Source organism: Arthrobacter sp. UYCu512, assembly GCF_040547075.1.
Classification (GTDB): domain Bacteria; phylum Actinomycetota; class Actinomycetes; order Actinomycetales; family Micrococcaceae; genus Arthrobacter.
Window position 1 is genome coordinate 1 of record NZ_JBEPPA010000014.1, and the last position, 56739, is coordinate 56739.

Consider the following 56739-nt stretch of genomic DNA (forward strand, 5'->3'; position numbering starts at 1 on the left):
GAGAGATCCATGACCAAAGCATGACGCTGACGGGGCTCGTCCCAGGCCGACGACACGCGCTGTGAACCGTCAACATAGTCCGGTAAACAGATCATTGATGCCGGGACCTTCTGCCCGGGATTCCAATTCCTCCCCGGCGGACAGCTCCACCCAGCCGTCACAGCGCTGTTTCGGCGAGCCATGGAGCTGGATATCCCGCACAACTGTGAGTCTTGACAGTGGCTGGTCTGGGACTGGCTGGCAGGATGGGTGCAGGCCGTTCCGCCCCGTGGATGTGACTCACCGCACAACTGACCCGCATGGTGTCTTTAAGTAGATTTGTCGGTCCATTGGGGTGGTCCGGCCGGCGCCTGTCCGGCCCACCTCGGTAGCTTGATCAGAAGATTGTCCACCCCTTTTGCGGGGTGTGACTCATCACAGTGCTGTTCCTTGGTGACCATTGCCCGGACTGGTACCGGCCGGCGACGGCCATGACCATGTCCGTGAAGAGGAAAGGTACCAATGACTGCCATGCCTATCGTTGCGCATACCCACCCATTTATCGTGGGCGTCGACACGCACGCCCGCAACCACGTTTACGCGATCCTCGCCGCGAATACCGGCGCCTTGCTGGAATCCCGGGATTTTCCCGCCACCGGGGCCGGGATCAACCGGGCCATCGACTGGGTCGCCCGCCGCACCGATGGTAGTGCCGATACCCTCTGGGTGATCGAAGGTGCCGCGTCCTACGGGGCGATCCTGGCCGGCACAGTAGCCAGCCACGGATTCCCTGTGGCAGAGGCGCCGCGCATGGATGCCAGGAAGCGTCGAGGGGTGGGCAAGACCGATGCCCTGGACGCCCACCGGATCGCCATCTCGACCCTGCCTCTGCCGGTGGACAAGCTGCGCCGCCCCCGCCTGCATGACGGGATCCGCCAAGGCGTGAGGATTCTGGTGACGGCACGGGGATCCATGAGCAAGGACCGCACCCGGTCTGTTAATGCGCTCAACGCCCTGGTGCGCGGCAATGACCTGGGCATCGACGGGCGGAAGAAGCTCACCAGCACCCAGATCACTGAGGTCTCAAAGTGGCGGTCCCGGGAGGAGGAGCTCTCCATGTCCATCGCCCGCACTGAGGCCGTGCGGCTGGCTAGACACGTCCTGGTTCTCGATGAGCAGCTCACGGCCAACGAGAACCAGCTCGATGAGTTGGTCAAGGTCAGTGAGGCCGCACCCTTGCTGGAGGAGACAGGGTTCGCTGCGATCAGCGCCGCGAAGTGCCTCGCTGCCTGGTCACACGAAGGAAGAGTCCGTAACGAGGCGGCGTTCGCATCCCTGGCCGGGGTGAATCCCATACCCGCATCATCCGGGAACACGGTCAGACACCGGCTGAACCGGGGCGGAGACAGGTCTCTGAACAGTGCCCTGCACATGGTCGCGGTCACCAAAATGACCCATGACGCCAAAACCTGCGAGTATGCCGATAAACGACGCGCCCAAGGGCGAACCAACAAGGAAATACGCCGCTGTATCAAGCGTTACCTCGCCCGCCATATCTACCGCACGCTCAACGCCTCAGCAACACAAACGCCTCGACTTCGACTTCGTGATTCAGAACCGGTGTGGCGTTGTGACGACAGCTCTCCCTAACCCGGTGGCACCGTGGAGTCATTGAAACCGGATCCGATTACAGCACGCACAGATTTTAGGAACCAGCGCCGCTCAAGCTGGCCTTTAGGTTTTTCCGGGCTCGTGAGTAACGAGTCCTGGCGGTCGTTGGGGACAACCCCAGAAGCGCACCCGCTTCAGCTACCCCGAAACCATCCCACACGATCAGCATGACCAGTTCGCGGTCCTTAGGGCGGAGGCCATCGAGGGCGGCCAGAACTTCAGAGTCCAGCTGCTGCCCCAGGCTCGGCTCGTAAACCAAGCCAACGCGCAGTTTCTCGGACAGGGCGACCCTGCGGACTTTGCCGCGACGATAGTTAGCCAGCACGCCCTTGGCGACACCGAAACTCCAAGCCCGTTGCTCGTCGAGGCTGGCCGGGAGCTGGTCGCGTCGGCGCCACAGCACCATGAGAGTCTCGGACACACAGTCAGCGGCGTCGTCGACGGGATCAACCCTGCGTATGAAATACGCCATCAACGCAGCAGTGAGGACCCTGGCACTGCCCTCGAAAGCTGTCTCTGTATTGGTAGACATCGTCATGGATCCAAGTTCGGCCGGTGTCACTGCTCCAGTCCCTTGATCAGGCCCTGGCAGCCGAGACGCCAATGATCCTCTGCCACCTGCTCGGCGTTCCCGGTCTCGGCCGCGGAAACAGTGAGGGTCATGCGTTCCACAACCCCACCGCCATCGGTGGCGACGGTTGCCGGCCACGTCAACGATTGCCGAAGGACGGTTACAGCTGCCGCCTGGCCCTGGACGTTGCCTTGCCGGTGCTGGTCCAGCCATTCCTTCTGCCAGAGGCACCTGACGACTTGTTCATACCGGACCGTCGGGGCAATATCCTGCGTAATGATGCCATTGCCCTGATCGTTCGCCCGGTAAATGTCCGCCTCTTTACGTGCGGAAGCGTCCTTCAGCTGCGTCTCGTCATACCGCGGCGGGAGCGGCAGGGACGCGTACTTCGTTTTGGCGAACTCCGCGTAGTCAGAAGCGAGCGGGTTAATCCATTCCGAGTTGGGGATCGCCTCGCTCCGAACCGGCCCTTCGCTGGTAGATGCTGGAACCGGCGGCGGGTTCTCCACGTCCTCCGTAAGGAAGCCCATGAAGTTCGCGACCGCGGGCGCAGCGACGCTAACCCCACCCAGGCACGTCACTCCAGCAAGCAGAAACGCGATCCACCTGCGGCGCTTGTTTTTGGATGATGGCCGCCGTGAGGACTCCATTGCCCGCAAGTAGCCAGTAATACCGTCCGTGGTTTCCGGTGTCATAGCCCACTCGCTGGCCGGATCGGCACGTCGGAGTGCCTCGTTTAATTGGTCGTCGTTCACGATTCCCCCACAACCTTCAATAGCGTCTGTCGCCTACTCATGTCCGGCACACGCGCAAACGTGGCAGAAGAAGCAAAGTTTCCTTCGAAGCGGGACCGCGAACGCAACATCAACCGGAGACGGCCCGCTCTGAGCGCTGACTGTCCACCTTGGAACTGGACCGCAATCGAAACGAATCTAACCGTATCGCAGGGCTGTTCGGCTTGCGTGTTCGATTGCCGACCCGCCCCACGAGCAACAGATCAAGCAGACGACTGCGGCCAAAAGCAGAGCCAGGACCGCAGCGACAGCTCTGATCTTTGAGCGGGGAGCCACAAACATCGACCGGACAGCCGCCGAAGCCGAGAGCAGAGGAAGGAGCAGAGAGCCCGCCAGCACCCATTGCCGCTGCAACAGCACGGCATCAAAATTTCTCGTATCGAAGTCGTCGGGGCTAACTCCGAAAAACCAAAAGCCCACCGCGATTACCGTCGAGCCCAGCGACAGGGCACCTGCGACCCAGGCAACGGAGAGCCATCGACCACTGCTCCATCGTTTTCCCACACCTGCAATCCAACCACGTCTCAAGAGAACGCTCAGACCTAGGCGAGTAGGCAGCGCACCATGGACCGGCAACTCGTTCTACGCCGGTCGCTCCGAGTGGACCTGAATCAAGTCCTCTAGGTGGTCCTGAATTGCGTCGACATATTCACGCCTTGACAGACATAGAAGAGTCTACTTCACCGTCTGGATGGTCACCCCGTCCGGGGCCCTGGCTGGAGGCCGCCCTGTCGATCATCTGAAGGACCCCACGCCCTTGCTGCTCGCGCTTGAAACCTTCAGGTGGCGGTAGTGCGGCCCCTTGTACGGACAGCAACTCAGCACATATAGAGCGAAATAGCGTTTGCCAGACCGGAGCGCACCGCAGGACCGTTTCCTGCGTGAAACGCAGCGGACCCCTAGTGCTGGTGAATCGGGTTGCACCCATTGGGGGCAGGTGGAGAGCCATCGACGCAGCTCAGGCTGGGCGCTGTCCCGCTGCGGCTCAACAGGGAGAAAAATCAGGTCCTCCAACCCATAGAATTCACGGGGGGTGTCGTGATTCCCCAGGAACAGGGGTCTGACCCCAATGAAGGAGAACCGCGCTTTGGTTGGACATGCCCCGATTACCCCGTCTGGTCGCCTTGAGCTGTCATGGACCAACAAGAATTTGAAGCTACTTTCAGGTCTTGAAGGGGGCTACGAATGGACTCAGCCAGGCGATTACCGTATTTCTGAGGTGCGGCTGCTCCACGATGTAACAACCGTTGGAGAAGTCCACAAACCCTCGGAACGCGCCAAAGACAACCTTCTGATCCGTGGTGATGCTCTCCATGCTCTGACTTCAATGGTGAGCCTGCCAGAGTTTTCGCGCGAATATCTGGGCAAAGTGAAGCTGGTATACATTGATCCGCCGTTTAACACGGATCAGGCCTTCACTCACTACGATGACGCTCTTGAACATTCAGTCTGGCTGACCATGATGCGTGACAGGCTCCTTCAGATCAAGGACCTATTGTCACCCGAAGGATCTGTCTGGTTGCACCTGGATGACGTGGAAGCGCACCGTGCACGGATCGTGATGGATGAAGTTTTCGGTCCGAGCAATTTTGTTTCGACTATCGTCTGGCGGAAGGTCTACTCGCCAGACAATCGAACCCTCATTTCGCCTTCCCAGGACTACGTCCTCGTCTACGCACGAGACAAGTCGAAGTGGAAAGACACCCGCAACCTGGTGGCCAGGAACGCCGCGCAACTGGCGAAGTACCAGAATCCTGACAATGATCCCCGCGGCCTTTGGAAGACCGTTGATTTCAGCGCGCAGGCCGGCCGGGCAACCAAAACGCAGTTCTATACCTTGGTCTCGCCCGCGGGTCTGTCCTTTGACCCTCCGTCGGGCAGAGCATGGGTCTACACCAAGGCCCGCTATGAGGAACTTCTCGCTGATAATCGCGTGTGGTTCGGTAAGACCGGACAATCAGGACCGGCGCTGAAGAGCTTTCTGACGGAAGTGCAAGACGGTGTCGTACCCCAGTCCTGGTGGGACTACGACAGCGTGGGTCATAACCAAGAGGCCAAGAAGGAAATCAAGGACCTATTCCCTGAGCTGGAACCGTTCGACACTCCAAAGCCTGAACGACTTATGCAGCGAGTCATCCATATTGCTACGGAACCCGGCGATATCGTGCTTGATTGCTTTGCCGGCTCCGGCACTACAGCAGCTGTGGCACACAAGATGGGCCGTCGATGGGTGACAGTCGAGTGGAAGGCCGCAAACATCGAGAACTTCACCATGCCCAGACTGGTCCGGGTCATCGACGGATCAGACCAGGGAGGCATCTCCGCAACGTCTGAACGCGTCCCGGCTACAAACCTGCCCGATGGGGTGTCGACCGCCAGAGCTCACGACGCGGTTTCCGTGATCAATGCAGCAGTCAAAGCCGGGGTTCTAAAGGGACACGACGCAGAACAGTCAAAGGCTGTGCTGAAGCTGCTGCGCGATTCTTTGAAAACCAAGGTGGAAAAGACAAAGAATTGGGGAGGTGGCGGAGGCTTCCGTGTGCTGGATATCGGGCCGAGCATGTTTGATTCCGAGGACGGCGACATCTTCATCTCAAAGTGGGCGGTTGGCGAACAGCTAGCCGAAGCAGTGGCTGCCCAGTTCGGCTTTCAGTACGCACCAGACCCGCCATTCACCGGAAGTCGAGGTACAGTCAGGCTCGCAGTCATTGACGGCTTCGCGAATACCGAATTCGTCCACTACCTGCTCGCTTCCCTCGGTCCGGACGAGATCATCGATGTCTACGCGACTGGCATCGACCCGGACGCTCAGGAGTACATCAAAAACCAACTCCCCGGTTCGCGCCTCATCAAGATCCCAGCGTCAATCATCTCGTCATATCGGCGCGCAAACCGTAAAGCCAAGGGACTGAATTGGTTCAGTAACTACACCAGCGAGGATGCACTTAAATGAACGAGCTCAACTTGTTGGACATCGACAACGACCTCCTCGCGCTGATCAGCCATCAAATGGAGTTGCGCAAACCCAATGCCGAGGCTGTTCAAGACGTCGCCATCGCAATTTCAGATCACATCGACCGGCACGGCAGGAATGACCCATTTGAAGGTGTTGTGGACTCCGCCACCGGAGTTGGCAAGACCTATGTCCTAGCCGCAACGATCGACTACTTGGCGCAGGCGCGCGGATGGAACAACTTCGTCATCGTCGTCCCAGGCCGCACGATCCGCGAAAAGACGATTTCAAACTTCACTCCGGGCTCCCCTCGCGATCTGACCAGTCTGCTTGGCGTCAAGACTGTCCTCATTACTGCGGACAACTTCAATTCGCCCGAAATGGCGAATGCCATGGACGATCCCGAACTGGTTAAGGTCTACGTGCTGACGGTGCAGATCTTGCTAAAGCCTCAAGCCGAAATGAACCGGAAGACCCGGGTCTTCACAGAGGGCCTGGGAGCAGAGTTCTACAACTGGCTCGCAGGCTCAGATGACCTGGTGGTTCTCGCCGACGAACACCACCTGTACTACGGCGAGAAGTTTTCCGACGCGGTTCGTGGGCTCAACCCCCGCGCCATTGTTGGGCTAACAGCCACGCCACACAAGAAGACACCAATAGACCAAATCATCTACCGATACCCTCTCGCGGCCGCCATCGAGGATAAATTCGTCAAGACACCCGTCATCGTCGGTCGGAAGGATGACCGTAACGACATCCTCACGCAGCTTAATGACGGCATCACACTGCTTGAAATCAAGCGAGATGCGCAAACGGCCTACCTAACCAGCCACCCTGACCTCAAGGCCGTAAATCCGTTCATGCTGGTCGTTGCTCAGAACACTACCGAAGCCGACGAAATCGCCGCCCACCTGCGCTCCGACGAGTTCCGCGGAGGATCCTATGCCGACGCCATCCTGCAGGTCGATTCATCTGTAAACGAAGATAAAGAACCGGATATGTGGGGCCGGCTGGCGAAAGTCGACTCACCGGAATCTGCGGTAAGAGTCGTCGTCAGCGTCGCAATGCTAAAAGAGGGATGGGACGTCAAGGGCGTGTACGTCCTGCTGTCTACACAACCATCACTTTCCAACATCTTGACAGAGCAAGTGCTCGGTCGTGGCCTGCGGCTTCCTTACGGTGAATACACCGGAATCGAAATGCTGGACACCCTCGAAGTCCTCGCCCACGAGAAGTTTTCGGCACTTCTGGACCGCGCGGGTGTGCTCAACGAAACTTTTATCTCATATCGCACCCGCACTGTCGCTACCCAAGACCAAAACGGAAACCAGGTGGTACAGACCTTCACTAGGCCCACAGGCGAATCTATCGTTGTTCCAGACAAGGCTGCAGATCCGCAGCCGAGCGAGCGCGACTGGGACGGCACTGAACCGGGCTCCCGTGGCAACGTTGTTATATCCGATGTCGATTCGCGTCAGACCAGCGGAGCCGTGGAGGTCACAGAGCTCGACCGACCGGCCATCAAGTTCCTCTCTGCCGAACCGGAAATAATCCTTCCGCGTCTCGCGCAACGACCGGTTACAAAGCGCTTTAGCTTGGCTGATATCACTCACGAAGCAGCATTCCTCAACCTCGGAAAAACACTGCGTTCTAACCCCGACGACGAGCTCCGGCGGATGCGGTTGACGGCCGTGAGAGTCACAGGAGCAGACGGCGTAATCCGCTCTGAGACCCGCCAAGTGACGGCCAGCGATGCAATCACCTCCAAGGCACCGCTCGACATTCCGCTTGCGTTCTCTCGGCAAGAACTCATTTCACAAGTCATGGCCCTGGACATGGTGGACAGCAGCGCAGATGCCAGATCGGTGGAAAAGTCGAACGCTGGTCGACTAGTGGATTGCCTAATCGAGGGAATGGGCGACGCGGCACAGTCGCTACTTGCGGCTTACAACGGCAGGGCTGCCGTCCGGCTCGGGCGTCTGATTCAGATCGAACAACGGAAGTTGACCCCGGGAGTCGGTTACGACTCCCAAGTCAGTTTCGTGAAATTCGCGCCGACCAGGAGCTTGGGTGTTCGCTCAGTAACCGACGACCTTCGTGGTGATTTCCAGCGTTCACGCGCATACAAGGGCTGGGCAAAGTCCCGCTTTGGAACAGACTGGTTCGATAGCTCGCCTGAACGCGCCGTTGCCCTCATCGTGGATGAGTCCAGCCAGGTGCAATGGTGGGTACGGCTCCTCGTTGGAGACCTCACAATCGCTTGGGGAGCAGGACAAAACTACAATCCCGACTTGTTGATCGCCGAACCTGGGGGAGTCAGAATCCTCGTCGAGGTGAAGGCCGACAATCAAATGCTCGCCGCCGACGTTCAGGCAAAGCGCGAGTCGGCAAAGACTTGGGTGAACTACGTGAACGGCTTGGAAGAGACGCAGGCACGAGGAGAACGTTGGTCTTACGTGTTGGTTTCGGAGAGCGACATTACCCAGACAAACGGCTCATGGGATGCCTTGAAGCGGATCGGCTAGCTAGCCGAGGGTCACTTAGCGTCCCAATTCCTTAGTCCGACGGGATTCCCCGAAGGAGCGGACCTCGTTTGTTGATTATGGCAGTTTGAATGGAGACCACTTCTACAGTTTGGTTGGAGCCGACGTGGGCCACAGGGGTCGCGTCGCCTAGCGATTCCTGCCGAAGATGCGTGCGATAGCTTCCCTCTGCCGTTGTTGCTCGCGTTCGCTGGGGCTCCACTCACTGGCGCTGCTCTTGTAGGGGTCGGACGAGGCACCCGACGGCTGCCGCGGTGGCTTTGGCGGCCTCGCTGCTGCTTCTCGCTGTTCCTTGAGCTGGGCAAGCCTGGCCGGCTCAGGCTTGTCCCCGATGTACCCGGCCATCTCAGGCGGCGGCACAAGAGCTCCCGAAGCCGAGATGCCCCATTCCGACAGCGGCGCGGACGCGTAGTGGGTGGCGACGCGCATAATTTTCTCAGCCGTAGGGTGGCGGTATTCTCCCGCGTAGTTCGCGACGAGGACTCCGATCGACTCATGCGCCATGTCCATGACTACGCTTGTCAGGGGCAAATCCAGGACCAGATGGGGAACGTCCGGCGACCACAGCCACACGTCGCGGACGCCTCCGTTTTGATACCCGCCGTGACGGCGGTCCCAGTCCTTCAATTCCACTGGCTTGCGCTGGACCTCGAACGCGAGCTGCCGGCCGCTGGCAAGCTCAGCCTTCACGTCGCTCCGCAGCCGTACACCGGGCACCCAGACCTCTTCTTCGACGGACCACGGGAGGATATGGTGCTGTTCTCTGGCCCAGTCCATGATGAGCTGCTTGCCGTGAAGGTGCTCAGCGGTTTCCCCGTGCCTGCCCAGACCGTCCGGGGCTTCCCCCTGCTTGTGGCGGAAGTGAATACATCTCGTCTCGGCCACGACGAGAATGACCGGAACATCGCGGCCGTCTTCCTTGCAGTCGATGCACACGATGTCCTGGGATCCCTGGTAACCGTAGCGGTCGTAGTACGAGCCGTCACCTCGGCGCATCGCCGCTGCGACGACAACCCGCTTGTCTGCGTTGTTGTACGCGACGAGAGGTTCCGAGGGTTCCCAGTCGCGCGGGAAGAGCGGACGTATTTCGATCATGCGGACAGTATGAGGCGACCGACTGACATTTCTGTTGCGACCGCTGGCGGAAAGGCTCAACGGATAATTGGACAAATGTGTGTCCCACTTCCTTAGAAGTGGAACACCAAGCCAGCTCGTGCGGCGGCGTCCGCTGCTACTGTCAGCCCGACCAGTAATCTGACCCTAGGCGGAATCAACCGCATTGGGGCGAGGCCGGGAGGCAAATTGGAACCGTATGTGTGGCGTGAAGCGGAAGTCAGCTACCCGGACTTCAAAGGAACCGCTCAGCTCGATAAAAAGATCACCGGCACGAACGGATTCACAGTAGCCGGCATCGACCCAGACAAGTGGCTAGTTGTGGGCTTGGACATCGGCGGCGGCGAAGGTGACCACGATCTGCACGTAGTGGCCATCGATAAGGAAACCATTCCCGAGGGGGAGGGCAACGTCTTCGATTACCTGCTCACCAAGCACGGGTATATCCCCGTGACGGACCTACTGCTGCACGACGCGGACCCCTACGAGGTACTGAAAAGCATCACCCACAATTTCGAGCTTCGGCTCAGGTCCAGAGGCACAGAGGGGAAACCCATCAAGGTCACTGCCCTTGGCGATATTCCTGAACAGCACTGACACCGAATACAGACGAGTAGGCCTGGCCTTAGTTGACTCACGGGTTCTACCGGCCTTGGCACCTTGCCGGTGGCTAGCGCTGGAGCCACTGCCGGCGATCACCACAGCCAGGGGCGGCGACCATCACCATCACAAAACCGGCGGCGGCCGCGTACTTATTTGCCTAGATGATGCTGGGTGGTCCCAAGCATTTTAAGGATGCGTCCGACCAATGACTCGACTGCATCCTCGGATGAGCTTTCCAGCGCATCGGCACCGATCGTGATCGTGCGTGAGTAAACATCGCTGTGCATGGTTCTAGGAGGTTCGAAACTGCTCCAGTCGTCCAGCGTCATGTGTGAACGTAGACCCTTGACGCCATTGATCCGCAGGCCAAGAGTCCACAGTGAACGGTATCCGTAACGTTCACTAAGAGTGCTTGTCCAGAAGATCAAACGCTGGGCATATGCCACCGCCAGCCCATCACAGATGATCGACTCTTCCGGCGTCCACCTGGTGGTACCGCGTCCTATCAGAATGCGGATCCCTCCCGACTCCAGCAGTTGGACGTCGAGAATTGATTTTTCGTCGAAACCGGCGGGCCTCGGCACCTGAGTGGCACCATCAGCGTCGCTATTCATCATCGAGACGCCGAGTTCCCGATGCTTGATTCTTGTGGCGTACCGAGGCGTAGGGTAAAAATCGACAAGGTTCGGCTTGCATTTGCTATGACCGGAAACTAGGAAGTTCAGGAGGGCTTCGTTGTCGTCCAGAAACTGCTCCACGAGCGTGCCATTGACTGGCATCAACGGTTCAGCGATGAGATATATATGCCCGTACTCACGTTCGCTGGGAGGAATCGAATCACTCGCCTCGGCAATGTCCAGAAGTTTTATGCCTATGTCGGCCTGCTCTTGGCGACGCTGATGATGCCTTAGAACCTCGGCGTCTGATAACGCGTGTTTCGATGCGTCCCCTCGCCCGTAGTATTTGCTTCCTGTCATGTGCGGGGCGAGCGGTGACGGCGGGACCGTGACCACTACGAAACCTGTGCCATCACCTACATGGATCACGTGGGTCGTTACCGGCAGTGGCGGCTCGATGGTATTCCGTGCGATGCCATCTATGCGTTCGATCATTCCCTCGACGGCGAGAGGCTTGGGAACGAGCCGCTTGGAGCCATTGCCCTCCTTCACCTCCGCGATGCCGATGATGAACATTCCCCCGTCGATGGCGAAACTCGCCAGTGTCTGGGCAATTTGTTCGTTTCGTGCCTGTTCCTTGACTTCAACGTAATGCGACTCAGACAACGCTCCGCTTCGGATGCCCTCCACGATGTCTGCCTCGCTGGCGGGTTGCCACATCTTTGCCACTCTGCCCCCATTTGATCGTCTCGGGTAAAGGTGCAGCGTAAGCCGCCACCGATCCAATTTACGCTGGGTCCCCCGACGGATGGCACATCCCGTAGAGCTAGACGGGGAGTCCCACTTCCTTGGAATCGGTACAGTCCCAGCGGGACACTCCCCCACTGGTCGGGATCCGCGGAACGCCGCGTAACCCGACTGTCCCGTATGTTGTCCGGAAAGTCCTGCCTCAATGGCCCGTCACAGGTGCTACTTCCGGTACGGTGCACGGATGGACATTGGGTATGCGCGGGTATTGAGGGCGTAACAAGATCTAACCCGGCATCTGGACGCCGTGGCGGGCCGCCGGCACCCAGACGGCCGCGTGCCTTCGCCGCAGCCAGACCGGCCTTTGTCCTTTCGCGCAACCTGTGAATCGCAGCGGTATTTGGCGTTGTTCTGTCAGCGCTATGTGGCGGGTCCAGTGGTCAGTGCTTTCGATGGCGGCGGCCATCGCCATCGCGGGTGTCCGGCAGGAGTGCCCCGCAGAAACCTAAATTGCGGGCCACACGCCCATTGCAGCCGTCCGTGGCGTCGCCTTCGGTCCTCGTCAGGCCAGTTCGTCGATTGCCATGCTCAGGTAGCGGTACACGGTGGCGCGGCTGGCCCCGATGATCTTCCCGATGTCGGCCGGTGGGAGCCCCTGGGCTTTCAAGTCACGGGCGCGCTTGACCTTCACATGAGCGGCGGTGACTTCGCGGCGCCCGGCCTTCCGCCCGTGTTCAGCGGCCGCGGCCATGCCGGCCCTGGTCCGCTCGGCCAGCTGGTCGCGCTCGAGCTGGGCGAACGCGGACATGACGGTGAGCATGGCCCTGCCCATCGGCCCCGTTGTGCTGATGCCTTCCGTGATGCTGCGGAAGTGCACGCCCCGGTGTTCCAGGTCATCAATGAGCGCCAGCAGATTGCGTGTATTTCGTCCCAGCCGGTCAAGCTTCCAAACCACGACCTCGTCACCGTTCCGCAGGTGATCGAGCATCTTGTCCAGTTCGGGCCTGCTGGCCCTCGTTCCGCTCACGCCGTGGTCGGTGAAGATCCGAGTGCAGCCGGCAGCATTTAACGCCGCATGCTGCAGGTCCGCGTTCTGGTCCGTGGTGCTGACCCTGGCATATCCGATACTCCCCATCGACTCCCCCTAAGCTCATCAAAGGCCATATCTCCTTTTGTTGAGAATAGCGCAAGTGAGACACATTGGTGAGACAAGGCAGGGCCCGGGAGTCACCGCTAATGCCGGGCTTCGACTAATCTCCGACGAACCGGCCCTCCCGTCTTGATAAAGGATCGTTTTCGAGACAAACGGAAACCGGGTTGGGCCCATCATGCGATACTTGACTACCCGCCTCGTGGAGATGCAGACCCACAACGGCGCCATCGCCCAGCGGGCCTGGACCAATGCGGACGGGCCACGCAGGGGGACATGTACGCCTATTCCCAGGCCGCTGTCCGCTTCGCCGAAGGACTCTCGGCCGGTGTGCCCCTCATCCGTCAAGGTGACTCGATTACCACGGTGAGCGTTTCACCCGTATTCCGGTCGAAGGCTAAACGAACGTCACCACGGTCATCGGCGAGACCTTCGACGAGGGGTCCTGGTGAGCTCGGCACGGGGCCGCGTCGACCGCGGCTGAGCCGAAGGCGGCAGTTCGCCTGCACTGACCATTCTGACGCCGTGGTGGCCCTCTCCCCCGCCGCCCAGCGATGAGGTCAATCGCTGCGACCGCAACCAGTAGCTGACCTGGCAGCGGCAGCAGAAAGTCCTTGACGCGCAGCGGGACGACCTCGCCTCAAGGATCTCTGACGTGGTCACGGCATCGGCCGCCATCCAGGTACTCGATGTGCCCCCTAGGTGAGGGCGCCACCCTCAGCTAACTCAGAGACGGTACCGAGGTCACATTCGTCGAAGCCGTAGACGCAGACCGTAACACCATCGCCAGCGAGCATGACCCCGACGACTGGGTCAACCCCTGGGCACAAGGTCCAATCCTTCCAGGGCGCGGCCCCGACGCTCCGAGGAAGCATCGAGGCACCCGAGTTGCCCGTGGAGCGCTGGGTCGACATCGACATCAACGTCGCCATCAGCAAGGCGGCCGCACGCCTGGGTTAATTAGGGACGCTCCTTGCCGCGGCGCCGCTGCACCGCTGCACCGCTAGCATGGGGCGTGCCCACTGGCGCGCCGGCGGGCGGGAACCCCTATAGGCGCTAGCGTGGGCACCTACGTTTGATCCATCGGACTTCATGCCATAAGCCATGCCATAAGTCACGCAGGATTATCTACTGCATGTCGAGTAGTCCGTCAGGCCATGCGGCCAATGGCTATGCCTGCCTGATTCCGGGCCGGATCTCCAACTGGACGACCAACATGTGCGCTGGCAGGACCTACCACGCGCATCCCCACTGTCGGTTCAATAGTTCGCTCCGCCTTACTCCACGCATTAAACCAAATGGGTCTTAACGCATTAAGTGCAGTTGAACACACAGCTGGAGATACAACATGTTGTCCTATATGACTACCAGCAGGGACAAAGGCACGAAGGGCTACGTGAGTACTCATACGACTCCATGCGCGACCTGAAGCCTGGCGTTAGGCATCAGGTTCAACGGTGAGTACGGCGTGTCCTTCAATGACCCGCCCGACAGGACGCACTGTGAGCCTTCTTATGCGTGTCACTGCCATCAATCACGCGGAAGTGCACATAGCCTTAAAGGCAGGAAAGCCAGCCACCCACCACGTAGGAGAGTCACCGGCCGATGGCACGATCACTGCAAGTCCCAGTTACCCCGAAAACCCTCGAAACACGGGCAATTGACCGGGTCATTTCCCTGGCGAACGGCAAAGGGGGAGTGGGGAAGACCACGACTGCAGCCAACGTTGGCGGGTACGTCGCGCTGGCCGGCTCCCGCGTCCTGATGGTGGACCTGGACCCACAGGGTGACCTGGCTCGGGACCTCGGCTATGAACGTCAGGGCGGCCGGGAACTGTTCCAGGCACTCATCGCCGGGACCGCGCCGATGATCCTCCGGAACGTCCGCGAGAACCTTGATGTCATCCCCGGCGGGCAGGACCTCGAGGACATCCAGGGCATCATGCTTTCCCGCACCAGCCGCTCCGATGCCGGTGACTTCGGGGACATGCTCTACGCCGTTCTGGCGCCGCTGGCGGACGACTACGACCTGATCCTGATCGACACGCCGCCGGGGGAGCGGATCCTCGTGGAGGGTGCCTTCGCGATCTCCAGTGCAGTCGTCATACCCACCCGCTCCGACGACGCGAGTATCGACGGTGTGGAGCGCATCGCACGCCGCTTCATGGCCGTCCGGGACCGGAACCCGAACCTGCAGCTGGCCGGCATCGTCCTCTTCGGCGTCGGACCGCGTTCGCTTCGCCTGGAACGCAGCGTCCGCGACACCCTCGAGGAGATGTTGGGTACCGTCGCACCGGTCTTCGAGACTCGGATCCGGAATCTGGAGAGCGCCAGCGCCGACGCCCGCCGCAAGGGCCTGCTGTTCCATGAGCTGGAGGGCGCAGTCACTGACGCCCAGAAGAAGCGCCTGAAGGCACTGCGGGCGGGGGAGAAGCCGACTGACGGGTTCTTCTCGCGCAACGCCGGGGGACTGGCTGAAGAATACGAGCAGCTGACCGGGGAGATCCTGGCCCGATTGAACGAGATCGAGAGCGGGAACCAGGCATGAACGGTCGCCAGAGCCTTGCCGGGGCGTTCGCGCCCGTCGCACCCGCCCGCGGGGTAGCACTGCAGGGGCTGCTGCCTCCGAAGCGGGAGAGGGGCACCCAAGCGCCGAAAGCAACAACCCCCGACGAGTCCGTGAAGACCCCCATCCGGGAGCCAATGCAGGCACCGCCCGCCGTCGCACCCAGGCCCGAGGGGATGCAGGCGCCTACAGTCGAGCTGGCTCCCCCTGAAGTGGGGGAGGGGGATGAGCCGGAGCCGGCGTCAGAGCCCGCTGTCGCCCCGAAGGCCGCACCGCGGCAGCCGGCAGCCAAGAAGGCCGCTGCAGTGCAGAAACCAGCACCAGTGCAGAAGGCATCCGAGACGGTACCCGGCGCGCTGCGCAACGTCGGCGTCTACCTGCCGCCGCAGCTGCTTGCGGACGTCAAGGATGCGGTCTATCAGGGCCGGACCACATATGCCGACCTCCTCATTGATGCCTTTGAGACTCTGACCGACGAGCAGATCGCGGGGGAATTCACTGCTGATATAGAGCTGACCAGCTCAGGTATGCCCCGGCGCGCACCCCGAAAGAGGGGAGAGGCAGGCATTCAGATACAGTTGCGACTCGACGGGCTGCAGGTTGCCTGGCTGGATGGGAAGGTCACCGAATTCGGTGCCCCGTCACGGAGCGCCCTCGTCTCGGCCGTCTTCAGACTCCACACCCAAGCGGGTCCAGCAGCGGGGGAGTGAGGCTACACGCCCGAGTGTGAATTCCGGCCTCACTTCCCATAGTCCTTATGGCATGAAACTGTGCGCTGCAGGAATTCGGTCCTGCGGTGGGGGAGTGGCTGCCGAAGGGCAGACCTTCGGCGTTGGCCCTACCCGGCTCTGCTGAACGCAATGTCGGAGAGAGCCCAGTCATCGGGCGGGCCCTCGAAGGCTTCCCATGGGTAGTCCTCCCCGGGAGAGAGGAGCTCGGCGACGGTGTTGACGTTGCTGGCAAGCCATTCGCGCCAGATGATCCGCTCGATCCGGTAACGCTGCAGCTGCGCGGCGACGGCTTCAAGAACCCCAAGGTGTTCGGCGAGCTGCTTCAGCGACGTCGCTGCCACCACCGACCAGGACTTGCCGGCGTTCCGTGTCACCAGGTTCCAAGCGGCGAGTACTTCCAAGGCTTCGTTAACCGCTGAGCGGGAGAGCCGGGTGACCCGGACGAGGTCGGTGATCGGCAGTGCGGGGGAGTGCTCCAGGGCTTCGTAGACGAACGCGGCCGGCAGGCCCAATTCCCGGAATGCCGGGCGCAGGGCATGGATTTTGCCTTTCTGCCAGGACGCGTCCTCGGCCGCGGTCTTCAGCTCTTCGGGGACGGTGAGCATGTACAGATCGCCCTTGATCCCGCGGGCTTCCTCGACCAGGGTGATGAGGGGGTCCTTCTCCGCCCGGAGGGCCTTCAAGTGCAGGGCCACAGTGGTGTGATCGAGGCCGGTGGCCACGGCAATGGACCGAACCCCGAATTCGACGAACTGGGATGCTGTCATATGGGCCGCCTCCCCCAGTGACCTCAGCACCATTCTTCTTGCCATTCCTATCCGGGATTCCGTGTAGTTCACCTCCCTGATTCGTAGCGCATTCCGCCAGGTCCTGATGAACCGATGCTCAGCATCGGGGTTCGAGTTTTGGTTCGAGGCCTTTAGTGCTGGGGGCTGTGTAGTTGGCCGGCTTGTGGGGGATCTGCGGACATTGTTATTCCCGTCCCCGGTTGAGGGGTTTTTGCTCAGGTAGTTGACCGCATTGATCCAGTCCCTCCGCAGTGCAGGGACCCGGTGGCGGGAGGCGTAACGGGCATAGAAGGAGGCGAGCCCTGGCCAGGTCCCCTGCATCATGCGGCGCTCCACATCCAGGAGCTGGAGGCCGGCGGCCGCGGCCCCGGTGACGATCGCCTGGCGGGCATCCGAATCGGTGGCGTACCGGTTCGTGTCGTAGAGCCCGGTCTGGGCCATCAGCTGCATGACGCGGGACATGCGGCGGGCCGGGTGCGTGACGGCCGGCGCATCCTCGGCCACGGGAGTGAAGGTCGTCTCGAGGCGGAGCGCACGGACCGCGTTGATCTCCCCCGCCAGGTCAGCGTTCATAGCCGCCCAGATGCCGGCGGAGTTGGGCCGGCGGGCGACGGCGTAGGCCATGGACAGGCTCATCGCGAGTTCTTGGTGGCCGCCGCGCTTGTGCGGGGAACCGGGTGTGCGCATGCAGCCGTGGAGAAGGTTCTGGTGCGGGGTCTTGTCCAGGGTCCGGTACCGGGTGCCCAGCGCCTCGACAAGATCACGCGCTTCAGCGAAGGTGACCCGCTGTTCCAGCGGGATGTAAACGTGGCGGCCGCCGTTGGGGGAGTAGTCCTCAATCCAGCGGGCCCCGACCGAGTGCAGCCACCTCTGGACGGCCCGGACGTCGGCGAGAACCCAGTCGATGCCGGCTACCGAGGAGTCGAAGTCGAGGAAGATCGCGGCGCAGGTGCCGTCTTTTCCGAATATCCTGACGGCCGCAGGGAATGTGGGCAGCGCCTCAGTGAGAGCCCGCTCGTGCTTCTGCGGGTAGGTCTTTCCGGCGTCTCTGGAGAGCCGAACACGCGGCTGACCTGCGAGGATAGGCGCCAAAGCGGCCCACGCGTCAGCGGGCGAGCCTGCCGAGTAAGAGTTGCGCGACACGCCAGCGGCAGATATAGCTGGCGGCGCACATGATTGTCCATGTACGATGACTTTGTTCCTGTTCAGGGAATAGCAAAGGGCCGATCCTGCCAGATCGGTTTCATAGCAAAACTGAAGGACCTGAGAAGGTCCATCTAGGATTTACGAACTGTCTCGCCGGCAAGCAAATCCAGTTCGTGAATCAGAAGCTTCGAAGGCCCGCCTAGTGCGGGCCTTCAACTTTTTAAGAGGCTAATGCGATGGGGAGCTCCTGCTGGTACTCGTGCTGATCAAGTGCCGCCAGGTCAGACTGCAGCTGTGGTTCCACTGCCGACAGGACGTACTCGGATACGGTTAGGCCTTTGGCTGCTGCGACCTTGGCAATGCCGTCAGCGGTGCATTCCGGGCTTCGGAAGCCAATAAATTTGCGCAGGCCCTTGCTGGGGCGCCCGCCGCCTCGATTAACTGCTACTGCCGTCATGTGCTTAGTCCCTTGAATCTCGTACCGGAGCCATAGAGCCGGTAGTGCTTCATCGTTCGTTGGTGCTGCAGCTGCTGCCGGATATAAACGAATCCTTCATGCGGCTGTCTTGAAGCTACCACCACGGAATTACAAGTTCGGGTATTTGTTTTCAGAAAACGGCCGCGTGTCGCGTTTTCTGCAAACGATTGAGTCCAGTGTCCGGCCGACGACATTGGAGCTGCGCCGCATACAAACGGGCGTGAACACATCAACCCGACACCGCGTCGACAAAGGCGCCCCGACCACGAACACCAACTTCGTCGCCCACCGCCTCGGTGAGTTCGGCTTCGCCGGCCACGTGTCCGCCGAAGAGATCCCCCAGGTCACCGCCGAGCTGAACGCTTCGCCAGCCTTCCGGGATGAAAACATTACCGCCGTCGCCCACAGGGTCCATAACGACACGGCCGGACACATTGACACAGTCAGCTCTTTGGCTTTTGGTGTCCCAAGTCTCTTCGATAGGCAATACCCCCTGTTGCATCCCATCAAGCTTGTTGGACGCCCTTCCGCGCGGTCTATCAAAGCCCCAACGTACTCACCGAAGGACATGTTGTACCGCTGCGTTGCCAGCCAGGCTCGGTGATGCTGATCTGGCAACACAAGGCAGTTCAGCGGTGCCTTGTTCCCAATATGCTTGGGCACGCGGTATTCCTCCATGTGTGCGAACCACCTTCCCCGGCTTCAGGGAACTGTAGCTATACAGGACGTGTTGGCCGGCGGCATCGACTTGAATCCCCCAAGAACTCAAGTAAGCGAAAGCCTACAGACATGCTCCGTACATGCACAACTCAGTAGTTACTCATGGCCTATACGCTATGAATGTCATCAGGTAAAATCTTGTGTCAGCTGTCCGCCTGCTCTGTGTAGTGGCCGCACCATAAGCAGCTGACCTTGGCTGAAGGAGCTTTAACGATGGGAAATGGGGCCCGCAGCGTGTTCCTTACGCAACAACAGAAGAAAGAGCGCCTAGCCGATCGCATGGGCATCCTGGTGGATATCTGGGAGTCGGACAACAACGCGGCGCTCACTTACCCTCATGTGGAAGAAGCACTTTCGACCCACGGAATCCAGCTGTCGCGAACACGGTGGTCATACTTGATCAATGGCACTGGCAGCCTGGTGACCGACCAGGAACTCCTGAAGGGCATCGCAGAGTTCGTTTTTGCCGTACCGGCCAGTTATCTCTGTGATCTCAACAGTGAGACTCCTGCCGAGGTAGAAGCGCGGATGGAGTTCCTTGTGCAGATGCGCAAGCTCAAGGTGAAGAACTTCGCCGCGAGAAACTTGGGCGCGACTTCGCCGGAAACACTGCGGACGATCACAAGGATTATCGATGCGTCGATGAACGGTGAGGATGAATGACTCTCCCACCGGTTCAGGACAAGGTTCGGGAGTTGAGCGGTAACGGCACGACGTCGATGAAGGAAGTCGTCGAACGCTTGACCGTGATCTGCGAGAAGCCGATCAATCTGATCGAGTACAACGAGTCCTGGGGTGCGCTCACGGCCTTCAAAGCCGAATTTGAAGATCGCATAAACGTCTATTTCCCCCCGCAGAAGTCGCAGCAATACAAACTTCACTGCATCTATCACGAGCTCGGACACATCTACTTGGAGAGCATTCGGGTTGCCCTGGCTCTGCCGGATCTCTCTGAAGAGATGCTGAGGGAAACCGCGGACGCAATTAGTGTCACCTGCCGGTCCGTTCCGAATCATCCTGTCGAACGGTGGGTGGAGGATTTCGCTTTCGAGATGTCGAAGAAGTCCCGTTCACGCAGCTCGTCCGATCCTGATCCTTTTCTCTGATAGACCATGAAACTGTTGCTCTTTGCGCTGCTCAGTGCCTTATGCCTCCTTCGGATCCCATCGGTGGTCAAGGTGGCGGAGTCCCGGGCCTCGTGGGTGGCATCGATGTTCGGCCTCGCGGCGCTCTATGTCCTGGGAACGGTTACACCGCTAGAAGATATCGACCGCTGCCTCGGTGGCGTCAACGTGACGAACCTGCTTCAAGCCATCTTCGCGCTACTAGCGATCTTCTTCTTCAACGACAGCGTGCGGCGTTTAGCGAACGTGCCCATTGTCAGATGGACCTACTACGCGCCGTTGCTGAGCATTCCCATCATGATTGTCAGCTTCGCTCTGATTGAGGGCAAAGCTCCAACGGCTGCTGGCTTCATTGATACCCACATGGACCAGCTCGCAACTGCCGTGTACAGCGGCACGTACATGCTCGCGTTGTTGTTCACCGTGCTCAGGATTATCTACATGCTTCGGCACAAGGCAAAGGGCCCTTACGCAACATTCTCTGCCGGCCTGATGGTGGTTGTGGTGGCTGTTTCATGCCACATTACTTACGTGGTGCTGTTCCACTTCTCGCCCTGGGTCGCCCGAGCGATCGGAACTTGGTTTGACCGCCTTTTCTATGTAGGCCTCTCAGTGACGGCGGCAGGGTGGCTGATTCTTTTCCTATCGAAGCAGCTCCCGAGGTTGCGTCTCTGGATGATCGATGCTCTGTGGCTGACCGCATTGAGGATGCGGGTTAATGCAGATCGATCACGAGTCAGTCCGGCATGGGACCTATTCAATGAAACGCTCGAAAATGGCGTCTATAAAAGCCTCATTGTGTTGCACAACTACGAGCGGGTGAACTTGATGGACTTCCCGGAATCTGTTCAGGGCAGGATCAGCCACATTGAGGCCAAGCTAGACACGCAGACCTAGCTCCTCTCAGTCAAGATCGTCCTGCTGACCCAACTCGTAAGTTCCCTGGTGAAGGTAGAAGGCGAGGCATTCCACTCCTGGCTATGGTGAGCCTCGGGCAGTGAAATCAAGGTGACGGTGGCCGGATTCGCACGTTGGAACGCGGCCGAGATCTCCCACGGAACCTCTAGGTCTGCGGTCGAGTGCAAGACCAAGGTCGGGACTTTCACCCGGTTAGGTATGTCCACCCAGTCAAGCGCATCGAAATCGATCGGTTCCTCCAGCCCGAGCATCCTCGCGAATGAGGGAGCCTGCAACAGACGCATAACAAGGCCGGCACCAATCGCCGGCACCCCGGCCCGCACCGCCCCCGCGGAGATGGCTTTACGCCAGCTCGTGACAGGACCTACCAGGACAAGCCCTACGATCCGGTCCCGGTGGGCGCTGCGCTCCGCTGTGAGCAGTGCAATGGTCCCACCCATTGACCAGCCGGAGAGGATGATGCGCCTGGCTCCACGAGCGACGGCATAGGACACAGCGCTATTTACATCACGCCATTCCGTTTGCCCAAGGTGACTCGATTCCGCCTGTGGTGGGCTGACCTCGGCGTCGCTGCGAAATGTGGGAACCAAGGACGTGAATCCCAATGAACTGAAGGCATGGACATCTCGGAACATGATCGATCGGTCGGTCCAACTGCCATGGATATGGATCACCCATACGTCCGTGTCATCAGCTTCAAATAGCCATGCAGGCGCCGCGCCATAGGCGGTCGGGATGTCCACCTCCTCGTAGCGTCCACTGACAGCAGAGGGTTCGAAGAACACATCCGGGGTCCAATCGACGATGGGCCCCAGACCTCCCGTCTCGGAGCCACACGGATCAATCCTCCGTTCTACGTACTTTTGATCCTCATTGATCAGCGTGACCTCGCCGACTCGCGTGTACTTCTCCGTCACGGGATCGAACACCCCGAAGTCGCCCGGGGCTTTGGTGTAGTCATCCAAATCGATGCGGATTCCTCGTCCGTCTTCCAGCACCTCGGCCCGGCGATAGTCCCTTGGGCCCCGCTTGACGATCTTGCGGGCCATGACTACAGCGAACCCCGCCAGCCCGGCCGCCGGCACAAGGAACGCCACGCAGGCCAGGATGCGCCGTGGCGTCAGCATTAAGTCTTCATCCTCCAGGGCTGATCAAGGCAGAACAACGGAACCCAGACATCGTAACGTCCATCATTGCTTGATACAGGCATAAACCATGCTCGCTACATGCGTTGCACATGTACACCGAAGGCATGTAACGTGCTTAGGGAAACAAGAAGGTATTGCTCTTTGACAAGCTTGTTATGAACAGCGGGGGCTCATCTGCCGCGGAGATAGTTGACATAGGCAGGAAGCATCTCGAACTCCACGGCGTCAATATTGGCCTCGTATTTAACGCGCCTGCCGTGCCGTTGGCCCGCGGGGAAGTCGGCCACGACAGCACCGGTAGCTTCGAGCGCTTCCAGGTGGTGTTGGAGGCTGGGCCGGGTCAGCGCCTTGTTGCCGTCCAGGACTATTCCCCTGAGGATTTCGCCGGTGGTGCAGGGGCCGTTCTGGTGCAGGTAACGCAGGATGGCCGCGTGGGCTCGGTTTCCGAGAACTTCGATGGCTGCCTCAACCTCCTGCGGGTGGTTGGGCTGGATGAGGCGCGGCATGCGTCCATCTTGCCCGATTATTCGGATAGCTCTGAGTCGCAGAACAAAGTGTATCGCTAAGTGATGCACTTTGAGCTACAGTCAAATTGCGGGCCTCCTTCGAAAGAAGGACGTGCGGCGTCACTTTCGGACGAGATCCTGCAGCCCGAAGAGATGCGACTCCTGGGCGAGTGGACATGACAAGCAGCTTGGTGGGAACGAGAGGGTGTTGGCAGTAGACGGGGAAGCGATGCCCAAGGGGGAGGGACAGTATTTGAAGAACAAGCTGCCGTTCGATACACAGTGGACGCTGGAAGCGCGCCGGCTGCAAGATGGCAGCCCGCGTCGGTCTGCGTACCAAGTTCGTAAAGGCTTCCGTTGCTGTGTGCTCGCATTTGCTGGAGCCACCTCATGAGCCAACGCAAATCTTTGGGTCTCGTGGCCCTTGTTGCGGTCCCGAGCCTGTTCTTCGGGCTGGTCTTCTCCATGATCCTTTTGTTGGCCCCGGCTAAGCCTGCTGCTGCTGACTGTGGCCCGGTCTCGGTCGTAGTGGACGGGAACAGGAAAGTCGACGGGTACACGTCGGAGCAGTTGCAGAATGCCACGGCCATCATGGGTGCCGGCAGGTCACTGAATCTGTCGGCCAACGGGCAGATCATCAGCGTCATGGTGGCTCTGGGGGAGTCGGGGTTGCGGGTGCTCGATGTCGGCGATGGAGCCGGTCCCGACTCACGCGGGCTGTTTCAGCAGCGCGACAACGGCGCGTGGGGCTCCTACGCGGACCGCATGGACCCCACCACGAGCGCAACCAACTTCATCAAAGCCCTGAAAGGCGTGGCCGGCTGGGAGCTGTTGGAACCGACGATTGCCGGCAACAAGGTCCAGCGCAACGCCGACCCGTACCACTACCAGAAGTACTGGCCCGAGGCCGTCGAACTCGTCCAGGCGCTCTCGAACTCCAAGTTCTCCCTGCAGGGCAGCGACTGCGCCATCCCCGGACGATCCGGGGCCGGGGATGACTACCCATGGAAGAACTCACCGACCTGGCTGCAGGTCGGCGCCAACACGGCCAGCACCTCATCTCTGGGCATGTACTACCGCGAGTGCGTGGACTTCGCCCTGTGGCGGGTGAACCAGCAGATGGGTTCAACGAAAGCTCCGTTCAAGTTCCTCAACGGCTCCTTCCGCCCGGACGGGCAGGGGCTCGGCTCGGCCCTGACCTGGAAGGCCGGCTGGGATGCCAAGGGCTGGGACTCCGGCAGGACACCCCGGGTCGGCGCCGTTGCCTGGTACGCACCCGGCGCCGGGGGAGCGGACCCGAGCTTCGGCCATGTCGCGGTGGTCAAGGACGTCAAAGACAACGGGTCCTACGTCGAAGAGGGCTACAACGGCAACCCTGCCCCGGAGGACCACACCTACTACACCCGGACTGTGGCCAACACCGTCCCCTCAGCTTTCCTGTACCTGCCCACCCAAGAGGAGAAGAAGTGAAAAAGCCCCTGACCCTGCTCGCCGTGGCGCTGCTCTGCGTGTCCTGCGCACCGGTGGCGAACACGACGTCGGCACCGACGGAATCAACCGGCCAGCCCACAGCGTCCGCGCCGGTCTCACTGAGCGCCAACAGCGGACCCCAGGCACCGGGCCGCACGGTCCCGGCCACGATCGGCATCACCTGGGATCAGGCCAGCAGGGACGAGGCCATGGATGTCGCAGAGAATGCCATGACGGACTTCGCCCGCCCAGCCATGGGGGATATGCAGTGGGCCAACGACCTCGCCCGCTGGCTGACCCCGCAGGCGACCGCCGACTACTCGGCAGTGGACCCGGCCAACATCCCGGCCAGGCGCGTCACCGGCCCCGCCACCCTGAGCGTCGATGAAGCCAACGGCTTCGGCGTCATGGCAGCGGTCCCCACCAACGCCGGGACCTACACGGTGCAGCTGCTCCGCACCGGCAAGGACGCCCCGTGGAAGGTCAACCGCCTCACCCCGCCCGCCTCCTAAACGCCGCACCCTCCATCCCACACACCTAAGGAAGAAGCTCATGGGTACTACACCAACGCAAGTTCTGGCCTTTCCCAACATCCGGGCCATCGTCCGCGACAACGGCACCGCCGAGGTCATCGTCGCGGGCAACTCCCGCATCGTCCCTGCGGGAAACTCCGTACAGGAACTCCGCAACAACGCCCTGGCCCTCATCGTGGGCGAAGCGCAGACCCTCCAGCGCCCCGTCCGGGTCCGCATCGAGGACCCCGAAGGTCACGGCGAACTCATCGTCCACCCGGACAACAAGATCGAATCCGTCTCCTACGATCTCGCTCCGGCCCGACGCCGGGCAGAAGCCCCCGAAACCACGCCCGCGACCGTAGCGCCGGCCGTCATTGAGACCGTCCCCGCACCCGCCCCGGAGCCCGCGGCCGCTCCGGCAGAGACCCCTCCTGCCCCTGCCGCATCGGTGGACGCCCGGCCGTGGCCGCCCGCCCCCGCGACGGCCACCCCGGAACTGCAGACAGCTGCCGTTGTTGAGGAAGCGGCGCCGACGCGGCGCAGCCTGAAGGAACCCTCGTTTCTGGTCAGCGCCCCGGTCCTCGAACCTGCCACCCAGGGCTGGCGCGGAACACTCACACGCCTGGGACTCCGGATGGACCCCTCCGAGGAAGAACTCACCGAACGTGAAGATATCCGCACAGTCAGCCAGCACTGGCCCGGCCCCCAGACCATCGCCGTGGTCAACCGCAAAGGCGGGGCCAACAAGACCCCCACCGTCGTCATGCTCTCGGCCATCCTCGCCCGCTACAGCGGCGCGGCCACGGTCGCGTGGGACAACAACGAATCCCAAGGCACCCTCGGATGGCGGACGGAAAAGGGCGCCCACGACCGCAGCGTCCTGGACCTGATCGACGCCTCCACCCAACTGCTCTCCCCGTCAACGAACGCGGCCGAAATCGCCAAGTTCGTCCACCACCAGACCGCCGACAAGTTCGACGTCCTCCGCTCGGACGAGAACGAAGAAGGCGACCACGAAGTCACCGCCGAGGAAGTCGACATTGCCCACCTGGTCCTCACCCGCTACTACCGCCTCGTGGTCATGGATTCGGGCAACACCGCCCGGGCCGCGAACTGGCGCCGGATGATCGACCACACCAACCAGCTCGTCGTCCCCGTCACCGCCATCGAGGACCGCGCAGAAGCCGCACGACTGACGCTGCAGACCCTCGAATCCCGGGGCGGCCACGACGCGGAACTGGCCCGCAACGCCGTAGTCATCGTCTCTGAGTCCACCAACGCCAAGCGCAGCATGAGCGGCGAGGCGCTGAAGCGGGCCAAGGACGAGGCCCAGCGGATCGCTGACGGCTTCGCCCCGTTCGTCCGCGCGGTCGTCCGGATCCCCTACGATCCGGCCCTGGTCAACGGACCCATCCGCTACGAAGCCCTCCAGCCCGCCACCCAGCGGGCATGGCTCGCCGCGGCGGCCGCCGTCGCCGCCGGCTTCTAAACCACCCACCACGGACTCTGAAAGGAGGCAAACATGCAACAGTCCCTGAACCCCTGGATCACCCACCCGGCCCCCGCCGACGGCGCCGACACCGCAGCCCCGGAAGCTCACCAGCCGCCGGCAGCCGTGATCAGTGAACCGCTCAGGGGAATGGTCGAACCCGACGCCGCAGACCATCTGGGCCGCCGCACACTGGCAGGCTCCGCAGCACCGTGGGTCGCCGGCGCCCACGGAGGCTCCGGTGAAAGCCGCATCGCTGATCTGATCGGCGGGGCACGGGCCACCGGTCACTGCTGGCCTGTCCTCCAGGACGGCAGCAAGCCGCGGGTGCTGCTGGTCTGCCGCGCAGACATGCACGGCCTGACAGCGGCACAGGGCGCCCTGATGCAGTGGGCATCAGGCGCGGCACCGGAGGTTGATCTGCTCGGCCTCGCCGTCCTTGCGGACGCACCGGGGAAGACGCCCAAACCCTTGCGGGACTTCGCCGCCATCGTCAGCGGGGGAGCCCCCCGGTCCTGGACCCTGCCCTGGGTCGAGGCCTGGCGGCACGGAGACTCCACCGCCCTGCCGCAGGCCCGCGAATACCAACGCTTCATCACTGACTTAGCCGCCCTGGCTACCGACTCCACACCCGGCATCACCAACTGAAAGGTCTCTCACCATGAACTCCTTCTCCGCCCTTGCAACCAGCGTCATCCCCAACCCCACTCCCGTTGTCCCCGCACAGGCGGGTGGCCTGCTCACGATCCTGAACTGGGCCTCCGGCATCGGCCTGGTCCTCGGCGTACTGGGCGTGATCATCGTCGGCATCGGCATGGTCATCCAGCTCCAGCGAGGCGAGGGAGCCCAGGCCATCGGCAAGCTCGGCTGGGTGCTGATGGGCTGCATCATCATCACCGGCGCCTCCGGCATCGTCCGCGCCTTCGTCTAAGCCAGCACCAACAACGGGAGGTTCACTATGAGCCAGTCAACAGAGAGCACCACCGAAAGCAATCCGTTCACCAAACCCGGTTTCATCATTGCTGCCGCGCTGGTGGTCGCGCTGATTGCAGCAGCCGTCGTCATCTTCCTGCTCCCCAAAGGACAGGGCACCGCCCAGCCAGCGCCGGGAACAGCAGTGCCCGCCAGCCCGGCCACGGCCAGCCCCAGCGCCACGGCAGATGCAGGCAAGAGCGTCTGCGGTCTGCCCTCAGGCACGGAGACAGCTTTGGGAACTGCGCCGAAGTCCAAGTGGGAGTTAATCGGAAAAATGGCCGCACCCACGGATCCCAAGACCTTCGGTCCGGGCGTGACGGACGAGAGCGGATTCCGGTCCTGCTTTGCGCACTCCCCAACGGGTGCCCTTTATGCGGCAATGAATGCAGCTGCGCTGGGCTCATCGGGCGCGGCCGAGCTTGAGATGAAGCTCGCTGACAAATTGCTCGTGCCCGGCCCTGGACGCGATGCTGCCATGCGAGAAACAAGAGCAGGCACCAGTTCCTCCGGGAACAACACCACCATCCAGGTTCAAGGATTTCTCATCAAGTCCTACACCGCTGCTGAAGCCAACGTTGATCTGGCCTTCAAAACAGACACCGGAGCCCTCGGCCACTCAACGTTGTCCATGCGATGGATGGACGGAGACTGGAAAGTGAAACCGACAGACGACGGAGTCACTTTCAGCAACGTTTCACAGCTCAGGGATCTGAGCGGCTTTATCCTCTGGGCCGGCATCTGACATGGCCGAATGCAAGTGGGGAGACATAGGTTGTGGATTCGGGAACGCACTCGCGGACCTGGCTAACGACGCCATTGGCAATATGGCGAAAGCCATCATGGAGGGCATGAGCCAGATGGTGACGACACTGTCGACTTTCTGGGTGGCCATGCCCACGGTTAACCTGGCCAGCACCGACGGTGCGACGCCGAGTCCCGTCGTCTCCGTGGTGAACAGCGAATTGATGGTCTGGACTCTGACACTGGCTGTCCTGGCCGTCATTCTCGGTGGCATTCGGATGATCTGGGAGCAACGCGGAGCACCGCTGAAGGATCTGCTCCGGTCCCTCATCACGCTGGGTTTGGTCACGGGCCTCGGCCTGGGGGTCATCTCGATCCTGGTGATCGCCGCGGATGCGTTCTCGGCCGAGATCATCAAGCGTTCCACGGACGGTAAGGGCTTCGCCGAGTCTATGAATATCCTCGTGCTGACCAACCAGACGGGTGTCGGCGTATTCATCCTCATCGTCCTGGGATTGATCGGTCTGATCGCCTCTCTCGTCCAGATTGTTCTGATGGTGGTCCGCAGCGGCATGCTGGTGATCCTGGCCGGCATCCTGCCCACCACCGCAGCTTTCACCAACACCGAGATGGGAAGGCAGTGGTTCCAGAAAGCAGTTGGCTGGACTATCGCGTTCATCCTCTACAAACCTGCGGCGGCCATCGTTTACTCGGTCGCATTCCTCCTCATGGGTAACAACAGTGGGAAGGATTCATTGATCACTTCCATCACGGGCTTCACGTTGATGATCGTCGCGCTGTTCGCTTTGCCCGCGCTGATGCGGTTCGTCACCCCCATGGTCGGGGCCGTCGCCTCAGGCGGAGGAGCAGGAGCAGGAGCCGCCGTGGGGGCCATGGCCACAGGCGCCGTCTCCATGGGCCGCAGCGGAAGCGGTAAAGGCAACGCAGCCCCGACACCGGCAAGTACACAAAGCACCCAATCGGGGTCATCTCCGAAGGGCAGTAACGGAACGGCCGGCCCCAGGGGAAATGGCGGCCAGCCAACACCCAGGACTACCGGCCCGGGCGGGGCCGCCAGCGCCGCAACAGCCGGTGCAGCCGGCACCACGGGCGCCGCCGGGGCAGGAGCTGCTGCCGGCACCGCCGGTGCCGCGTCGGGTGCAGCGTCAGCTGCGGGTCCGGCCGGTATGGCCGTCGCCGCAGGAGCACAAGCAGCGTCCAGGATTTCCCAGGCCGCACAACAGACCGCGCAGGATTCAACCGGCCAATCAGCGACAACGGAGGGCCCCAGTGGCAGCAATTAATACCGAATACAAGGAACCGTCCTACGGCAACTGGCGTGTCCCGCGCTCAGCGGGCCTGGGTAACCTCGGCGCGATTGGCACGGGCATTGTCATGGCCGGCTTGTTGCTGGGCATCATCAGCTTCGCGATCTGGGGCCTCTTCCCGGGCCTGGGGGTCCTGGCCGTCGCCGGGGCCAGTGCCCTGCTGCTGACGGTCAAGGACAAGCACGGCCAGTCCGTTGTCGACCGTTTCGGAACACGGATGAGCTTCCGTCTCTCCAAGTCCTCCGGAACGAACCTCTACCGTTCCGGCCCCCTCGGCGTGACGGACTGGGGCATGTACCAACTGCCCGGTCTGGCCGCGAAGTCCACCCTGTACGAATTCACCGACTCCTACAAGCGCCCGTTCGCACTGCTGCATGTCCCTTCCACCAGCCACTACACCGTGATCTTCTCCACCGAACCCGACGGGGCCTCCCTCGTGGACCCGGAACAGGTCGATGCGTGGGTCGCGAACTGGGGCGGCTGGCTCGCCGGCCTCGGAGACGAAGCGGGCCTGGACGCCGCCGCCGTAACGGTCGAGACCGCACCGGACTCCGGCTACCGGCTCCGCAACGAAGTCACGATGAACATCGACCCGAACGCCCCCGAGTTTGCCAGGAACGTGCTCAACGAGGTCATCGACACGTACCCGGAAGGGTCGGCCACGGTCCGGGCCTGGGTATCCCTGACCTTCAACGCCGCTTTGCGCTCAGGATCGAAGAAGCGCACACCAGAAGATGTAGCCCGTGACCTCGCCTCCCGGATCCCCGGCCTGTCGGCACGGTTGCAGTCCACCGGCGCCGGCATCGCCCGTCCGATGTCCGCGCAGGAACTCTGCGAGGTCGTCCGGATCGCCTACGACCCGCCGGCTGCCCTGATCATCGACGAAGCCCACGCCGCCGGCTCCCCGGTGTCCCTGACCTGGGGCGAAGTCGGCCCCACCGCGACGCAGGCGGGCTGGGATGACTACCGGCACGACAGCGCGTTCTCAGTCTCATGGACCATGACAGGTGCCCCGCGCGGGTCCGTCAACTCCTCGGTCCTCTCCCGGCTGCTGGCCCCGCACGGCGACATTGACCGGAAGCGCATCTCGCTGCTGTACCGCCCGATGGATTCCGCCCGCGCCGCCGCCGTGGTGGAGCGGGACCAGAACAACGCCAACGTCCGCATCACCTCCGGAAACCGCCCGTCCGCCCGCGCCCTGGTCGATGCCCGCTCCGCCGTGCAAACCGCCCAGGAAGAAGCCCAGGGCGCCGGGCTGGTGAACTTCGGCATGGTCGTCACAGCCACCGTCACCGATAAGGAACGCCTCGCCGATGCCGTGGCCGCCGTGGAACAGACCTCCGGCACCGCCCGGGTGCTGCTGCGCCGCGCCTACGGCGCCCAAGACACCGCGTTCGCCGCGTCCCTGCCCCTCGGGCTGGTCCTTCCCAAGCACAGCCTCCTGCCCTCCGAAATCAAGGACGCCCTCTAATGGCCCGCATGAAACTCTTCATCCGCCCCGCCAAAAAGGTCACAGCACCGGTCAAGGCTGCGCCGAAGAAGAAGACGGAGAAGGAAGCCCGCCAGCCCGGGCCATCTGCCCGGGGCTGGACCGGACGCGGCGGCGGGATGGCCCAGCTCGTCCCGTCCGTGAAGGAATACCGGGGAACCACGGTCCAGGTCTGCGGGCTGTGGCCGTTTTCCTCCGGCGCCTCCTCGCCCATGATCGGCGTCCCGCTCGGCCGCCACGAGGAAACCCAGGCCACGGTCTGCTGTGACCCGATCAGCTGGTTCCAGCGCGCACGCCTGATTTCCAATCCGTCCGCGTTCATCCTGGGCAAGCCGGGGTTGGGCAAGTCCACCGTGGTCCGCCGGATGTTCATCGGACTCTCCGCGCAGGGCGTCCACCCACTGATCCTGGGGGACTTGAAAGGCGAACACGTCAAAGCGGTCCAGGCACTCGGCGGCCAGGTCATCAGGCTCGGCCGCGGCGTCGGCTACCTGAACATCCTCGATCCCGGACAGGCCGTCGAAGCCGCGCAGCTGCTCGAAGACAGCGGCCACCATGAGGACGCCGCCCGGGTCCGCGCCGACGCGCACGGCCGGCGCCTGACCATGGTTGTCTCCCTGATCACGATCAGCCGGAACAACCCGCCCACCGATCAGGAACAGACGATCCTGGACCGCGCGCTGCGGGTCCTCGATGACCGGTTCGACGGTGTTCCCGTCCTCAAGGACCTGTTGGACGTGATCATCTCCGCACCCGATGAGCTTCGCCAGGTTGCACTGGACCGCGGCGACATGACCGTCTACCTGCAGGAAACCCGCGCCTTGGAAGCAACCCTGCTCGGCCTGACCGGAGGCGGGAAGCTCGGAGAAATCTTCTCCCGGCACACCACCAACCCCATGATGCGCGACCGCGCCGTGGTCTTCGACGTCTCCAGCATCGACGAGACCGAAACCGACCTGCAGGCCGCCGGACTGCTGGCCTGCTGGTCCTATGGCTTCGGCACCGTCAACGTCGCCAACGCCCTCGCCGACGCCGGACTGGAACCACGGCGGAACTACTTCGTCGTCCTCGATGAACTCTGGCGGGCACTGCGCGCCGGCAAAGGAATGGTGGACCGGGTGGACGCCCTGACCCGCCTCAACCGCTCAGTCGGCGTCGGGCAGATCATGATTTCCCACACCATGTCCGACCTGCTGGCACTGCCGGCGGAAGAGGACCGGATGAAGGCCCGCGGCTTCGTGGAGCGTTCCGGCATGGTGATCTGCGGTGGTCTGCCCGCCTCGGAGATGCCGTTGCTGACCTCGGCCATTCCGTTGTCCCGCCAGGAGCAGCAGAAGCTCATCTCCTGGCAGGACCCGCCCGCCTGGGACTCCCGCGGCGTTGACGTTGAGCCTCCCGGCCGCGGGAAGTTCCTAATCAAGGTCGGCGGCCGCCCGGGGATCCCCTTGCAGGTTGGGCTGACGTCGATCGAAACGGGAGACCATGGCGTGAATGACACCCAAACAAAGTGGCACGCCAACAGTGAGAAGTTCGCGTGAATTTTGACGCTTTTGGCGTGAACTTGAGCATGCCCGGGGGTTGCAGCCGGTGTGGATGCTCAGGTTCGGGGAACTTGTTCGCCCTCAAGGGTGAGGTCGGGGTGCTCGACGGTGTTGAGGTAGCGGGTGGCGCCTTCCACGCTGAGCCCGAAGAGGTCGCAGATGCGGCGGATGTCGCCGCCGGTGGCGTGGATCTCGTGCAGGATGCGGTCCTCACGGAGCACCTGGGTTCGCAGCGTCAATCCGTTCCAAGGGTACTGGCGGCTGACGGGGAGGAGCCTGGGTGCGGTACGCCGGTTGATGAGCAGGTGCGGGTTGGCACTTTCCGGCCAGGTCCGGTTGCGGTGGTCGAGCCAGGTTGCGAGGCGGGTGCGCACGGGCGCGGCCAGCGGGATGTCGCGGTTGTCGAGTATCAGGTGTCCGTCGCTGATGTCGGTGAGCCGCAGCGCGCTGAGCTGTTTCTTGGTCAGTGCGTGGAAGGCGACCAAGGCAACCGCGAGGGCGACGACGGGGTTCGGGGAGTTCAGCTCCTCGCGGATCACTGCGGCGTCAAGGGCGAGCGGGATGGTGCTGCCCTTCGGGGATGCTTTCATCCCGCGGGTTGGATTGGCGAAGATGAGGCGGCGGCCTTTGAGGGTCGTGAAGAGAGATTTGAGCCCGTTCCCTGCGATGTGGCGGCGGGCCGTCGTTTCCTCCAGCGCGGCTGTGATGTCGGCGCGGGTAACCTCGGCGAAGGACTGGATGCCTGCCTCGGCCCAGGCGTGGATGATGGGTTCGATGCCCAGGATGTGCGCCCTGATGGTCTTGGGGTCGCGCGGGATCTGCCGCGGCGCCTGGTGGGCGCCGTTGGTCAGGACTTGCAGCCAGACCTCGAGCTGGTCCTTCATGACCGGTGGCAGGGTGCTGGTTTTGGCAGCGAAGTAGCGTTCGATCCGGGTTGGCCGGTCCTCGATGAGCAGGCCGGCCGCGGCCAGGACGTCGATCGTGGAGATGACGTTGCCGGAGTATTGGCGCAGTTGGAGGACGTCGGTGGCGCGGATCTTCGCGGTCGGGCTGAGCCGCAGACCCTGCAGCAGCCGCAGCGATCGGGTCATGTTGGCGAAGAAGAGCTGGTGGCCTGCCTTATTAGCGCCGGCCAGGTCCAGTCCGTGTCCGGGCTCCTGGAGCATTCGGGCCTGTTCCAAACACAGGCGGCACGCCCGCCGCTCTCCGATACGGGCCGCGCGCCCGCAAAAGTCGCAGATTCCTTCCGGATTGTGGGAGCGCCACCAACGGCACTGCCAGCACGTCCAGTTGTAGCGGCGGTAGACACCCCACGCCAGACAGCCCTTGCACGAGCCCGGGTGTTGCGGGCTGCCGGGATGGCAGCTGGCGCACATGCCTTGGCTGAAGTAGCCCGTGCTGGTGCCGCACTTGGAACACGGCGGTGCGATGAACGGGCCGCCGGGAAGGCAGTCATAGCAATAGGCCACCCGGGGGAAGGTCCACGCGACCCGGTTGATCTGGCAGCGGGGGCACATCGATGGCGGCCGCAGCGCCGCCGCCGGGCCCGGGGCGGGACTCACAACAGCCCTGCCTATAGGGGCGGCTCGGACCGCGGCTTGCCGAAGCGCGGCGTGACGACCGGCGATACCCCGCCATTGCCGGCGCTCTGGCGCCGGTCATCGCCGTTGACGGTCTCGGTGACGCGTGGACGACGTGCAGCGACCTTGTCCGGCTCGGGACTCATCAGGTCCGTCGGCGTACACTCCAACACCGAGCAGAGCACGTCGAGCTCCTCGAGTCTCATCGTCGCCGGGGTCCCGGCCCACCACGAGGACATCTTCCCGGCACTGATCTCCAGCCCGGCATCGGCGATCATCCGGCGCATCTGCGCCGATTTCCAGATCCCGCGTTCGGCGGCTCTGATCCGCAGGTTCCACAACACGGCATCATCCTTCCTTCTGTGTAGGTCCGAAGCGGGACTCGACCCGCTCATTGGCGTTCTTCCAGGCCAGCTCCACGTGCTCGCTGCGCACGTGGATGTAACCCGAGGTAGTCGCGAGCCACTGATGCCCCAGCAACTCCTGGAGGGCCTTGATGTCCATCCCGGCCCCGTACAGCGAGGAAGCACAATAATGCCGCAGAACGTGAGGAGTCATCCGCCCCGACCATGCCGGCAACCACTGCTCGACCTGCAACCCCAGGCTGCGCCGCAACGCGTTGCCACCGACCCGGCCGCATCGCCCCAGCTCGGAATCGAACCGCTCCGAGGGGAGCAAAGGTGCGTCCGGGTCAGCCCAGTCCTCCCCGTACTGGTGTCGGACCTCGCCCAGCCACCAGTCGATCAGCTTGGCCGCGCCATTGATCGCCGGCACCAGACGCGGTTTCGGGCCACGGCCCTGTGCTCCCTTGCCGAACCTAACGTGGAGCTTACCGAACCCGCCCAGGTCCGGGCGCCAGTCACGGATGTCGAGCATCACCGTCTCGTTGATCCGCAGCCCCAGCCGACGCCACAGCGAGGCAGCGAAGTAGTCCCGCGCGGCGGGCAGATACTTGCGAGCCTGCGGGATCGAGTGCCGCCAACACGTAAAGAACGCGTCGATCTCGGCATCCGACGGCGGCACCCGGACCTTGCCAAGCGACGCCCCGGACTGGCGGTTGAACTCATCGATGGGCTGCTCGACCAGCACCCCGGCCACCCGATGGATCCGGCCCTGATAACGGCTGATCATGAACTCATAAAACAACGCCAGGGTCCCTGCCTTGCCGGCCCTCGTGCTCACACTGCGACCCAGCCGCCTCTGTTCGGCCAGGAACCGGTCGGCGTCCTGACAGGTCGCCGCCCACAGCGGGCCCGTCACCGACCGGGCGAACTCAATGATCGTCGCCCGGGTACTGCGGATATGCGAGTCGCTCAAACCAGCCGCCGCCATCGCCAACGCGTACTGATCAACGATCTCCTGCTCGAAATCCTCGGCCGCCTGCACACTCCAGAACGCCGGATCCATGGCGCCGCCACCGGGCAACGCCACCGGCACCATCAGCTACCAACTTCAGAAGGAGCGAGCATGCGTCGACATTACGCCCAAACCGTCACTCTCGTCGACGGTTCGTCGATTCGGGCCCCAAGGGGCTCCGAACCGACATCACCTGCTCAAACGCGAATTACGGCCGCAGAACAGGCCAACGAACCTGAGCGAATAGAGATACCGGCTGATTCCCTCCTTGAACCAGCAGCTCCGCAGCTGCCCACCGAAGGAGGCACACCGTGAGCGCCCCGAACCGTAAAGGAATGGGCCTCGGGGATGCCCTGCTGGTCTGGTTGGCTATCGGCTTCATCGTCGTCTTCGGCGGAGGCACCTACGCGGCCGTGCACCTCGGTTCCTGGATGGCCGGCATCGAAGCACCGCCCGCCCACCCGATTGATCTGATCGCCGGTCTGATCAAGGGCCGGGTGCCCTGGCCCACCCAGTCCACGGTCGCCGCGGCCCTCATGGCCGGCGTGATCGTGGTCCTGACCATCGTCGTGCTGGTGGCCTGGAAGAAGGGCGCATCCAAGCGTGCCCGCGTCGATAAAGCCGCACGGTACCTGGGCCGTGGGAAGTCGCTGGCCGCGTTCTCCGAGAAGGGCGCGAAAGCGACGGCCGAGCGGCTGGGCGTGAAGAACACCCCGGGCATCGTGGTCGGCAAGGTGGTCTCCACCGGCCAGACGTTCATTCAGTCCTGGGAAGACCTCAGCCTCGATATTTGGGGCCCCCGTACCGGTAAGTCAACTTCCCGGGTTATGCCCGCGATCCTGGACGCACCCGGCGCCGTTGTGTCCACCTCGAACAAGCGCGACGTCGTGGACGGCACCCGTGGCGTCCGCGAGGCCACCGCCCCGGTGTGGGTGTTCGACCCGCAGAAGATCGCCCAGGAAGAACCGGACTGGTGGTGGAACCCGCTCTCCTACGTCACCGACGAAGAGAAGGCCTACAAACTCACGCAGCACTTCTCGGTCGGTTCAAGGGTCCCGGGGTCCAAGCCGGATGCCTACTTCGATCCCAAGGCCGAAGACATTCTCTCCTCCTACTTCCTCGCGGCCGCACTCGGCGAACTTCCCATCACGCAGGTCTACCTGTGGGTGACGGAGCAGGTCAGCCAGGAACCTATCGAAATCCTGAAAGAGCATGACTACGAGCTGCAGTACAAGGGCCTGGAATCGACCCTGAAGCTGGCCGACAAACAGCGCGACGGGATCTTCGGTACCTCCGAGAAAATGATCCAGTGCCTCAAGTCCAGGAACACGCTGCGCTGGGTCGCCCCCACAGGCGGCGCAACGGTAGCCACGGATGCCCGCCGGCAGTTCAACCCCCACGCGTTCGCTGCCTCACAGGAGACGATCTACATCCTTTCCAAGGAAGGGGCCGGCTCAGCTGCCCCGCTCACCACAGCGTTGACGGTGGCGATCGCTGAGGCCATGGAGGAAAGGGCCGAACGCAGTGGAGGCCGTCTGCCGCTGCCGGCGCTGTTTGCCCTGGATGAGTTGGCCAACGTCGTCCGCTGGGCCGGACTGCCGGACCAGTTCAGCCACTACGGCTCCAAAGGCCTGATCGTCATGGGCATCCTGCAGTCCTGGTCCCAGGGCGTCGAACTCTGGGGCGAGGCGAACATGCGGAAAATCTGGTCGGCCGCGAACGTCAAGGTCTACGGCGGCGGCGTCGCCGAAGAAGGTTTCCTCCGGGCACTCTCGGACCTGATCGGGGACTACAGCTACACCAACGTCTCCATCTCCTCCGGCAAGTCCGGCTCCAGCCGCTCCCGCCAGGAGGGCAAGGAACGCATCTTCGATGTCTCCAACCTCGCCGAGCTCGACCGCGGCCGCGCCGTGGTCCTCGCCTCCGGTGCCCCGGCCACGCTGGTCCGGACCATGCCCTGGTACACCGGGCCACATAAGGGCGCTGTGGAAGCGTCCATCAAGAAGTACAGCCCCCGCCCGGAGGAAGAGGCCGTCCCTGTCTCTGCCGCGCGGGTCGCCAATCCCTGGGTCACGGGGTAGGAGGTTCTGAGATGACTAACGACATCGGCCGGTTCAGCTCACGCGACACCGAGGCACCTGCGGACGCCCCGGCGCAAGAGCAGAAGCCTGCTGAACTGGTCTACGGCTCAGCCGAACAGTTCCTGCACGAGCAGCTGCTGCCAACGTACGTCCGCGACGTCGACGACCGCGCCGCGAAATGGTGCATTGAATGGTACTACCACCCCGAAGCGGTCACCCGGGTAGAAGCACTGTGGCGGGCCTGGGAACACCTCAGACTCGACGGAGCCACCGGCATCAGTGTCTGGTTCAAGGACCACACGGACCACCACATGAACGTACTCCTGGACCCACGCGGCCCGTTCTACAAATGCGACATGCAAAAGCACAGGGACCCCGAACACCTGGAACCGAAGAAGGCCCCGGAGGGTTGGTTCCCTGACGTGCGGACGCAGGGAAATTAGAAGAACCACCTCGCCGGACTGACCATGTCAACCCTTTTTGGCCCTGCCATGCCCGGTCCTCTCACCCCCGAATCCTGACAGGACGCCGCCGGTTTTCCGCCATACCGCAGTATTTCGATGCAGTGGTCCCCGGCATTGCCACGTTCGCGTCCGCGGGGCGGCGGATCTCTTGGACCTTTCGATCTGCGGGGCGAGTTCCTCATGCGGGTTACCGCTTTTGCCTACGGAATCGATTAGAAGAATCTGCTCTAGAACATGGACGAAACCGGCGCTAACTGGCAGGACTTCCGGTCTGCCGTTGGGTTGAATTTTCTGGGCTGGGTGAGGAAGGGCCCGAGGCGGCGGCCGGCGCAGCGGCTGGGTCTGTCGCTCACCGGAGCTGAGGGGCGGTTGCTGGCGGCAGCGACCGCTGCGCCGCGACGGAAGCGGTTCCCCCGGCGCCGCAGCCGGTTGCCTTGCCCCTCATCCGACGGAACGACTAACCGCGGACAACGGGAGCCCTGACCCCGTCACCGGGCCCCGTGTTCCTCGATCAAGCGGACGAGAAGCCTCCGGGGCGTATGGCGCTGCTTCTTGGGCGCGGTCGTGTCCTCCACCAACACGGCATCGATCGCGGCTTTTGAACGTTGATCCTGACTTGGATGGGAACAAGGCTCACGGGCTGGTGCCATTCAAGCCGTCATTATGTCCGGAAAGTCGCTGTGGTGGGTACCGTTCGGGTCGTCCTAGTGGGCTCCGGCGGCAGGAAACGCGGGGCCTCTTCGGATGATGCGACCGGTGCCGGACGATCCCGGGCTGCGGGAATGGTGCACGGGTTTATCCGGGGTGGTCGAAACTGTCTTCCGGGGAGGGAAGAATACCGCACAGGCCGGGAAGCCGGCTGGGGTACCCGCCGCAGGGGTGTCCGGCGTCGCTACGGGCCCTCGCCGAGGATACGGAGACGTTCCTGGTACTCCTGTGCGCTCAGTTCACCACGCGCGTACCGCTCAGCGAGGATCACGCGAGCACCCCCAGGGGTCTCGGCGGCCCCGATGTCCGTGTCTCGGGGTTCCTGACTGTTGCTCTGGCCGCTGTAATCTCCGGGGGCGCGGACCCCGCGAATGATGACCCAGATGAGGGCAATGGCCACCAGCAGGCCGATGGCCCACCACCATCCCATCCCGATTCCGCCACCCATCATGATTCGTACGTCCTTTCACGGCTGTCGCGGGCCTCCCTGGCGTACCGGCTCTTACGCAACATATCATCCGCCGGGGCCCCGCTACAGAGCCCCTTTGACTGACCGCGGAGGCCCGCGCAGCCGCATTTGAGGAATTGTCGTGGAACTGCCCTTGCAATGAGGCGTGCTGGCTGTGCCGGCGGCAGGACGGGGCAGCCTCCGTAGCTGGTTCTTCGGATTGTGAGTTCGAGGAATTCGAGGCATGCTGCCCGGCTTGGTCTCCGGCCTGGTCATACACCACGCCCGTTGCCCGGCGCTGGTGGTGAGCCCCATCCCCGCCACCCCGCATGCCCCTGAGTGGCTCTGGTGCCGTAGGCCCGCGGACCTCTGCGTCGCCCCCCGGACCCTGGCAGGGTCGGCCCAACCCGTTGTTGGTGCACCGGTAGGACGCGGGCCGCACCAGTTCTGGGCGCATGGCTGCTGCGGGACCACCAATGTCTTTGTGCGCGCTCTAGATGTGGGGATGCCCTGGTTATTGCCCTCGTCCCTGCCGGGACACAGCGCCGGGTATCCTCCTCGGAAGCGGCGGCATGGTCGGGCGCAGCAGTCATATATGCACGCGGATCCGATCAGGGCGCCGCCCGGGGGCAGGGTCCGCAACACACCCCCGGGGGTATGTTGGCGTAGTCTGGAATCAGACGGCTGCGGAATAGGGCCGGTGGAAGGAGTCACCCATGATGGGTGGGTACGGGTCCGGCATAGATGTGTCCTGGCTATTCTGGTTACTGCCGGTCGCGGTCACCGTTCTACTGGCGGCTCTCGCGGCCCGGGCGTTGTCCGGTGGCGCCCGCCGAAGGGGAATGGGATCAGCCCTGGGGCAGAACCGTAACGCCGCCGCGGGCAGGAGCAACGCACGTCGAATCCTCGATCAGCGATACGCCGGCGGCGAGCTGGGCACGCAGGAATACAGGGACCGCTTGGCGGTGCTTGCCGGCCCGGGGACCGAGCCGGAAGAACCGGCGGTAAATCCACGCGACGGCGACCGGAGCGATCAGCCCGTGGCGTTGAGCCTTCCGGAGCTGAAGCAACGGGCCGTGTCGCTGCTCATAGCAGCCGACGACGCCGTGCGCTCCAGCGAGCAGGAAGCAGGATTCGCGCAAGCCCAGTTCGGGGACGTTTCCGTCGCGCCCTTTGTGAAAGCCCTCGCCGATGCCAAGTCAAACCTGAGCGAGTCCTTCAAACTCCAGCAGCAGCTGGAAGATGCGATCCCGGCCACCGAGGAGCAACAGCGGGACTCGTATACCGAGATCATCCGTCGCTGCGAGTCGGCCAGCCAGGCTCTGGCCGCACAGAAAGTTTCCTTCGACTCCCTGCGTGAACTCGAACAGAACGCACCACGAGCACTCGAACTGCTCCGGGCCGGACGAGCCGAGGCTGCGGTCAAGATAGCGGATGCGGAGCACCACATGGCCGAGCTGTGCGTAGGATACTCCGATGCGGCGGTTGCCCCGGTCTCGGACAACATCGCCCAGGCCCGGGAGCGACTGATATTTCTGGACACCGCCGCGCAGGCTGCACAGCATAAGCTCTCCGAGGCCGACCCGGGCGCCGCCGCCGTCGCTGTCCGCGCTGGCGAAGAAAGCCTGCACCAGACCAACGTGCTGGTTGACGCCATCGGCAAGGTCCGGCACGACCTTGACTCCGCCCGGACTAATCTCGACCGCGCGGTGGCGGACGCCGCCCAGGACCTCGCCCAGGCCAAGGCCACGATGGCGGCCGGGCAGCATACTGACCTCGCGGGCCCCGTCGCAGCCGCCGAGGCGGTCCTGAACCAGGTGCAACAGCAGCTGCACTCAGGAAGGATCGACCCGATCGCCGCGTTGCAGCGCATGGAAGCGGCGCGCCAGGGACTGGATCAGGCCCTCTCCGGGGTCCGGAACCAGCAGGATCAGGCGCGGCGCGCCGGGGAGGCTCTCCAGCAGGCCATCATGCATGCGCAGGCCCGGATCTCGGTTGCCTCGGACTACATTGCCGCCCGGCGCGGCGGTGTGGGACCAAGGGCCAGGACACGATTGGCCGAAGCGCAACGAGTTCTGGACACCGCGCTCTCCATCCAGCAGACGAATCCTGGATCTTCCTTGGCCTACGCGCAGCAGGCCGGCGCTCTGGCATCCCGGGCGGCAGAGCTCGCCCAGTCCGATGTGCAGGGCTTCGGCGGCTTGGAAAACCGCGGCTACGGCGGCGGCATGTTCGGGAGCCGCGGGTGCGGCGGGGGCCTCGGCGGGGCCGTGCTGGGCGGGATTCTGATCGATTCGATCCTGCACGGCGGCCGCGGCGACGCCGGCCGGGACGATGATTCCGGCGGCAGCGGCAGCTTCTGATCCGTCACATCGGAGTTCATCTTCGGTCCGTCAATGTCATCAATTCCCCCGGCCGGCCCGCTTTGGCCCGGCGCTTCGGGGGTCGGCCAGGTCCGCGGTGGATCAGGCGTAGGCGAAGGACACGCTCCCAAGCCGCGTGAGCAGCCCGCGGATCCCGTTTGATTGCGGTGGCCTGTTTGGCCAGGTCATCATTGACGCCGCCGAACATGGTCAGGCCGGCGGGCTGTTCGCCGGCGACCCGAACGGAGCGCAGCGGGTGGGGGCATGGCCCGGGCGGCTTCGCCGGTGACACCGGTGCCCGGACGAGCCCGGGGTCAGATGATCTGTTCCGTGGGCATGGCCAGGGTGACCCAGTCGTGCAGTCCTCCCCGGTAGTAGGCCAGCGCGGATGCCGGATACCCGGTTTCCAGCAGCGCCCGGATGGCCGCCGGTGACTGCGGGCATTGCGGGCCGTTACAGAAGAAAATGCTCAGCCTCGAAACCTCGAGGTGATCCCTGAATCCAATAATCCGGTCGTGCGGAAAGTTGACTGCGCCTGGAATCGTAACCCCGGACCTGGAGTCAGGCACGCGGCTGTCGATCAGGACAGCGCCGCCGCTGATCTGCTCCAGGAGTTCGAGCTCGCCGAGGGTGACCACCCCGGGTGCGCACTGCAGTGGCTGCAGCTCTCCCCATGTCGTGTCCACCGCTACCAGATCCGGTTCGCCCTCCACCTCCCGGGGCACGCTGGCCGGATCCTGAGGACGCATTCTCGACATTCGCTTTATTACCGCTGGTTCGACTCCCATGCACCCACCCTAACGCCGCCGGACGCGCGGCCGCGGTGGCGTTGCACCTCCGGCGTCGGCGGTGGCCGCCGCGCTGCACGCCTGGTTCGGTATTCGGACCATGCCATGGCGTCCCCGGCAGGGGCGCCGGGGACCAACGGGCATCCTCCGGCCGGGCGTCGGTCGTATCGTGATCGGGTGCCGGCATACTGATGGTTGAGGATCGAATTCCCGGCTTGAAGCCGCGGGCATCAAACGCCCGGCCCCGCCCCGCCATATACCCCAATGGGTATTATGGTGTAGCCTCGAAAGTGATCACCGCACGCCGGTCAGTACCGGTTTCGCGGGGTAAGGAGACGGGTCATGATGGGTGGATACGGATCAGGCATGGGCTGGACGGGGATGTTCTGGCTGCTGCTGATCGTCGGGGTCCTGCTGCTTGCCGGTCTCGGGATTTGGTTTCTCTCGGCCGGCAGGCGCCGCGGCGGACCCACAGGCTCCCTTGACGGCAGGGGCGCCGGGCCTGCGGGCGGCGGAGGCACACCCCGGGAGATCCTGGATGAACGCTTTGCCAGGGGCGAGCTGACCGCGGAGGAATACCAGGAACGTCTCAAAATCCTCAAGGGCGACAGCTGATGCGGCCTGTCCGCCGACGCACCGCCCTCATCCTGGGGGGCGCCGGAACCGCAGCCGCACTGACGGGCGCGGCAGGCCTGTTGTGGGACTCCGGAGCCGGGAACCAGTCGGCGGCCGGACAGGCCCTCCTCGAACCCGAGGTCCTCCGCAGCAGCAACGGGACGCTCCAGATGCGCCTGAGAGCGGTACAGGCTCAGGCACGGATCGCCGGCACGAACGCCACCGTGTTGACCTACAACGGGTCAGTGCCCGGCCCGACGATGTTCCTGAGGCCCGGTGACCGGGTGAACCTAACATTGGAGAACGGCCTGCGGGATCCGACCAACCTGCACGTCCACGGCCTGCACGTCTCCCCCCAGGGCAACAGCGACAACGTGCTCCTCTCCGTTGACCCCGGAACATCCTTCGATTACGAATACCGCCTCCCCGCGGACCACCCTCCGGGCGTGTACTGGTACCACCCCCACCACCATGGCACGGTCGCCGACCAGGTCTTCGGCGGACTGTACGGTGCCATCATCGTCGAGGACCCGCACCCTGTCCCGACCTCACGGGACCGGGTCATGGTCATCTCGGACATCTCACTGAACAGCGACGGAAGCGTCGCTGCCGTGTCGGCGATGGAGAAAATGATGGGCCGGGAAGGCAGCCTCGTTCTGGTCAACGGCCAGCTAAACCCGCAACTGGCGGCCAAACCGGCAGAACGCGAACGGTGGAGGATCATCAACGCCTGCACCGCCCGGTACCTGAAACTGCGCCTCGACGGCCAGCGCCTGCAGCTGCTTGGACTCGACTCCGGCCGCTATCAGAACCCCCGGGACGTTGAGGAGGTGCTGCTGGCTCCAGGCAACCGGGCAGACCTCCTCGTCACCGCGGCCACCGGCACGGCCGTGCTGCGCACCCTGGCGGTGGACAGGGGAACCGCAGGATCCATGATGGGCGCCAGCACCGGAGGCCAACAGGCCCAGACCGACCCCAACGGCACCGTCCTGGCCACCTATGCCGTCAGCGGCGAACCGGCCCCGTCCGCGGAGCCGCTCCCGGCCCAGCCGGCACCCCGGGACCTGCGGTCCGCTGCGGTCACGGCACGGCGGGAACTGACCTTCGCCATGGGCATGGGCATGGGGTCGGGAATGAGCTTCACCTTCAACGGCAAACCTTTCGACCCGGGCCGGACTGACACCACCGTCCCGGCCGGCGCCCTCGAGGAGTGGACGCTGACTAACACCAGCCCAATGGACCACCCTTTCCACCTGCACGTATGGCCCATGCAGACCATCGAACAGGCCGGCCGGCCCGTATCCGACCCCGAGTGGCAGGATGTGGTCAACGTCCCGGCCCGCAGCAGCGTGCGCGTCCGGATCGCGTTCGATGATTTCACCGGCAAGACCGTCTACCACTGCCATATCCTCGACCACGAGGACAGCGGCATGATGGGCCTCATCGAATCCCGGTGACACCGCGATGCGGCGTCATTGACTCACAGCCAAACCCAATGAAGGAGCATAACCATGAGCTACGCACACACCATCACCGTCGCCCTGCCGTACCAGGAAGCGGTGCGCCGGACCAGGGAGGCACTCCAGGGCCAGGGCTTCGGAGTCCTCTCCGAAATCGATGTCCGCTCAACCTTGGAGGCCAAGCTCGGGGAGGAGAGCGGACAGGCCCTGGGCGACTACCTCATCCTGGGCGTCTGCAACCCCGCCTTGGCCCAGCGCGCACTCACCGCGGAACCGGACATGGGCCTGCTCCTTCCGTGCAACGTCGTCATCCGGCGCGGCAACGACGCCAACGCGACCGTCATCCAAACGATCGACCCGCAGACAATGGTCCAGCTAAGCGACGCCCCGGCCGTCGCCCTGGTCGCCGGCGAAGCCGATGACCGGCTCCGGGCCGCACTGAAAGAGCTCCAAACCGCCTGAGACCCGGCCGGCCTCCGGACCGGAGGCCCACGGGACGCGAAACGGTCACCGCTGCCTGACTTTTGTGTCCGCGTGCGCATCGGAGCAGGGCCGGCCGCCGTCGGCCCCGATGCAGACTGTATATACCCGCCGGGCCGTTGGGCACTGTTCCGGGAAGCGGGCCCAACGTAGTTTCACAGGAGGAGGCCTGATCATGATGTATGGCTGGGACGGAAATGGCTGGGGTATAGGCGCGTGGGTAGCCATGGCCGGGTTGATGCTGATTTTCTGGGGCGGAGTAGTCACTGTCGTTGTGCTCCTACTCCGGCGTCCCCATCCGGGTGAGGGACCGGCCGCACTGCGGCTGCCGCACCACGACGCCGAGCGTATTCTTACTGAGCGCTTCGCGCGCGGGGAAATCGACGAGCAGGAGTTCACTGCCCGGCGCACGGCGCTCAGGCGCCAGGATTGAACTCGTTGACCCACCGCGGGCAGATCATCCTCGGGGCCGCAGCCGTGCTCCTTCTGACCGCACTGTCCCTCGTGGCGGTGGGCCTCGCGGGCGGTCTTGTGAATCCCGGGGGCACCGGTTCCCTGTCCCGGGCCCGGTGCACGGCACCAAATCTTCCCCGGTCCGGTCGTCAGCGTGTCACTGACCAACATGGGCGGGCCCATGATGCGCCCGCGAAACGGCACCATGGGCGGGGCCATGCGAATGACCGCAGACAGTAACACCGTGGCCCACGGCACGGTGTCCTTCCTGGTCACCAACGCAGGCACCATCAGCCACGAACTCGTCATCCTTCCCCTTCCCGAAAGCCAGATCCCCGGCACCCGCCCGATCGGCGGGGACGCCAAAATCGATGAGGCCGGCAGTCTCGGGGAAGCGTCCAACACCTGCGCCGAAGGCACCGGCCAGGGAATCCTTCCCGGCGCGTCAGGCTGGGTCACCGTCACGCTGCCGCCAGGGCGCTATGAGCTCGTTTGCAACCTCCCGGGCCACTACGCCGCCGGCATGTACACCCAACTCACCGTCAGTTAGCCCCGTGCGGGAAGCTCGTACGTCCCGCGGAAAGCGCACGAAGGCTGGACTGAAACACCGGAACGAGGGGTCTAGGAATGGCGAAGAGGACAACGGCCTCGGCCCGGCCGCAGTCGGGAGCTGAGCAGATCGCGCGATTCCGAAGCTGGACCAGGTGCTTGATAGGAGCTTTGCGGCCCCATCATCAGAGTGCGAGGACTGACGCCCACGCAATTTCACGGCCAGCGCAATGGCGATGGCGCTGGCGCGGTTGTCCATCCGCTTCCACGGGAGCATCTTATCGACCGCGATGAACATGCCGACCCCTGCGGCCCGGTCATTGCCGCCGGCTCAAAGGAAAATCGGACCCCCTGGGTGCCCACCGGACAGCTGAGTCCGTGCTCGCCGGCCGCGGTGTTGCCATACCGGACAAGCCGACAACCCATCCCAGCGACGGCAGGGACGACGAAGTAAGGGGTTGCTGGCACCAGCACCCCCGGATAGCTGGACCATGCCGGGCTGGCCCCTTGTGGACGACGAGACATTCGCGGCCGTCGACACCGCCTCGACGGCGCGTGCAGCGGCACCCGGAGGGCATCTGATGTCCTGCAACGGCCCCGGTAGATAAATCAGGGAGAACAATCGTCTGCCGGAACGACTTCAAAGAGGCCGTGTGCGCTGCCTGAAACGGTCGAGGGCGACGTCCGCGTCATGCTAAGGAAAGCGGGCTCGTTCACTCATACTTCATATGTGACCCGCGATCTCGCCTCAGCACGTTCTCGTTCTCCCTTTGATGAGTCCGCCCTTCGGGAGCTGATTTTACGTTGGCGGGATGATACTGCCGGTACGTACAGGACGTGGTTCCTCTGGCCTGAGCGCATCAAGAACTTCCGCTCCCTTCGCCGCGGGATTGAGCAGGTGAGCGCGGAGATCGAAGCCAACACCTTCGGTACTGCTTTCCGGGGTTCTTCGCTGGAGACCGTGGTGCATGGGGTTGCCGAGCAGCGCCAGATCTTCAAGGGTGCAGATCACGCATTTCTTTGGAAACCAAAGCTGAGGATCCCGGATATCTATGAGGACCGCGGCAACCAGTTGGCGTTCGGCAGAATGCTGGAGACGTGCCGGTGTTGCACTACGGAGGCGCAGTTGCTGACGGCAGTGCGGTCGTTCGCCGAACGGAAGATCAAGGGTCTGGGGCCAGCCGCGGCGAACCTGCTGTACTTCCTGCACCCCACACTCATGCCGCCGTTCAACACCGCAATCGTCAAGGGGTACAACGGGTTGACCGGCAACAAGGTGAAGCTCGGGAGCTGGGACGAATACCTCAGCATGCGCCGAGGTGTGATGTCGATCAACGAGATGTTTCGGGATTTGCTGTCGAACGACCTCGGCGCGATCGCCGGCTTGCTCTTCGACATCGGGACCGGCCGCTTCGCTGCTCCACCGCTGCCAGGCATTGACACAATGGCAGCTCGAGCAGCGTGGCACGCGGACCTTGCCCGGGTGAGGGAGGAAGCGAAGCTGGACAAAGCGCAAATGGTCGCCGAGCGAGATGACGTCACGCACACTGAGGTACAGGGATGGCTCCGCGACCTCGGCCTCTCACTCGGGTTCGATGTGTGGATCGCCAGTAACGATCGCAGCAGACCCTACGGGGGCGGCTGCTTGGCCGACGGCTGCCTGACCGAGCTTCCGCCCGGACTCATGAGCGGCACTGCTGCCGGCGCAATCAGGCTCATTGACGTACTGTGGCTGGAATCTGGCGGAAACGTCACTGCCGCTTTCGAAGTTGAGCACAGCACATCGATTTACTCAGGAATCGTTCGGATGCTTGATCTGGCGCTCTCCGGCGAAAGAGGGGCAGTTCACGCACTGTATCTCGTGGCTCCGGATGCCCGCGAGGAGGAGGTTCGTGCCCAGCTCCGGCGACCGGCATTCAGCCGGATCGCTGATTTGCATGTCCGATACCTGCCCTACGGCGAACTCGACCGGCACCGGGAAGCGATAGCCCGTTTCGGGCGCGGCCTGCATCCCATCGAGCAGCTTGCCCGAGACTTGAGCTGAACGCTTCTCCCGGCTGCAGCTTAAGGTCGGCGGCCGTCGCGGTACTCCCGTCTAAGGTAGTTGATCTACGTTTGTAACTGTTCCTCCACCCGGGGCCGGCTTCGATGCCTCGCCGGGCAACCCAAAAGCCGTCAGCCGGCGGCCTGAGGCGAGCAGCCGCTGACACAGTATCCCTGTCGTGTTCCTCGCAACCACACTCACTGTTGCTTTCGGCTGGCCTGTCCGGCGGCCACGACTTCCCGATGACGGCAACAGCGGCTTGACAGCGCACCCCGGTTAACTGTCCGGTGGCTATCTTGCCAGGTGCATGGATTGGCGCGGGCACACGCTATGAACCGCAACTTCCGCGGACTAAGTCTCGAAAGACACGAGCCTAGTCAAACTTTCCACCACCCATCGGGCCCGCTGCTTGGCTGTTTGCGGAGATCGCTCCGGCGTCTTTGTGGACCGTCTGCTGCCAACCGCCCCCGTACACCGGTCGCAATTTTAGAACCTCTATAATCAGCTAACGTGCGTTGTTACCCTGCCGCCCAGCGTCTGCGGATGTCTTGAAGGACAAATTTTTCATGAACAAGAAGCACATGACCGTCTCATCCGCTGCGATCGCCGCAGCCATCGCCCTGGCTGGCTGCTCGGCCGGCTCCGGCGGCAGCATGCCCGGCATGAACATGGGCGGCTCCGGCATGTCATCCGGTTCCGCAACTGCTGCCAGCTCCCCTGCGGGAACGGCACCGGCGGGTGCCGCGCCGGATCAGGTCAGAGCACCCAATGATCAGAACGCGCCGCTGACCGTGGGGATCGCGGCCGCCCTGCTGGCACTGGCCGGGGGCATCTCTTACCTGGCGCAGCGCCGGGCCAGAAACTCCGGTGTCTAAGGACTACCGTCGGCGGTCTGGAAAATGGATCGTTCCCGGTTCATCCCGGGAGAGGGGCCTGGTTGGCCGTCGAACAGCGAGGAGTAGCCCGACGCGGGCGAAGCCGGGGTCTGAGGAGGATCGGTACGGAAATTCACGTTTAGGGCGCACCGGTGCGGATTCCGGCTTTGGACGGTGAAGTTTTTCGAATCTAAGCGTCGGTGTCGCCGGCGCGCTGGATTGCGCGGTAGACCGTGGACCTCCCGACGCTGAAGAGTTCAGCGATCTGCGCGGTGGTGTGTTCGCCTCGCTGGTGGACCTCGATCAGATGCTTCTCCTGCGCTTTGGACAGTTTGGGCTGCTTACCGCGCAGACGACCGGCACTCGTCGGCATTGTCTTACTGGTCATCTGGGCAGTCCGCGCCTTGGCCGGCGGAGCGAACCGCGGTCGGCGCGATGATTCGTCAGCCGATTCGCGTCCACGAGGACCGAGCGCCGCGCGTCAGGTTCTGGACGAACGATTCGCCAAGGGTGAACTGAACGCCGAGGAATACCGCGAACGGTTGACGGTGCTCGGCGAGAAAGCCAAATGAAATCCATTGGTCGGCTCAGCAGCTTCCTGCTGGACGGTCTCGGTCGTATGATCGGGACGACCGGCCGGTCCAAACTTTTCGCCATGGTGCGAACATTGGAGAATCCATGAGTTACGCCCACACGGTCACCGTTTCGCTGCCGTACGAACAAGCGGTGAGCCGGATCCGGGAACTCCTCGCGGAACAAGGTTTCGGAGTTCTCTCCGAAATCAACGTCCGGTCTACCTTTGAGGCCAAGTTGGGTGTCGACAGCGCCCAGGCCCTTGGCGATTACGTCATCCTCGGCGCGTGCAATCCCCTTCTCGCTCAACGGGCTCTGGTCGCAGAACCGGACATGGGCGTACTCCTCCCCTGTAACGTCGTCGTTCGCCGCGGCCCCAATGCGAGCGAGCCAATCGTTCAAGCCATCGACCCGATGACTATGGTCCAACTCAGTGACAGCCCGGCAATTCGCGAGGTTGCCACAGACGCCGATTCCCGGCTGCGAGCAGCGCTGAACAGCATCGAATCCACTGCGGCGGGCAGCGAAGGCACGTGACCCTCGGCGTTTCTACCGACCTGTTCATCACCGTGAGCGCTTCAGGCATCCCGTCCCGGAACCTGCCCGGTCAGCAGCTCAAACGGCCGCGTGACTGAAGAATAGTCTGTAGAACCACGATCCGAGACACCAATGGGTGGTGGTGAGGATTGTGCCTCCGAGGGCGACCATTCCTCCGAGCACAAATCCCAACACTGACAATCCGTTGAAGAAGGACAAGGCTGAACCTGCAATGAGCACGGTGGACAGTAGGTACGAAAACTGTCGCGGTCTCGGAGTGGGCGGAAGAGCCGGCGCATGAAACAGGTGGCGAACACCGAGGTTGTAGACCAGGTCCAGAATCATGCCGCGGGGAAATATCGCCCCCGTGAGCGGAACGATTGCCCCCACTCCAAGAAAAGCGGGCGACTGCAACGCCAACCCGACCATGATCAAGGCTGTCCCCACTGCCGGTGTGAATCGTAAGGGTCCCGCGTAGCAAGACTTGGCGGCCTCATCCAGATTTCCGAATCCTTGCTTATCCAGGTTGGTCTTCGTGAATTCAGTGAGTGTTGACATTTTCAATTTCCTTTGTGGAGTTGTGAATCAGGTCGATCACGGGGTACGGGCGTCCGGCGCGCACGTCCCGCTGACTACTGTAGGCGTCACACGAGTGTGCGTCCCGGCGTTGACCTTCACCCCGCGGAATCCTCCAGCCTCCAGCCAGTGGTGAAGTGCCGAAGGATTTAGTTAGCACGCCCGCCCACACGTCTTCGTCTGGGGAACCCGTAGGCCATCCCGCTCCCGGGATGGCCTACGGATGCCTGCGAAACGATTTTCGGCCCGGCCGGCAACCGGCACTCGGCCGATCCCTGATTTGCACGCTCGATACCTGCACTACAGACGACCTTAACGAAAACCGGCGAGAGAACAAGCCATTTCAACCGCCGATCTGCATCGCCCTGGGCGGCCTGCCAGAGACCTGAGCGTGCACGTTTCCCCGCTGAGGCCTGCCGAACGACCCAGGGGTTGGCTGAGTCACGGGATCGGTACGGGGACCCTCCGTGCGTCCAGATCCGCTCGTCTGGCAACCCAAAAACCGCCCGTCGGCAGCACCGAATCCACAAGAACAATGGCCAGCAGCCGGCCGGTCCACCCATTTTTGCGCCACAGGAAGAGGGTCAGAAGAACGTAGGCGACGAACAGGGCACCGTGGACCGGGCCACTAAGATGCAAAAACGACAGTTGAAGCCGGTCCTAGTGGGTCCCGATCAGATTTACATACTCAGAACGTTGCGTAACTCAGTTCCGCGCAAAGAATCGACAGTGGAAGTTGCGACGTGACAGCGTGGATTGTCGGGCACGGATCCACCGGTGAATCAGAGGACTGGAACTTAGCAAAAGGCCGTGCAGGGGTGGGCTTTACCGGCGTGGGTAGCCTTACCGGGTGCAGCTCCCCCCGCGGATCCTCACACTTGCTGGCCGTCCGGAAATGCGGCTTGCGCATAAACTTCGCGTGCGCGGTCCATGGCCCGCGCGGAGTCGCGTGCGAGGCGCTCCCGGCCGGCGGCCCGGTAGAGATCCTGGGCCCACTCAAATTCGGCCGCGGCATCACGGTACCAGGCTTCATCGAAGAGCCGTCTGCCGATGTGGTGGCGGACGAGGGCTTCTGCAGCAGGCGTGCGGGTCAGCCGCAGGGCCTCTTCCTGCAGTCTCGCCGCATCGTGCCAGCGGTACTGGCGCTGATAAGTCTTGGCGAGTACGAGCAGCGGCCGGAGCCGGTCCGGGGAGGCGGCCAGCAGGGCCAGGCCGGCGGCAACTGCTTCCTCGTCCCGCCCCAGCAGGGAAAGGATCCACACCTGTTCCAGAGGGGTACAATCTCCGAGCAGCGCGTGCACCGCTCCCCGGTCCAGGACCACGTCGCGCAGGGTCGCCGGATCCGTGACCCAGATGTCTCCGGTTTTCACAGATATAGCCTATGATGCGTCCGGGTCTGCCGGCAGCAGGTCAGGCCCGCACCCACATTCCCCCGCCGTTCGACGCGGCATATCGCCGCCTCCACGATGAACAGTCCGGCGAGGACGCAGGCTGTGATGCTGACTGCCATGAACTTCGGGATTCCGCCGGACGTCGCCGCTCGGTCGAAGAGCGGGGTTTTCGGCAGCGGCATGTTCCTCAGTTTACAAGCCGCTCCTGCACACCGCTTCAGCGCCCGGCCGGGCCTCCACGCATGTGAGTCACCGGCTGTCTCCGGCCAACGCTGCTTTTGGGCACGGGACGGGTCAGAGAAGGCCCAGCGGGTCCACAGGCGATCCATTGAGCCACGTTTCGAAGTGAGCGTGGCATCCCGTGGAATTTCCGCTGCTGCCCGAGTAGGCAATGAGTTGGCCCTTGTCCACCCTCTGCCCGGCCGATACAGTGACGCTGCTGTTGTGGTACAGGATCGTGGTGAGTGCGTTGCCTTGGACTACGCCGTGGGAAACCATGACGGTGAAGCCGCCGCCGCCGTTGGTCCAGCCGGCAGTCGTGACGGTTCCGGCGGCCGCAGCATAGACCGGCGTGCCGCAACCCACACCGAAATCAATACCGGAGTGGAGATAACTGCCCGTGCCCAGGAAATCGATCGTCCCCGGAGGAGTGGCACGCCAGCCAAAGCCGGACGTGATCGGAACTCCCGCGCCAAAAGGGCGGCTGATTCCGAACGATGAAGCATTCCCTGGAGCTGGAGCCTGCGGCTGGGCGGGGTTCTGGCCCTTCGGGGCCTGGGCCTGTGCTAGCGCCTGCGCCTGCGCTGCCTGTTCGGCCAGCCAGGCTTCGCGTTCGCGGCGTTGGTTTTCGGCAATTTGAGCCGCGATGACCTGCTGCTGGGCTTTGACGGACGCCAGTTCGGCCATGATCTGAGGTTTCTTGGCGGCTAGATCCTGTGCCGATGCCGTTGACGATGTAATCAGCTGATCGAGGTCTTCTTTGGCGGCGGTGGCTTTGGCCCGGGCGGCCTGCTCAGCTTTCAGGGCCGTCTCGGCTTGCTGCTTCAGGTTCGCAATTTCCTGGCGCACTGCTGAGAGCCTGTTCTGGGAGTTCTCATCCACCGATCTCTTGTCCCGGATTTCGGAGACAGCAGCATTCTGGGCCTTCAGGGCCTGTTCGGTGTGGCTGATACTGTCCGCGGCTTCTGCCAGGTCGCCGGTGCCGAAGAAGAGGCTGAGGTCTTGGGGTACCCCTCCGCGCTTGTAGGCATCGGTGGCTATCTGTCCTACCATCTTATGACTCTCCGCCATCGCCTTCCGGCTTTGTCCCAGTTCGCGGTCTATGTCGGCCAGTGTCTGTTCGGCGGCGGATATGCGCAGGGTATATGCATCGACTTCACGGGCCGCGGCTGCCACCCGGGACTGCGCTTCGGCGACCGTCTGTTCTGCCGCGGGCCTCCGGGCTTGGTAGGTGGCAAGCTGCGAAGCGGTGGCAACGAGCGAGGAGTCCACGAACTCCAACGATTCCTGGACTTGTGCCGCCTGATCCTCCAGCTGAGACTGCGTGTCCTGCAGATTTTCAGCCTGCGCCCCCGTGCCACCCAAAGCACTGAACAGGAGGCCGGCCGCCAAGACGCGGACGGCGAACCTGACGCGGCGGGGGCCGAGCGACGGAAGGGAAGACGGACCCGGTGTAACTCCGGAGATGGAACGCATGCTTGATGACCTTCGCAGCAGGGGACCCGACCCAGAATACGGGACCTTTGCGTCAGTCCGGCAAATGGTGCCTGCTGACACGCCGGGGGGTTGCTGGGGGAGTCTTCCATCGTTTCCGGTCGGCAGTGCTACATGGAACGGGCGGTAAGCCGACAGGCTACATATCCGTTTTGAACCCGCGGGCGCGCATCTACGATGCAGTAACGAAGTAGCGCTGTCTGTGTCGTCCTCGCTCACGCCGGCTGACCGGTATTGTTTCCGTATGCCCGGAGCCCAAACCAGCTGGCTCTCCGGGAGGCGACAGCGGGACAAGCCAGGATCCTGATTCACGTCTCTACAACCGACAAGGACACTCCGTCATGAGCACCGGCTCTGGAAGTACCCGCACACGCCGCCAACCCGCTCCTGCTTTTTGGCATGACCCGGCATCGGGAGACAATCTGCTGTGGGGTCGAGATTGATGGCCGTGTTCCTGGCCCGCGGACTCACGGTCCTGACTGTGTCGCCGTCGCCGTCCCCGGGCGATGGGGGCCTTCGTGCTGGCTTGACTGCTGACCAGATTACGCCCGGGCTTCTTGGCTTCGTGATGACGGCCTTCATGGTCACCGCCGTCATTCTGCTTATGGTGTCCATGACACGGCGGATCCGGCGTGTTCGCTACCGCGGGCAGCTCAGTGACGCCGCAGATGCCGGCGACACCGCAGACTAAGGGCTTCACCCGGTGAACGCCGCCAGCGCAGGCGTTACTCCAGACCAACGTTTGGGCAGCTGAATTTGGCCACGGAAACACCACCGGGACACCGGAACTGGCTAGTCTTGTTCATCTCCGGCCCTGTCCGGGCATCGCTGGCCTTGTCCGGGCTGAAGGTGAAGTTCCGACCGGATCTGTCGTGGGCGCAAAGTTCAGACCCGCGGGTTGCCATGCTTTCGGACTTCTGCGCGTATCGGTGATGCTCAGGCCAGGGCTGCCAGGAGTTCTGTGCAGGCGGCTTCGCACCGACGGCACGCCTGGGCGCAGATCCTGCAGTGCTCGTGCATGTCCGCGTGCCGCTCGCATTCGTCGGCGCAGGCGCCGCAGGCAGCACGGCAGGCCTCAAGAACCGCTCGGAGGATGCCCTCGTTGGTTCCTGTCTGGCGGGACAGGACGCTGCCGGTCGCGCCACAGATGTCAGCGCAGTCCAGATCCGTGCGGATGCAAGTGATCAGATCCGCGACCATGTGCTCGCCCATGCAGGCGTCAGCGCAGGCCGTACAGGCCTGGGCACATTGAAAGCATGCAGTGATGCATTCGGCGAGTTTGTTCCTCTCGATGGAGCCCGGCTCCGTCGGGTGGGCCTCAAGCATCGCACTGATGTGATGGCTCATTGTGCTTCTCCTGTCGCTGGTGGTGACGTGAGCGGCGGGCTGGGGCCGGCCGCCGCCTCCACAATAACTCTGCGGCCCTTGAGGCCAACGACCTGCTAACTCGGAAATCTTCATCAGGACCTTCCGATCTCCCACGCGTCCTTCCCCCGCATTCCTGGAGCAAACGATTCCGGGCTAGCCGCCGGCCACGGCGGCTGCGATGAGGGATTTGAGGATGCTTTGATCGGCCAGGCCGAGGATCCTGGCGGCGACCCGTCCCTGTCTGTCGAGGACGAGGGTGGTCGGAACGGCCTGCGGCGGTACGTACTGGGTCATGGCCAGCAGGATGCCCCCGTTTTTGTCCTGCATGCTGGGGTAGGTGATTCCGAAGGTCCGCTCGAAGGCGACAGCGGCGGCTTCCTCGTCGCGGACGTTCACGCCGTAGAAGAGGACATTCTGTGGTTGGAACTCGTTCCAGAGTGCTTCCAGCCGGGGAGCTTCGAGCCGGCACGGGGCGCACGCGGCGTACCAGAAGTTCAGGACGATCACTTTTCCGTCCCAGTCACCGGAGTTAACGACCGTTCCGTCGTACTGTTCGCCGGTTACTACCACCGGTGGTTTCCGCTCGGCGTCGGCGTATTCGGTCACGGAGCCGTCCCCGGCGATGTAGTTTTTGTTGTCACCGGCTTTGGCCTGCTGGGCGAGGGGGTCCCCGGAGGCGCATCCTACGAGCACCGGGGCGGCCAGTGCGCCCAGAAGAGCTGATGAAAGCAGGCGGCGCCGGGAGAAACCCGGCAATGCCTCAAGGGTCCGGGGAGCGGGGGCCGGCGGTGTCCGGCGGCTTGGTTTATGCATGGCTATCCTTTGATAACGGAATTGTAACTTCGAGGCCAGGTTGGATAGGGTTGACGCAATACATACCCCTCACGGGTATGCGTGAGGCCGCTTCGCCACGCCCCGCCGGCGGTCCATGAACTTTCAGTCTTCTGGCGGGGGCGGAGGACTCACCAACGGCGCCATCGTGCGCCTTGGGGTTGAGCCGGCTCTGTGAGTACACGCCTGTGCGGCGGCTGCTGGCGGGGTGGGCCGGACAGCACACTCGTCCGAATCCGACAGCTAACTTCGCCGGCGCCGAGAGGACTCGCGTTTTGCCTTCCCACCGTATACAAGGTCGACGCCGCGCTGTTGCCGCGTCCTCACCTGCCAAGCGCCGCCGCAGGGCAGCCGTCCTTCCGCCCGCCGTCTGGGGAAGTCGTGGGCAGCGATTTGGCGCCGCCGCGACAGTCACGGGGCTGATTGCCATGACGGTGCTCTCCGCAGCGCAGGCTGATCCGGACCGCCTGAATGCCGCCCGGGAACGCCCGGCCGCCTCGGCAACGGCAGCTGAACAGCCAGCGGTCACGGCGGCCGCAGGCGCCGGCCTCGCCTTTGAACGGCCCGCCGTCCGCTCCTTACCTGCACCGAAGGCTTCACCTGCACCAATCGCCCAGTCGGCCGGGGCTCCGATAACGACCGGTCCGGGGGCTGGCCCGGCTCCGGCGTCCGTTCCAGGCACGGGGTTGCGGGCTCCGTTGTCCTCCGTGAATGTCAGTTCCCCCTTTGGTCTCAGGGTCAACCCGCTGACCGGGGCATCCGGTGAGTGGCATACCGGGATCGACTTAACCGGGCCGTGTTCCACCGCGGTCTTCGCCGCCGGTGCTGGAACGGTGCTCGAGGCGGGTTGGAGCCAGTACGGCGGCGGAAACAGGATCGTTGTGGACCACGGCAACGGCTTGAAATCCACGTATAACCACCTGGCGAGCATCGGTGTCTCCGTCGGGCAGGTCATCAGCGCGGGCGCGCTGATCGCCGGTGTGGGGACGACCGGGAACTCCACCGGATGCCATCTCCATTTCGAGGTTATGGTCAACGGCCAGACGGTCAATCCCGCCGCGTTCATCTGAGCG

55 protein-coding genes are annotated in these 56739 nt (G+C 63.2%); 33 read left to right on the plus strand and 22 right to left on the minus strand.

Annotation, left to right across the window (positions count from 1 at the left end; translation table 11 throughout):
* Window positions 1-501: 501 nt before the first annotated feature.
* A complete protein-coding gene (locus ABIB49_RS14815) occupies window positions 502-1629 on the plus strand; it encodes an IS110 family RNA-guided transposase (RefSeq protein ID WP_354157205.1) in 1128 nt (375 codons plus the stop codon).
* A 55-nt stretch (window positions 1630-1684) separates the two neighbouring features.
* Here the strand turns inward: ABIB49_RS14815 and ABIB49_RS14820 are convergent, their stop codons facing one another.
* On the minus strand, window positions 1685-2182 hold the full coding sequence (locus tag ABIB49_RS14820; protein ID WP_354157206.1) for an RNA polymerase sigma factor: 498 nt from the start codon (window positions 2180-2182) through the stop codon (window positions 1685-1687).
* A gap of 26 nt (window positions 2183-2208) precedes the next feature.
* Entirely contained in the window at window positions 2209-2751 is a 543-nt protein-coding gene (locus tag ABIB49_RS14825; RefSeq protein ID WP_354157207.1) for a hypothetical protein, read from the minus strand.
* 1333 nt (window positions 2752-4084) lie between these two features.
* On the opposite strand from ABIB49_RS14825, the gene ABIB49_RS14830 reads away from it, so the two are divergent.
* Window positions 4085-5968 (plus strand): site-specific DNA-methyltransferase, encoded by a 1884-nt coding sequence (locus tag ABIB49_RS14830; RefSeq protein ID WP_354157208.1) that lies wholly within the window; start codon window positions 4085-4087, stop codon window positions 5966-5968.
* Window positions 5965-8493, plus strand: a complete 2529-nt coding sequence (locus ABIB49_RS14835) for a DEAD/DEAH box helicase (RefSeq protein ID WP_354157209.1) — start codon at window positions 5965-5967, stop codon at window positions 8491-8493. Before ABIB49_RS14830 ends, ABIB49_RS14835 begins: the two co-directional genes overlap by 4 nt.
* Before the next feature lie 147 nt (window positions 8494-8640).
* On the opposite strand, the gene ABIB49_RS14840 is transcribed toward ABIB49_RS14835, so the two are convergent.
* Window positions 8641-9606 (minus strand): competence protein CoiA family protein, encoded by a 966-nt coding sequence (locus ABIB49_RS14840; protein WP_354157210.1) that lies wholly within the window; start codon window positions 9604-9606, stop codon window positions 8641-8643.
* Between the two features lie 219 nt (window positions 9607-9825).
* Here ABIB49_RS14840 and ABIB49_RS14845 point away from each other — a divergent pair, with 219 nt between their 5' ends.
* Window positions 9826-10221 carry a hypothetical protein gene (locus ABIB49_RS14845; protein WP_354157211.1) on the plus strand — a complete coding sequence of 132 codons (396 nt, stop codon included), beginning with the start codon at window positions 9826-9828 and terminating at the stop codon, window positions 10219-10221.
* 155 nt (window positions 10222-10376) lie between these two features.
* Here ABIB49_RS14845 and ABIB49_RS14850 read toward each other — a convergent pair whose 3' ends face one another.
* Both ABIB49_RS14850 and ABIB49_RS14855 read right to left on the minus strand, forming a co-directional pair.
* Window positions 10377-11564: an AlbA family DNA-binding domain-containing protein gene (locus ABIB49_RS14850; RefSeq protein ID WP_354157212.1), complete on the minus strand. Its 1188-nt coding sequence runs from the start codon at window positions 11562-11564 to the stop codon at window positions 10377-10379.
* Between the two features lie 589 nt (window positions 11565-12153).
* Window positions 12154-12726 (minus strand): recombinase family protein, encoded by a 573-nt coding sequence (locus ABIB49_RS14855; RefSeq protein WP_354157213.1) that lies wholly within the window; start codon window positions 12724-12726, stop codon window positions 12154-12156.
* Window positions 12727-13536: 810 nt separating this feature from the next.
* Here ABIB49_RS14855 and ABIB49_RS14860 point away from each other — a divergent pair.
* From ABIB49_RS14860 to ABIB49_RS14870, 3 genes are all read left to right on the plus strand, one after another.
* Entirely contained in the window at window positions 13537-13701 is a 165-nt protein-coding gene (locus ABIB49_RS14860; protein ID WP_354157214.1) for a hypothetical protein, read from the plus strand.
* A 645-nt stretch (window positions 13702-14346) separates the two neighbouring features.
* Window positions 14347-15288, plus strand: coding sequence for a ParA family protein (locus ABIB49_RS14865; RefSeq protein WP_354157215.1), 942 nt, complete (start codon window positions 14347-14349; stop codon window positions 15286-15288).
* Complete coding sequence (locus ABIB49_RS14870) at window positions 15285-16016, plus strand: hypothetical protein (RefSeq protein WP_354157216.1); 732 nt, start codon at window positions 15285-15287, stop codon at window positions 16014-16016. The genes ABIB49_RS14865 and ABIB49_RS14870 overlap by 4 nt, the downstream gene beginning before the upstream one ends.
* Before the next feature lie 128 nt (window positions 16017-16144).
* On the opposite strand, the gene ABIB49_RS14875 is transcribed toward ABIB49_RS14870, so the two are convergent.
* The 3 genes from ABIB49_RS14875 to ABIB49_RS14885 form a co-directional block, all read right to left on the minus strand.
* Complete coding sequence (locus ABIB49_RS14875; RefSeq protein WP_354157217.1) at window positions 16145-17968, minus strand: helix-turn-helix domain-containing protein; 1824 nt, start codon at window positions 17966-17968, stop codon at window positions 16145-16147.
* A gap of 223 nt (window positions 17969-18191) precedes the next feature.
* The gene (locus tag ABIB49_RS14880; RefSeq protein ID WP_223987982.1) at window positions 18192-18428 is read right to left on the minus strand and encodes a hypothetical protein; all 237 of its coding nucleotides are present in this window, start codon (window positions 18426-18428) and stop codon (window positions 18192-18194) included.
* Window positions 18429-18678: 250 nt separating this feature from the next.
* On the minus strand, window positions 18679-18882 hold the full coding sequence (locus ABIB49_RS14885; RefSeq protein ID WP_354157218.1) for a hypothetical protein: 204 nt from the start codon (window positions 18880-18882) through the stop codon (window positions 18679-18681).
* A 479-nt stretch (window positions 18883-19361) separates the two neighbouring features.
* Here ABIB49_RS14885 and ABIB49_RS14890 point away from each other — a divergent pair, with 479 nt between their 5' ends.
* The 3 genes from ABIB49_RS14890 to ABIB49_RS14900 are packed head-to-tail and all read left to right on the plus strand — an operon-like array spanning window position 19362 to window position 21190.
* Window positions 19362-19832: a hypothetical protein gene (locus ABIB49_RS14890; protein WP_354157219.1), complete on the plus strand. Its 471-nt coding sequence runs from the start codon at window positions 19362-19364 to the stop codon at window positions 19830-19832.
* Window positions 19829-20275, plus strand: a complete 447-nt coding sequence (locus ABIB49_RS14895) for a hypothetical protein (protein ID WP_354157220.1) — start codon at window positions 19829-19831, stop codon at window positions 20273-20275. The genes ABIB49_RS14890 and ABIB49_RS14895 overlap by 4 nt, the downstream gene beginning before the upstream one ends.
* A 6-nt stretch (window positions 20276-20281) precedes the next feature.
* Window positions 20282-21190 carry a hypothetical protein gene (locus ABIB49_RS14900; RefSeq protein WP_354157221.1) on the plus strand — a complete coding sequence of 303 codons (909 nt, stop codon included), beginning with the start codon at window positions 20282-20284 and terminating at the stop codon, window positions 21188-21190.
* On the opposite strand, the gene ABIB49_RS14905 is transcribed toward ABIB49_RS14900, so the two are convergent.
* Entirely contained in the window at window positions 21187-22338 is a 1152-nt protein-coding gene (locus tag ABIB49_RS14905; RefSeq protein WP_354157222.1) for an alpha/beta hydrolase family protein, read from the minus strand. The genes ABIB49_RS14900 and ABIB49_RS14905 overlap by 4 nt on opposite strands.
* Before the next feature lie 191 nt (window positions 22339-22529).
* The gene (locus ABIB49_RS14910) at window positions 22530-22865 is read right to left on the minus strand and encodes a helix-turn-helix domain-containing protein (RefSeq protein ID WP_354157223.1); all 336 of its coding nucleotides are present in this window, start codon (window positions 22863-22865) and stop codon (window positions 22530-22532) included.
* 390 nt (window positions 22866-23255) lie between these two features.
* Here ABIB49_RS14910 and ABIB49_RS14915 point away from each other — a divergent pair, with 390 nt between their 5' ends.
* The 9 genes from ABIB49_RS14915 (at window position 23256) to ABIB49_RS14955 (ending at window position 32410) form a co-directional block, all read left to right on the plus strand.
* Window positions 23256-24335: a CHAP domain-containing protein gene (locus tag ABIB49_RS14915; protein ID WP_354157224.1), complete on the plus strand. Its 1080-nt coding sequence runs from the start codon at window positions 23256-23258 to the stop codon at window positions 24333-24335.
* Entirely contained in the window at window positions 24332-24847 is a 516-nt protein-coding gene (locus ABIB49_RS14920; protein ID WP_354157225.1) for a hypothetical protein, read from the plus strand. The genes ABIB49_RS14915 and ABIB49_RS14920 overlap by 4 nt, the downstream gene beginning before the upstream one ends.
* Before the next feature lie 40 nt (window positions 24848-24887).
* Complete coding sequence (locus ABIB49_RS14925; protein ID WP_354157226.1) at window positions 24888-26339, plus strand: MinD/ParA family ATP-binding protein; 1452 nt, start codon at window positions 24888-24890, stop codon at window positions 26337-26339.
* A 33-nt stretch (window positions 26340-26372) separates the two neighbouring features.
* Entirely contained in the window at window positions 26373-26987 is a 615-nt protein-coding gene (locus tag ABIB49_RS14930; RefSeq protein WP_354157227.1) for a DUF6668 family protein, read from the plus strand.
* A 13-nt stretch (window positions 26988-27000) separates the two neighbouring features.
* On the plus strand, window positions 27001-27270 hold the full coding sequence (locus tag ABIB49_RS14935; protein WP_354157228.1) for a hypothetical protein: 270 nt from the start codon (window positions 27001-27003) through the stop codon (window positions 27268-27270).
* A gap of 27 nt (window positions 27271-27297) precedes the next feature.
* A complete protein-coding gene (locus ABIB49_RS14940; RefSeq protein WP_354157229.1) occupies window positions 27298-28056 on the plus strand; it encodes a DUF8175 domain-containg protein in 759 nt (252 codons plus the stop codon).
* 82 nt (window positions 28057-28138) lie between these two features.
* On the plus strand, window positions 28139-29359 hold the full coding sequence (locus ABIB49_RS14945) for a TrbL/VirB6 family protein (RefSeq protein WP_502913815.1): 1221 nt from the start codon (window positions 28139-28141) through the stop codon (window positions 29357-29359).
* Window positions 29346-30854: an SCO6880 family protein gene (locus tag ABIB49_RS14950; RefSeq protein ID WP_354157231.1), complete on the plus strand. Its 1509-nt coding sequence runs from the start codon at window positions 29346-29348 to the stop codon at window positions 30852-30854. The genes ABIB49_RS14945 and ABIB49_RS14950 overlap by 14 nt, the downstream gene beginning before the upstream one ends.
* Window positions 30854-32410 carry a putative type IV secretion/conjugal transfer ATPase gene (locus ABIB49_RS14955; RefSeq protein WP_354157232.1) on the plus strand — a complete coding sequence of 519 codons (1557 nt, stop codon included), beginning with the start codon at window positions 30854-30856 and terminating at the stop codon, window positions 32408-32410. Before ABIB49_RS14950 ends, ABIB49_RS14955 begins: the two co-directional genes overlap by 1 nt.
* 59 nt (window positions 32411-32469) lie before the next feature.
* Here the strand turns inward: ABIB49_RS14955 and ABIB49_RS14960 are convergent, their stop codons facing one another.
* From ABIB49_RS14960 to ABIB49_RS14970, 3 genes are all read right to left on the minus strand, one after another.
* Complete coding sequence (locus ABIB49_RS14960; RefSeq protein ID WP_354157233.1) at window positions 32470-33579, minus strand: site-specific integrase; 1110 nt, start codon at window positions 33577-33579, stop codon at window positions 32470-32472.
* Between the two features lie 407 nt (window positions 33580-33986).
* Window positions 33987-34337 (minus strand): helix-turn-helix domain-containing protein, encoded by a 351-nt coding sequence (locus ABIB49_RS14965; RefSeq protein WP_354157234.1) that lies wholly within the window; start codon window positions 34335-34337, stop codon window positions 33987-33989.
* A 4-nt stretch (window positions 34338-34341) separates the two neighbouring features.
* A complete protein-coding gene (locus tag ABIB49_RS14970) occupies window positions 34342-35400 on the minus strand; it encodes a tyrosine-type recombinase/integrase (protein ID WP_354157235.1) in 1059 nt (352 codons plus the stop codon).
* Between the two features lie 260 nt (window positions 35401-35660).
* On the opposite strand from ABIB49_RS14970, the gene ABIB49_RS14975 reads away from it, so the two are divergent.
* Window positions 35661-37430, plus strand: a complete 1770-nt coding sequence (locus tag ABIB49_RS14975) for a type IV secretory system conjugative DNA transfer family protein (protein ID WP_354157236.1) — start codon at window positions 35661-35663, stop codon at window positions 37428-37430.
* An 11-nt stretch (window positions 37431-37441) separates the two neighbouring features.
* The gene (locus tag ABIB49_RS14980; protein ID WP_354157237.1) at window positions 37442-37873 is read left to right on the plus strand and encodes a DUF4913 domain-containing protein; all 432 of its coding nucleotides are present in this window, start codon (window positions 37442-37444) and stop codon (window positions 37871-37873) included.
* Window positions 37874-38786: 913 nt separating this feature from the next.
* On the opposite strand, the gene ABIB49_RS14985 is transcribed toward ABIB49_RS14980, so the two are convergent.
* Window positions 38787-39053, minus strand: a complete 267-nt coding sequence (locus ABIB49_RS14985) for an SHOCT domain-containing protein (protein WP_354157238.1) — start codon at window positions 39051-39053, stop codon at window positions 38787-38789.
* Window positions 39054-39766: 713 nt separating this feature from the next.
* Here ABIB49_RS14985 and ABIB49_RS14990 point away from each other — a divergent pair.
* On the plus strand, window positions 39767-41413 hold the full coding sequence (locus tag ABIB49_RS14990) for a TPM domain-containing protein (protein WP_354157239.1): 1647 nt from the start codon (window positions 39767-39769) through the stop codon (window positions 41411-41413).
* Window positions 41414-41549: 136 nt separating this feature from the next.
* Complete coding sequence (locus ABIB49_RS14995; protein WP_354157240.1) at window positions 41550-41702, plus strand: hypothetical protein; 153 nt, start codon at window positions 41550-41552, stop codon at window positions 41700-41702.
* A 25-nt stretch (window positions 41703-41727) separates the two neighbouring features.
* On the opposite strand, the gene ABIB49_RS15000 is transcribed toward ABIB49_RS14995, so the two are convergent.
* A complete protein-coding gene (locus ABIB49_RS15000) occupies window positions 41728-42162 on the minus strand; it encodes a rhodanese-like domain-containing protein (RefSeq protein ID WP_354157241.1) in 435 nt (144 codons plus the stop codon).
* 381 nt (window positions 42163-42543) lie between these two features.
* Here ABIB49_RS15000 and ABIB49_RS15005 point away from each other — a divergent pair, with 381 nt between their 5' ends.
* The 7 genes from ABIB49_RS15005 (at window position 42544) to ABIB49_RS15035 (ending at window position 48677) form a co-directional block, all read left to right on the plus strand.
* Window positions 42544-42816, plus strand: coding sequence for an SHOCT domain-containing protein (locus ABIB49_RS15005; RefSeq protein WP_354157242.1), 273 nt, complete (start codon window positions 42544-42546; stop codon window positions 42814-42816).
* The gene (locus tag ABIB49_RS15010) at window positions 42816-44273 is read left to right on the plus strand and encodes a multicopper oxidase family protein (RefSeq protein ID WP_354157243.1); all 1458 of its coding nucleotides are present in this window, start codon (window positions 42816-42818) and stop codon (window positions 44271-44273) included. Before ABIB49_RS15005 ends, ABIB49_RS15010 begins: the two co-directional genes overlap by 1 nt.
* Before the next feature lie 54 nt (window positions 44274-44327).
* Window positions 44328-44738 carry a DUF302 domain-containing protein gene (locus ABIB49_RS15015; protein ID WP_354157244.1) on the plus strand — a complete coding sequence of 137 codons (411 nt, stop codon included), beginning with the start codon at window positions 44328-44330 and terminating at the stop codon, window positions 44736-44738.
* Window positions 44739-44931: 193 nt separating this feature from the next.
* Window positions 44932-45189 (plus strand): SHOCT domain-containing protein, encoded by a 258-nt coding sequence (locus tag ABIB49_RS15020; RefSeq protein ID WP_354157245.1) that lies wholly within the window; start codon window positions 44932-44934, stop codon window positions 45187-45189.
* 174 nt (window positions 45190-45363) lie between these two features.
* Entirely contained in the window at window positions 45364-45759 is a 396-nt protein-coding gene (locus tag ABIB49_RS15025; protein WP_354157246.1) for a sulfocyanin-like copper-binding protein, read from the plus strand.
* Between the two features lie 729 nt (window positions 45760-46488).
* The gene (locus tag ABIB49_RS15030; RefSeq protein WP_354157247.1) at window positions 46489-47802 is read left to right on the plus strand and encodes a type II restriction enzyme NmeDI-related protein; all 1314 of its coding nucleotides are present in this window, start codon (window positions 46489-46491) and stop codon (window positions 47800-47802) included.
* Between the two features lie 566 nt (window positions 47803-48368).
* Complete coding sequence (locus ABIB49_RS15035; protein ID WP_354157248.1) at window positions 48369-48677, plus strand: hypothetical protein; 309 nt, start codon at window positions 48369-48371, stop codon at window positions 48675-48677.
* A 190-nt stretch (window positions 48678-48867) separates the two neighbouring features.
* On the opposite strand, the gene ABIB49_RS15040 is transcribed toward ABIB49_RS15035, so the two are convergent.
* The gene (locus ABIB49_RS15040; RefSeq protein ID WP_502913816.1) at window positions 48868-49065 is read right to left on the minus strand and encodes a helix-turn-helix domain-containing protein; all 198 of its coding nucleotides are present in this window, start codon (window positions 49063-49065) and stop codon (window positions 48868-48870) included.
* Between the two features lie 290 nt (window positions 49066-49355).
* On the opposite strand from ABIB49_RS15040, the gene ABIB49_RS15045 reads away from it, so the two are divergent.
* A complete protein-coding gene (locus tag ABIB49_RS15045; RefSeq protein WP_354157249.1) occupies window positions 49356-49787 on the plus strand; it encodes a DUF302 domain-containing protein in 432 nt (143 codons plus the stop codon).
* 78 nt (window positions 49788-49865) lie between these two features.
* Here ABIB49_RS15045 and ABIB49_RS15050 read toward each other — a convergent pair whose 3' ends face one another.
* The 4 genes from ABIB49_RS15050 to ABIB49_RS15065 form a co-directional block, all read right to left on the minus strand.
* Window positions 49866-50345 (minus strand): DUF4395 family protein, encoded by a 480-nt coding sequence (locus tag ABIB49_RS15050; RefSeq protein WP_253033849.1) that lies wholly within the window; start codon window positions 50343-50345, stop codon window positions 49866-49868.
* Window positions 50346-50804: 459 nt separating this feature from the next.
* Complete coding sequence (locus ABIB49_RS15055) at window positions 50805-51002, minus strand: DUF3817 domain-containing protein (RefSeq protein WP_354157250.1); 198 nt, start codon at window positions 51000-51002, stop codon at window positions 50805-50807.
* A gap of 233 nt (window positions 51003-51235) precedes the next feature.
* Entirely contained in the window at window positions 51236-51733 is a 498-nt protein-coding gene (locus tag ABIB49_RS15060) for a hypothetical protein (protein WP_354157251.1), read from the minus strand.
* 315 nt (window positions 51734-52048) lie between these two features.
* Entirely contained in the window at window positions 52049-53449 is a 1401-nt protein-coding gene (locus ABIB49_RS15065) for a murein hydrolase activator EnvC family protein (RefSeq protein ID WP_354157252.1), read from the minus strand.
* A 445-nt stretch (window positions 53450-53894) separates the two neighbouring features.
* On the opposite strand from ABIB49_RS15065, the gene ABIB49_RS15070 reads away from it, so the two are divergent.
* The gene (locus ABIB49_RS15070; RefSeq protein ID WP_354157253.1) at window positions 53895-54158 is read left to right on the plus strand and encodes a hypothetical protein; all 264 of its coding nucleotides are present in this window, start codon (window positions 53895-53897) and stop codon (window positions 54156-54158) included.
* A 245-nt stretch (window positions 54159-54403) separates the two neighbouring features.
* On the opposite strand, the gene ABIB49_RS15075 is transcribed toward ABIB49_RS15070, so the two are convergent.
* Window positions 54404-54814 (minus strand): four-helix bundle copper-binding protein, encoded by a 411-nt coding sequence (locus ABIB49_RS15075; RefSeq protein WP_354157254.1) that lies wholly within the window; start codon window positions 54812-54814, stop codon window positions 54404-54406.
* 174 nt (window positions 54815-54988) lie between these two features.
* Window positions 54989-55648 (minus strand): TlpA family protein disulfide reductase, encoded by a 660-nt coding sequence (locus ABIB49_RS15080; RefSeq protein ID WP_354157255.1) that lies wholly within the window; start codon window positions 55646-55648, stop codon window positions 54989-54991.
* 725 nt (window positions 55649-56373) lie between these two features.
* Between ABIB49_RS15080 and ABIB49_RS15085 the strand changes: the two genes are divergently transcribed.
* Window positions 56374-56736 carry a M23 family metallopeptidase gene (locus tag ABIB49_RS15085; protein ID WP_354157256.1) on the plus strand — a complete coding sequence of 121 codons (363 nt, stop codon included), beginning with the start codon at window positions 56374-56376 and terminating at the stop codon, window positions 56734-56736.
* The last annotated feature ends 3 nt before the right edge of the window (window positions 56737-56739 follow it).

What these genes read in the sequence shown, in the direction of transcription:
- ABIB49_RS15080 (WP_354157255.1), bottom strand. Translation starts at nt 55,648, where the DNA reads ATGCATAAACCAAGCCGCCGGACACCGCCGGCCCCCGCTCCCCGGACC.
- ABIB49_RS14930 (WP_354157227.1), top strand. Translation starts at nt 26,373, where the DNA reads ATGCAACAGTCCCTGAACCCCTGGATCACCCACCCGGCCCCCGCCGAC.
- ABIB49_RS14860 (WP_354157214.1), top strand. Translation starts at nt 13,537, where the DNA reads ATGACCCCGACGACTGGGTCAACCCCTGGGCACAAGGTCCAATCCTTC.
- ABIB49_RS15010 (WP_354157243.1), top strand. Translation starts at nt 42,816, where the DNA reads ATGCGGCCTGTCCGCCGACGCACCGCCCTCATCCTGGGGGGCGCCGGA.
- ABIB49_RS15000 (WP_354157241.1), bottom strand. Translation starts at nt 42,162, where the DNA reads ATGCGTCCTCAGGATCCGGCCAGCGTGCCCCGGGAGGTGGAGGGCGAA.
- ABIB49_RS15075 (WP_354157254.1), bottom strand. Translation starts at nt 54,814, where the DNA reads ATGAGCCATCACATCAGTGCGATGCTTGAGGCCCACCCGACGGAGCCG.
- ABIB49_RS14895 (WP_354157220.1), top strand. Translation starts at nt 19,829, where the DNA reads ATGACTCTCCCACCGGTTCAGGACAAGGTTCGGGAGTTGAGCGGTAAC.
- ABIB49_RS14870 (WP_354157216.1), top strand. Translation starts at nt 15,285, where the DNA reads ATGAACGGTCGCCAGAGCCTTGCCGGGGCGTTCGCGCCCGTCGCACCC.
- ABIB49_RS14970 (WP_354157235.1), bottom strand. Translation starts at nt 35,400, where the DNA reads ATGGATCCGGCGTTCTGGAGTGTGCAGGCGGCCGAGGATTTCGAGCAG.
- ABIB49_RS14945 (WP_502913815.1), top strand. Translation starts at nt 28,139, where the DNA reads ATGGCGAAAGCCATCATGGAGGGCATGAGCCAGATGGTGACGACACTG.
- ABIB49_RS15020 (WP_354157245.1), top strand. Translation starts at nt 44,932, where the DNA reads ATGATGTATGGCTGGGACGGAAATGGCTGGGGTATAGGCGCGTGGGTA.
- ABIB49_RS14830 (WP_354157208.1), top strand. Translation starts at nt 4,085, where the DNA reads ATGAAGGAGAACCGCGCTTTGGTTGGACATGCCCCGATTACCCCGTCT.
- ABIB49_RS14865 (WP_354157215.1), top strand. Translation starts at nt 14,347, where the DNA reads ATGGCACGATCACTGCAAGTCCCAGTTACCCCGAAAACCCTCGAAACA.
- ABIB49_RS14925 (WP_354157226.1), top strand. Translation starts at nt 24,888, where the DNA reads ATGGGTACTACACCAACGCAAGTTCTGGCCTTTCCCAACATCCGGGCC.
- ABIB49_RS14915 (WP_354157224.1), top strand. Translation starts at nt 23,256, where the DNA reads ATGAGCCAACGCAAATCTTTGGGTCTCGTGGCCCTTGTTGCGGTCCCG.
- ABIB49_RS14820 (WP_354157206.1), bottom strand. Translation starts at nt 2,182, where the DNA reads ATGTCTACCAATACAGAGACAGCTTTCGAGGGCAGTGCCAGGGTCCTC.
- ABIB49_RS14815 (WP_354157205.1), top strand. Translation starts at nt 502, where the DNA reads ATGACTGCCATGCCTATCGTTGCGCATACCCACCCATTTATCGTGGGC.
- ABIB49_RS15015 (WP_354157244.1), top strand. Translation starts at nt 44,328, where the DNA reads ATGAGCTACGCACACACCATCACCGTCGCCCTGCCGTACCAGGAAGCG.
- ABIB49_RS14910 (WP_354157223.1), bottom strand. Translation starts at nt 22,865, where the DNA reads ATGCCGCGCCTCATCCAGCCCAACCACCCGCAGGAGGTTGAGGCAGCC.
- ABIB49_RS14990 (WP_354157239.1), top strand. Translation starts at nt 39,767, where the DNA reads ATGATGGGTGGGTACGGGTCCGGCATAGATGTGTCCTGGCTATTCTGG.
- ABIB49_RS14900 (WP_354157221.1), top strand. Translation starts at nt 20,282, where the DNA reads ATGAAACTGTTGCTCTTTGCGCTGCTCAGTGCCTTATGCCTCCTTCGG.
- ABIB49_RS14905 (WP_354157222.1), bottom strand. Translation starts at nt 22,338, where the DNA reads ATGCTGACGCCACGGCGCATCCTGGCCTGCGTGGCGTTCCTTGTGCCG.
- ABIB49_RS15045 (WP_354157249.1), top strand. Translation starts at nt 49,356, where the DNA reads ATGAGTTACGCCCACACGGTCACCGTTTCGCTGCCGTACGAACAAGCG.
- ABIB49_RS15005 (WP_354157242.1), top strand. Translation starts at nt 42,544, where the DNA reads ATGATGGGTGGATACGGATCAGGCATGGGCTGGACGGGGATGTTCTGG.
- ABIB49_RS15050 (WP_253033849.1), bottom strand. Translation starts at nt 50,345, where the DNA reads ATGTCAACACTCACTGAATTCACGAAGACCAACCTGGATAAGCAAGGA.
- ABIB49_RS15040 (WP_502913816.1), bottom strand. Translation starts at nt 49,065, where the DNA reads ATGACCAGTAAGACAATGCCGACGAGTGCCGGTCGTCTGCGCGGTAAG.
- ABIB49_RS15065 (WP_354157252.1), bottom strand. Translation starts at nt 53,449, where the DNA reads ATGCGTTCCATCTCCGGAGTTACACCGGGTCCGTCTTCCCTTCCGTCG.
- ABIB49_RS14850 (WP_354157212.1), bottom strand. Translation starts at nt 11,564, where the DNA reads ATGTGGCAACCCGCCAGCGAGGCAGACATCGTGGAGGGCATCCGAAGC.
- ABIB49_RS14940 (WP_354157229.1), top strand. Translation starts at nt 27,298, where the DNA reads ATGAGCCAGTCAACAGAGAGCACCACCGAAAGCAATCCGTTCACCAAA.
- ABIB49_RS14955 (WP_354157232.1), top strand. Translation starts at nt 30,854, where the DNA reads ATGGCCCGCATGAAACTCTTCATCCGCCCCGCCAAAAAGGTCACAGCA.
- ABIB49_RS14935 (WP_354157228.1), top strand. Translation starts at nt 27,001, where the DNA reads ATGAACTCCTTCTCCGCCCTTGCAACCAGCGTCATCCCCAACCCCACT.
- ABIB49_RS14840 (WP_354157210.1), bottom strand. Translation starts at nt 9,606, where the DNA reads ATGATCGAAATACGTCCGCTCTTCCCGCGCGACTGGGAACCCTCGGAA.
- ABIB49_RS14985 (WP_354157238.1), bottom strand. Translation starts at nt 39,053, where the DNA reads ATGATGGGTGGCGGAATCGGGATGGGATGGTGGTGGGCCATCGGCCTG.
- ABIB49_RS14980 (WP_354157237.1), top strand. Translation starts at nt 37,442, where the DNA reads ATGACTAACGACATCGGCCGGTTCAGCTCACGCGACACCGAGGCACCT.
- ABIB49_RS15035 (WP_354157248.1), top strand. Translation starts at nt 48,369, where the DNA reads ATGAACAAGAAGCACATGACCGTCTCATCCGCTGCGATCGCCGCAGCC.
- ABIB49_RS14880 (WP_223987982.1), bottom strand. Translation starts at nt 18,428, where the DNA reads ATGACGGCAGTAGCAGTTAATCGAGGCGGCGGGCGCCCCAGCAAGGGC.
- ABIB49_RS14855 (WP_354157213.1), bottom strand. Translation starts at nt 12,726, where the DNA reads ATGGGGAGTATCGGATATGCCAGGGTCAGCACCACGGACCAGAACGCG.
- ABIB49_RS14825 (WP_354157207.1), bottom strand. Translation starts at nt 2,751, where the DNA reads ATGGGCTTCCTTACGGAGGACGTGGAGAACCCGCCGCCGGTTCCAGCA.
- ABIB49_RS14835 (WP_354157209.1), top strand. Translation starts at nt 5,965, where the DNA reads ATGAACGAGCTCAACTTGTTGGACATCGACAACGACCTCCTCGCGCTG.
- ABIB49_RS14960 (WP_354157233.1), bottom strand. Translation starts at nt 33,579, where the DNA reads ATGCTCCAGGAGCCCGGACACGGACTGGACCTGGCCGGCGCTAATAAG.